The following is a 53,257-nucleotide window of genomic DNA, read 5'->3' as shown; positions in this document are numbered from 1 at the left end:
AGAATGGTAATCCATCTTTTTCTTCGTTATAGCTAGATGAATCTGGAGACTGTCCCATCGTAATTTTTGCTATATCCTTTAACGCTTTATATTCCATCTATCATCCCTACAAATCTCAATTTGTTTTTCCTTTCTTCTTAATCCGCCGTGACAGCAATCAAATAGTTAATAAAAGCACAACACGATATCAGCATAAATTTTGCCTCTTCAAACGTTGATGATGGACCACCTATATCTCCTGCATGCCTAATTCCATTCGCATCAGATGTATATCCATATAAAATATTAAATGCACTTTTTAAGCCGGAATGAATTATTATCCCATTGTCTTCAAGTTTTTTTAACATCTTTCCTAATGTAGCTTCTTTCCCTGCTACACCAGTTAGTATTTCACACAAAGCTTCTACCGCGCTTATGCTCTCCTTTATAGAATTCTCATAATCTGGTTGGCTTCTATCAGCCAACAACCTGTTAGCTTTCGAAATATGTTCTCGAACAACATCTTCTTTGGTGTTTAAAGCTTGCTTCACAGTATTAACTTCATATTGATCGCTTATAGGAACAATTAATCCATCTACAAATCTATACCCTACATACTCTCTTTCAAAATACATATTTACCGTTTCAAACACAGACGTCTGCATATATTTTCCATTGTATGAATTGTAATACTCATAGTCAGTTTTCTTAAGATATCTATCCCAATACTGAATTATAGCTTCTATAAGCGTAAGTACATCATCATAATCAGCTCGAAGTATAGTCTCAGAAATCATATCCCACAATGATGTATCATTTATCCATGTTCTTATATCTACTGGTTCTGAATAAATATCGCCTACAACGTAACGAAAAAATTCTTGAATATAATCTCTCTGATAATAAATATCTCCATAAACCTCTGAATAAAGTTTATTTAGCATATTTTGAAGTTGGACTCGAGTTCTACTATCAAATTCTTTCAGTTGAATTTCTGTATTTTCAGGTTTAATCCTATTTCGATCTGAAAACCCACCTCTTCTACTAACCTTAGACAATTAAACTTCCTCGCCTTCATTATCATATTCACTTACACCTTCAATTAATCCTGTCACCAGATTCTGAAGTTGTTTTGCATTCTGGGAAGTAATCACCGGCTGACCTGTTCGTGCTTCAATCTCTTTTCTGGCATTGCCGGCAATCGTACCGCCTTCTTGTGCAACCTTTTGATTCTGCTTTAACCCCATTGGATTCGCCGCTTTCGTAAGCTCTGTAGTAGTCGCCTCAGCTAACATATTTAACAAGCCGTGAGCAAGAAATCCCCCACCTCTAAGTGAAACGTAGGTGGCGGGATGAATTGCGATTTACACGGCGTTTCTAATGTATTGCCAATTATTATTGTGTGACAACAATCTCAAGTTGGATATACCTACTTGCTTATACGATTTACCCGGCAAAGTGATATATTCATGATTTTTATTTTTGATGTATGCACCGCCAGAAGTAAAACCTGTAATGTAACCAACCTGACCTAATACAGAAACCTTATCGTTAAGCCAAAATCCTTTGTAGTATGGCGTATTTTTTCTATTACGCTTTTGCGTACGATTCGGCTCTTTACGTCCTTTGCGAGCAGTTGATTCATGTAATGAACGCTTTTTCTTGCGAAACTGTCTTATTAGTAACCACTCATTAGGGTTTTCTTTTATAGCCGTTATACTGCTTATAACAATCGCGTCATTGTAATGAGTTTTCTCTAAGCCAATCTCTTTTCGCTTTGGCGTTGTCTCTGAACCATAAGTGATTATTGCATTAGGATATTTGTCGAAAATCCTTCTACGAAGCGTATTCATAAATGGTGGCTCTTTATACTGCTTTACTTTTTTATGTTCTGCCTGCCACTTGTATAGGATTCCGCCTTTTTTATGGTTTGCAGATGTGTGGCAGTCCGTACATACCGTAATGAGGTTATCCACTCTGTCTGTACCGCCATTGCTGCGATAGATAATGTGGTGTGTCTGCAAAATTTTGCCTTTCGATTTACCGCATACTTGGCAAGTATAATTATCTCTTGCAAAAACAAAATATCTTTCATCAAAGAAACCGTATGTCTGACCATGCTGATAATCTACACCGTGAATATTAGGATTTATCATTTTTGCCGTATCAAATTTACCAACCTCTATATGTAAAATAGGATTTGGCACCAATGCAGAAAATCTGTCTATCCACATAAATGTGTGATTGATTCTGTTCTGTAAACTAGGCGGCAGCCATTTATCTGTATGTTTACGGTTTAGAAAACGTGGCTTACGATACCTGCATTTACGGTTTCTACGGCCTCTACGATACATACGCTTAGTATCAAGATTAGAACTAACGTCCTGTCTTAATTCTATCTCTGCCTTGTAGAATACTTTGTCCTCTGATGTAATAGCGATACCGATATGCTTGGCTCCCGTATCTACACCAATATGACAATCCTGTTTGGTTTCTCCAGTTGCGTAAGTCAACTGAATCGTAAAAGGATTGTATTTATGGATTACCGCCTTACCTTCTTTTAGAAGAATACGGGCTTTTCTTTGACTGCAAGGCATAAGTGGTTCACCTCGCATATTGAGTACGAATACTCTGTTTCCTTGCTGCATTACTTCTTCCTTTGATACCTACTCACAAGTGGTATCCCTTTCGTATGAAAGTTTGTTTCCCTTCGCCAATGTTATAAATGCTTGTCGTGATCGACCATTTGAGGTTGACTGTTCCTACCCATCAGAACTGTTTACAGAGCCTCCACAGTTGCTACGGACTTGGGAACCATCCGTAGGTGTGCTAACACAAATAACGTAGTTCTCTAAGAACTTAGGCTAGTCAATTAGAGCTTTTACAAGCTCCGACCTCTAAGGCGTTAGCCGTAGGTCGGGGCAGTTGACCTTACGCCAATACGCTGTTGGATCTTTACTCTCAGTTAAAACGCCAATCACATCTACAATCGAAAAATACCATTCTTCTTCGTCTTCAACCCACGCTGTCCGAATAGGTTGATCCTCGTACAATTGAATTTTATCTGCCATATACATCCCCCATTTTAGGTATTCAGCAGTTTCTCCAACTCATCCATGTCCTTGCCGATCTCCATCTCCATCTCACGGATATTCGCCATGATTTCGGATGTTGGCGGATACTCTACCTTTTCATACACTACTTCTTTATATTTATTGATAGATAAATCATAGCCATTATCTGCGATCTCTTGCTTCGGAACCATAAATGACTTATCCGTACGCTTTCTATCTACTTCCTTATCCAGGTTCTTGAAACGTTCAATGATATCCGGAATATCATTGTCGCTAATCGGTGTACGTTTATCATCCAAGCTGTAACCATCGGCAGTCATGTCATAGAACCAGACATTATCAGTTCCGCCATGCCCTGTCTTTGTAAAGATGAGAATTGCAGTAGATACACCGGCATATGGTTTGAACACTCCGGATGGCATGGAAATCACGGCCTCTAATCGATTCTCTTCAATGATCTGCTTACGGATGTCCTTATGCGCCTTGGATGAGCCAAAAAGGACACCATCCGGAACGATACATGCACATCTTCCGCCAACTTTTAACATACGAAGGAAGAGAGCCAAGAATAAAAGCTCTGTCTTTTTTGTCTTACATACCTTAAGCAAATCTCCGGAAACAGCATCTGCATCCAAGCTTCCCTTGAAAGGTGGATTGGCAAGTATCAGGGAATATTTATCATGGTCAGGATTCTGGTCTGATAAACTATCACGATATTCGATAAAAGGATTATCAATTCCATGAGTCATCATGTTCATAGCACCGATACGAAGCATAGTTCGATCCATGTCAAATCCATTAAACATAGAATTCATATAGTGTTCTTTTTTATCTTTATCAAAGAAGATTTCTTCTTTCTTTGTTTCCTTTAAATATTCTGCAGCTGAAACAAGGAACCCAGAAGTACCACAAGCCGGATCACAGATTACATCATCAGCCTTTGGATCTACCATCTCAACCATCATACGGATAATATGACGAGGTGTTCGGAATTGACCGTTTCTTCCGGCTGATGCAATCTTATTAAGCAAATACTCATACACATCACCGCGTACATCTGACGACTGTGCGGCATTCATAATTTCATAAATCTCATCCAAAGAATCCACTACCTTTGATAAGAGAAGCGGTGTTGGAAGTTTAAAAATTGCATCATCCATATACTTAGAATATGCACTATTCTTATCACTATGAAGATTCTTAATAAATGGGAAAACCCATTCCTGCATAACGGTATACATTCTTCCAGCCGGAAAATCATGAAATACGGACCACTTCAACTGTGTTCCTTCAATAGAACGATCTCCAATCTTTACTTCACCTGCAAAGATGCTGTGATAAGGAAGTCCAAGCATAGCGCTTTCTTTTTCACGCTTATTATCTACATCATCCAAATCTCTGATAAACATAAGATATGTAATCTGCTCAATTACTTCCAATGGGTTTACCAGTCCACCAGCGGCAAACACATCCCAAAGTCCATCGATTTTATTCTTTAATTCCCCTGTAATCATTTATTAATCCTCCACATTCCATGTATATTTCGTATAACGCCCACCGCCGATTTTCTTAATTTCATTATTCTTTAGAAGTTCTGCCAGTGTTCTCTGAACCGTTGTATCACTGATATCAGGATTCATTTCCAAAAGTTCTGACTTTGTAATCGTTCCGATGTGATTTTTTATAATCTCACGAATTCGATCTGACTTTGACAGATTCGGATTTGTAACAAGATCTACTCTGGACTCGAACTCTTTATAAGCATTTACTATAACTCCAAGCATATAGTTAACAAACGGCTTATAATCATTCTCATTTTCATGCCAGTTTAATGAACTATCCTGAAGGACTTCGTAGTACGTTTCTTTAGACTCTTCTATAATCTTCTCTATACTGATATACTTTCCAACAATATAACCAGACTGATACAGAAGCAAAAGTGTCAACAATCTGCTCATGCGTCCATTTCCATCATTAAATGGATGGATACACAAGAAATCCAGGATAAACATAGCATTTAAAATCAACGGATCCACTTCTCCTTTTGCATCTCGGAATGCTTCACAAAGTGCATCTACAGACTCTGCTGTCTCCCATGCAGGAACAGGACGAAATCGGATTTTCTTATCTCCCTTATCATCTTCTTCCTGAATGATATTGTCTCCCGTCTTAAATACACCGCCATCAACGTTGCCAACAAACTTATATAAGTCACGATGTAATTGAAGAAAGTAATTTGCATTGATTGGTATATAATCATAATTCTCATGGATTGTATTTAACACATCACGATATCCAGCAATTTCAGATTCATCTCTGTTTCGCGGAGTTGTTTTCTCCAGAACCAGATTCTTCAATCGATCGTCTGCTGTAGAAATACCCTCTATTCTATTAGAAGCCTCTGTACTCTGAATCTTAGCAATCTCAACAAGTTCTTTTAACTCATCTTTGTGAGCTTCAATAAATAGTCTCTGCTCACCTTTGTATTCACTAATCAGAGTTAGCTTCTTTACAATTTCCGGAGTTAATAGCTTTTGCCATTTATCTCTGTAATTATAATCTCTCATCTAATTACCTCATTTAATTTTTAATTTAGTCATATATTATTCATATGACATAATTGGTACGTTCTAAGTATGCTCCAGTTTAATATAGTTGTCAAGCATTTTAATTTGGTCATTTTCAAAATATTTGACTAAATTAAAATGTGGTATGAGATAATTAAAACGGTACAAATAACAACCCCACCAGCCCGTGTCAATCTACAGCACATCTTCCCTGCTTTTGACACGACCCGATAGGGTTGTTTATTGGTAGCCAAGCACACTTAAGATTAAGTGCACTTTGCCATATGTAATTGTATGTCGCATCTCCAAAATCACTATTATTTTGCTGCTTTGTTGAAGAATCCGGAGCCCGTTGAGCATCCTGTCCGGTGCAGCTGAGCCACCATTCCGTTATTAACTGAACCACCATTCCGGCGATAACTGAGCCACTTTTGTTTGAGACCCCTATTAACAGTACCTGTCACCGGCATTTCCAGATAATTGTCGTAGAAGAATTCCCAAATCATAGATTCACCCATTCCAGTACAACTATTAAAGTCCCTGAATCTGGCAGGAACGCATCGTCTCAAGAGCTGCCACATGTTTCTCAGGTGTGACTCCGGCACAGCACTTCGGATCTACAGAGATCTTCACTTCCGGAAGGTATGCTTTCTGAAGCAGTGCGTTGCTGACAACACAGATATCTGTACAAAGGCCAACCAGTTCAATTTCAATCGGACTGGTTTCCGCCAAATGCCTCATTTTCTCCGCCAGCTTCACAGATCCAAAGGTCGGCTTGTCAATGATGTGGTCAGGCAGGAGCAATGCCGATATCTCCTTCCGGATTTCCCATCCGTCTGTTCCTTTGATGCAGTGCGGAATAGGAAGACATCTGCCCTCCTGCGTATCCATATAATCTGCCGGATGCGTATCCCGTGTCGCATACACATTTTCCTTCGGATAGCTCTGTATCTTCTCAATAACAGCAGGAACGATTGCAGCGGCCTCTTTTGTTCCAAGAGCTCCATCAATAAAGTCATTCTGCATCCACAACAATGAGAATCTTCTTCGTATCCATCAGCGTTTCTTCTCCCTGCTTTCTCTGATGCGGCGTTCTTCCATATAAGCTTCGTGCTCTCTTTTCGACATGCATACCGGTCCGATGGGTGTGTCATAAATCTTCCGATCACCCAGTTCCGGTGGGATCTCATTCTGAAGAATCTCCAGAGTTTTCTGATCTCTCCGACCATGATAGAATTTTTCGATTACCTTTGGAAAGACTTGGTTCTCTGGATCCGCCTGCTCAAACAACGTCATGCAGGACAATAATTTCATGTCATCTGGGCTCCCGAAAACTGCGTGCGGATCGTCTGTCTTCAAGGCAAGCAGCGTTTTGCAAATCTCATTCAGGTTCTTCCCAAGTATCGGATCCTTCAGGAAGTCCCTTGCCTCCTGCAAATCCTTGATTGCATAATACTGGGAAATACTGCTGAAACCCAACCCATGAATCTGAGGGAAGATGTACCACATCCAGTGGGTTTCTTTTCTTCCGTTTTTGATCTCTACAAGGGCCTGCTGATAGTCCCGTTCTTGAGCATCACGGAAATGGTTTAAATCTTTTTCCAACGTTATTTCTCCAATAAAACTTTGTCTCTGAAATGCTGACTCAAGGCAATCATCAGAAATCCCTTCTGGCATCATCCTATCCTCCGTTATGACGCCGCACTGACGATCAGTGCGATCACTCCGATGACCAGAACAATCGGAATCGCATACAGTGCCAGTCCGAACAGCGTTACCGCAAGTCCTGCCAGGATCAGCCATCCGATGATGCCAAGAACTCCTCCAAGGATCTTCCCGGCAGCGTGGAACACAACGCCTGTCAGCTTAAAAAGCCCGACCACGATAAATATCAGTACCAGAAGACTCAACATTTTTCTTTACCTCTTTCTCTTCATTGACAACTTCAGAACGAAAATATGATGCATTCTCAACTCCGATTTTTCTGCTGTACTCAGGCTTGATCATCCATCTTTGTGAGCAGCCTTGCCATCGCCAGAACTTCCTCTGGCTGGACCGAAGATCTTCCGCTCTCGAACTTCTCAATCCGGCTGTCGGAGACAAATCCATTGCTTTGGAAGCTTCCTCCCTGGTCATTCCAGCTTCTTCCCGGCAGATCAGGTAAATGCTCTTGTTCTCTTTTGTCGATTTCTTTCCCAAATTCAGGTCCTTCCAAGAAAAAAAGGGCATGAAGTTCATCGCTTCATGCCCGAAAACCCAATTGTCTTATGAAGCCAAATGTTCTTACTCCTTTGGCTTCAATCATATCATCTTTACGTATATTTGACTACTGTTCACGTTTTTATGGTGCAATTTCCAACGTATCTCCACATGCCTCGGATCATATGTCCCCACAATATCCTGATCCAGTTCTGTTGTGTAAGAGAACATGTCCAGATTCTTATACTGTCTCGTCGACATACCAGACCACGCTCTTGTGACTTCATCTTTGACATCCTGCGCCGTCATTTTCAACCCGTGACAATTTGTCACCAGTTGACCTCCCTCTTCAGAAAGCCTCTGTTTTAGTTTATTCCAGTATTTTCTTGCCTTTTGGTAATCAGTGCTATGTCATAATTAAATATGTACAAAAGTTCCGGAATAAAAATGTACAAATGGTATGATCGTAAAAGCTGATTTAAGGAGGCTTTTCGATGATTATCAAATCACCTGTTACAACGAATACCAGTCTGATTATTATCTTTAAACTGTATTTAAAAATGAATTATTAGTTTTCTGATTATTCAAGTCTTTATTGCGTCAATGTAATAAATTCAGGGTTCGTAAAATGCAGTCTCAGAGCATTGCCCGCTTTCTTCAATGAAGTATTCTTCAAGCAGCTAGAATGGTTCTTGTATTTATGCCGTCAAAATGATAATATGAAAGAAATTAGCCTTTTCGCCAGTTCATTGCATAATTGAAATTTTATTTATGCATTTCATCTGATCACAGGCCGATATTTCAAGGTTCGTCTCAGAGAAAATGCATCTTATCTGATCTGGAATTTCATTTTCATTCGTCCATGGCGATACAAATCTAGAATGAAACGGGAGTGAGTGACGTGGCAGAAGAAAACAGCAAGTATTTTGAAGTTACCCCTGAAATTGAAAATCTGGCCCGGGAAACCATGAAGGCTTCCAAGGTCGACCCCAATTTATATACGGAATACAATGTGCAGAGGGGTCTCCGTGATATGAACGGTAAGGGTGTCCTTGTCGGAATCACCAATATTTCAGAGGTGAATGCAAAGCGGGAAATCGACGGCAAGTCCATCCCGATCCCCGGTGAGCTCTACTATCGCGGTTATGATATTCGGGATCTGGTTCGAGGCATTGGTCCTTCGGATCATTTCGGCTTTGAAGAATGTGCCTATCTCCTTCTTTTTGGTAAGCTTCCAAACAAGGCAGAGTTCCGGGAATTTGAGCGGATCCTGTCCGGCTATCGTTCTCTCCCGCCGAACTTCGTAAGAGATGTCATCATGAAGAAGCCTTCAAACAATTTGATGAACTCTCTGGCGCGTTCTGTTTTAACCTTGTATTCCTATGATGAGAAAGCAGATGACACCTCTGTTGCTAACGTGCTGCGTCAATGCCTGCAGTTGATCGCCGAGTTTCCACTGCTTTCTGTCTATAGTTATCAGGCTTACCGGCATTATTATCAGGATGGAAGCCTGATCATTCACAGGCCAAAGCCGGAGTACTCCACTTCAGAAAATATTCTCCACTGCTTACGGGATGACAATTCCTTTACGGCACTGGAGGCAAAGCTTCTGGATGTCTGTCTGATCCTCCATATGGAACATGGCGGCGGAAACAACTCGACCTTTACCACTCATCTGGTTTCTTCCACTTTGACGGATACCTACTCTGTTATAGCTGCGGCTTTGGGTTCTCTGAAGGGACCTCGGCACGGCGGTGCAAATCTGAAGGTCATTGATATGTTCGCCGAAATGAAGGAACATCTGACCGATTGGACGGACGAAGATCAGGTTGCAGACTATCTCAGAGCACTGCTTCATAAAGAAGCCTTTGATCACAAGGGGTTAATTTATGGTATGGGTCACGCTGTCTATTCTCTCTCCGATCCTCGTGCTGTAATTTTCAAAAAGTATGTGGAACAGCTTTCTGAAGAAAAAGGCTACCAGAAGGAATACGCCCTCTATTGTCTGGTTGAGAAACTGGCTCCGAAAGTCATTGCAGAAGAGCGTAAGATTTATAAGGGCGTCTGCGCCAATGTCGACTTCTTCTCCGGCTTTGCTTATCAGATGCTGAATCTGCCAAGAGAACTCTATACACCGATTTTCGCCATCGCCCGTATTGTAGGCTGGAGCGCTCACAGGCTTGAAGAACTCTGCCATGGTGATAAGATCATGCGCCCGGCCTATATGACCACCCTGCCCCATCAGGAATATGTGCCCATGGATGAGCGTTGAGTACAGGCGGTCAGATATAGCAGCTAACTGTTTCACCAACGCCGCAGGGCAGGAAGCCCCGACTTCTGTAAGTCGTGGGAGGAATGCCCGTTTTAGCGGCGTATTTTCTTTATGTAACATTGTTCTTCGCCATAATATATGATATAATAATTTTGGCGAAGAAAGCAGGTATTGTATATGGAGCAGACAATTACAGCAAAACTTCAGATTTTAGTAAATCCTTTTGATAAGCAGATTCTCTGCGATACCATGAAGGCTTATTCTGATGCTTGTAATTATGTGTCTGAATACATATACAAAACGCATAGCCTTAGTCGTTATAGTGTACAGAAAGATACTTACTATCAAGTCCGTGAAATTTATGGTCTACGTTCTCAGATGGCAGTTTCTTGTGTACGAACAGTTATTGCTAAATACAAGACCATTCTCGAAAATCAGAAAAAGTGGATAAAGCCTGTATTCAGACTTCCTCAATTAGACCTTGTATGGAACAGGGATTATTCGCTTAATACAAAAAACGATATATTTTCTGTTAATACATTGAATGGTCGTATCAAGGTTACTTTCTATAAAAATGGCTTTGAACATTATTTTTCTGACAACTGTAAGTTTGGCACTGCGAAGCTTGTGAATAAACATAATAAGTTTTATTTGCATATACCTGTAACATACGAAATTACCGAACTTAAAAAATCAGAAGTTTCTAATGTTGTTGGTATAGACCGCGGAATCAGATTTCTTGCTGCAACATATGATAGCAATGGAAAATCTGTATTTTATGAGGGTAATGTCGTTAAACAAAAACGTGCTCATTATAAGTCTTTGCGTAAGCAGTTACAGCAGGTCGGCACTCCATCATCCCGTAGACGAATGAAAGCTATCGGTCAGCGAGAAAACCGTTGGATGCATGATGTAAACCATTGTGTATCAAAGGCACTCGTTGAGAATAATCCCGTTGGTACTTTGTTTGTCATTGAAGATTTAAGTGGTATCCGTTCTGCTACTGAAAGAGTTAAGGTGAAAGACCGTTATGTTTCTGTATCATGGTCTTACTATGATTTAGAACAGAAACTATCTTACAAAGCCTTAATGCATCATCAGCTTGTAGAAAAGGTTAATCCTGCTTATACAAGCCAAACTTGTCCTAAATGTGGTCATACAGAAAAGACTAACCGCAACAAGAAAATGCATCTTTTCTGTTGTAAAAACTGTGGTTATAAATCGAACGATGACCGCATTGGAGCTATGAATCTGCATCGTATGGGAATAGAACTATTAGTACCTGATGCAGTTGCTACGGAGTAAATCTCTGCAGTACAGGTACGTGTCAACGTGCCTACGATGTAACGCCACTTTTAGCAGTAATGCTAAACGACTAAATGTGGGAGGATTTATCCGCTATACCACAGGGCAGTTACGAGCTCCGACCTCAAAGCGATAGCTTAGGTCGGGGTAGTTGACACAAATCGAAAATGAGATTTGACACGAAAAACCAAATCATGTTTACTCGGCATTTTCCCCCTATTCGTTTTGAAATACCACTTATTTGCCTTTTCATTCATTAAAGGACACAAGAGAGCAGGGTCAAGATCGCCAGCCCGCCCTGCATCAAAATAATTTTCGGATTACTGGTAAAGCTTCCGTAGAGGGCTACTGCAATAATGTAGATCATGAGATAAATCACTGCGATCTTGCTGGTGAAAGCGAAAACCGCAAGTAAGATCAAGACGCTGATAAATCCATTGTAGACCCCCTGGTTTTTAAAGAGAGTATTAACAGACTTCCTTTTCAATTCTTCTACATCCATGCCAAAAACCTTGGATGTTTTATCTGATGATGTTGCGATGGTTTCCAGGTAGAAAATATAAAGGAATTCTACTGCAACCAAAACTGCAAGGATTTTTGTAATTATTGACATTTGATTTCTCCCTTCTCGACAAACGCATGGTTTCGTTCCCGATCTTCGTATTTTTTCTTTCGAATCCGATCAGAGAACAGAGATAAGGCCTTACTACAAATACTTATCCTTCAATTTCCTCGTATTTGCGGTAAACCAGGTCCAGACTGCCAGAAAGGCCAAAAGTGCAATAACAAAGACAGTCTTGGCCAAACCCTTGTGGATGAAACCGCTAATCAGGCCAATGGCACCTGCAGCCAAGCCAACCAGAGAGAAAATCAGAAGTTTCGGCTGAAGCTCTTCGGCAAAATCTGCTTCTTTGCCCTTCTTGCAGCGCTTCATTTCACTATCATCTATCAGAAGGTCCGGTATCTCTTTGGTCGATTTCATATGGATGGCATGGTAGAGAAGAACCAGACTGATTCCCATGATAATAATGTCGAAAATCATTAAAACAGCTCTAGAATTCATTATAAAATGCTCCTGATCTCTTACATCTCTTATTTTGCCAGAATCTTTCGAATCTCATCCGGCATCTCGGACACTTCGCAAATCGTCGTATGGCGGACAGGCGCATCCTTAATTTCACGGATTGCAGCAGGGATCTCCACATTGGCAATCTTTGACAGATCTTCTGTCAGGTCCAGATCCTCTTTATCCGGCTGATCAGCGCCGATCGCCTGTAAAACGGTACGTGTGAACTTGAAGGGACTTGCTGTAGATGCAATCAGGGTCTTCGTGCTATCCCCTGTCTTTTCTTTATATTTCTCATAAACAGATGACGCTACAGCAGTATGAGGATCAATGACGTAACCGGTATCCTCGTAGACCGCACGAATTTCAGCTGCCGTTTCCTCTTCGCTGGCATAATTCCCATAGAAGTCCGGAACCTTCTTTTTCAAAAGGTCAAGATCAATCTCTGCGATCCCCTTCTGATTCAAATCCTCCATGTCAGCCGAGGTCTTGACCGGATCACGATCCAGAATCTGATAGATCAGGCGCTCCAGATTGGAAGAAATCAGGATGTCCATGGAAGGGGACATGGTCAGATGGAAGTCTCTCCGGCGGTCATAATCGCCGGTACGGAAGAAGTCATAGAGCACCTTATTGCTGTTACTTGCACAGATCAGGCGATCGATCGGCATACCCATCTGCTTGGCATAATAGGCTGCCAGGATATTACCGAAATTACCGGTCGGCACACAGATATTGATCTTTTCACCGGCTTTGATCTCCTCATCAGAAAGTAGCTTGGTGCAGGAATAGACATAGTAGACAACCTGCGGAACCAGGCGGCCGATATTAATGGAATTTGCGGAAGAAAACTGATAACCCATGCCATCCAGCTCTTCTGCCATCTCCCTGTCATGAAAAATCTTCTTGACTCCGGTCTGAGCATCATCGAAATTGCCCTTGATACCGATGACATAAGTATTGGATCCGGCCTGGGTCACCATCTGCTGTTTCTGAATGGGACTTACACCGTCTTTGGGATAGAAGACAATGATCTTCGTTCCAGGGACATCACAGAAACCGGCGAGAGCCGCTTTCCCGGTATCACCGGAAGTTGCCGTCAGGATCACGATCTCTTTATTCAAGCCCTGCTTCTTTGCCGCAGTCGTCATGAGATAAGGCAGAATAGATAGAGCCATATCCTTAAATGCAATGGTTTTCCCATGGAAAAGCTCCAGATAATAAGCGCCATGTGCCTTCACCATAGGGGCAATTTCAGGACAGTCGAATTTCTCATCGTAGGCGCGATTGATGCAGTCATGTAATTCCTCTGCCGTAAAATCTGTTAAGAAACGGCTCAGCACTTCGAATGCAACTTCCTGGTAGGACATCTGTCCCAGCTTCTCCAGGGGCAGATCCAGTTTCGGGATCGCAGTCGGCACATAGAGTCCGCCATCCGGGGCCAGTCCCTGAAGGATCGCTTCCGAAGCAGTTCGCACATCTTGAGCATTTCTCGTACTTACATAGTTGATATCCATTTTCTCTCTCCGTTTTCCTTTTTGTAAAAGTTTTCCTTAATTATAAAATATGATGCACTACACCAAGATCAATGAGATCCCGTGAGACTCTGTTATAATCGGCCCCGATAACAGCAATTCCGGAAACGATCACACCGGCATCTTCCAGCATATTCCGGCAGGCATGAAGGGTCACTCCGGTTTCGATCCAGTCATCCGCGATCAGAACCCTTTTGCCTTCCTTCAGATATGCACCGGCCGCGCTAAGCTTGGTCGGCTCATTCTTGTGGTCAATATAATTGGCAATCAGGCAGTCCCTTGTCTCCAACTCTCCCCCTTTTCCTCGCCGAATCGGGAGAAAACCGACTTGAAGTTCCATTGCCAACTGACTGCCGAGGATCATTCCGAACGGCTCGGGCGCAAGAACCAGGTCTACATTTCCCTCAAAGGGCTCCGCCAGATAGGAGACAACCTCCCGCATCCAGACAGGATCTGTATAAAGCGGCAATAGATCCCTCTTTCCCGCGTGCGCACAAGGCAGAATCTCATGCAGATGTTTCGCCAAATCTTCCCGTGTCTTACCGGATATCTCAATCTCACTCATACAGGCTCCCTCCTTAACCGCAATGATTTTTCTTGAAATGCAGACCGGCTCGTTATGTAACCACTATAACACAAAGGAGGCGGTTTTTGTTTGTCTTTTCCGCATATGGCTTTTCCGCATTTGGCTTTTCCGTATTTGGCTTTTCCGCATTTGGCTTTTCCACATTTGGCTTTTCCACATTTGTCTTTTCATCATGAAAAGATCGTCTTGCTTCCGACCTGCTTATAAAAAAAGTCCCGGAAGAATCTCTTCCGGGACTTTCGATTTACATGAAGCCCATAGAATGAATGAAACTTGTCACATTAGTTGTTGATCAGCTTCTCATTCTCATTGTTCCAGCTGTAAAGCTTACGGATCTCCTTACCGATTGCTTCTGAAGGATGCTCAGCTGCCTTTGCACGCATACCCTCGAAGTGAACACGACCGTTCTTCATATCCTGAACGAAGTCAGAAGCGAAAGTACCATCCTGGATATCAGACAGAACCTTCTTCATAGCTGCCTTGGTATCAGCAGTGATGATCTTCGGTCCGGAAACATAATCACCATACTCAGCGGTATTGGAGATGGAGTAACGCATTCCTGCAAAACCAGACTGATAGATCAGGTCAACAATCAGCTTCATCTCATGGATGCACTCGAAGTAAGCATTTCTCGGATCATAACCTGCCTCGCAGAGAACCTCAAAGCCGGTCTGCATCAGCTTAACAACGCCGCCGCAAAGAACAGCCTGCTCACCGAAGAGGTCGGTCTCGGTCTCAACCTGGAAAGTGGTCTCCAGAAGACCTGCACGAGCTCCGCCCAATGCAGCACCGTAAGCCAGAGCCTTCTCCAGAGCCTTACCGGTAGCATCCTGTTCAACGGCTACCAGGCAAGGAGTTCCTTTTCCTTCCTGATACTCGGAACGAACGGTATGTCCGGGAGCCTTCGGAGCGATCATGGTAACATCGACATATGCAGGAGGAACGATCAGCTTGTAGTTAATGTTGAAGCCGTGTGCGAACATCAGCATATCGCCCTCTTCCAGATAAGGGGCAATCTCTGTCTTGTACATATCAGCCTGCAGCTCATCCGGGATCAGAACCATGATAACATCTGCCCATTTTGCTGCTTCAGCAACAGGAAGAACCTTGAGTCCCTGAGCCTCAGCCTTAGCCTTACTCTTAGAGCCTTCATAAAGGCCGACAACAACATCCATGCCGGAATCCTTCAGATTCAGAGCATGTGCATGACCCTGGGAGCCATAGCCGATCACTGCAATCTTATGACCTCTCAGAGCATCCAGATTACAGTCTTCCTGATAATAGATTCTTGCTTCGTGATCAAGTCTTGACATCTTTTTTCCTCCTGTAGATATAAACTTTCCGTACAAATACATTTTTCGAACAAAATCGGGAATCGAAAGAGTAATCGAAACATTCCTCCGTACGGATATCGTGATCGTATTCTCTACCTATTCAATAAAGAACACGTCATCACTTCCTCGGGTAAGTCCTGTCAATCCGGTTCTGGCCAGTTCCAAGATCTCGTAGCCATCCAGCATGTTTAAAAAAGACACGAGCTTATCCTGATTTCCTGTTACCTGGATCACAAGGGAGTCATGGGTCACATCAACGACCTTGCCATGGAAAATATCCACAACAGACAAAGCTTTCTGCCGGTCTGTATCCACAGCCCGAAGCTTTACCAGCATGAGTTCCGTCTGAACGGAAGCTTCCGGATCGAGGATCTGCACATGAAGGACATCCTCCAGCTTGGCAACCTGCTTCTCGATCTGTTCCAGGATCTGTTCATCGCCGCTTGTCACGATCGTGATTCGTGTGATCCGTGGATCCGCTGTCACTCCGGCGGAGATACTATCGATGTTATAACCTCTCCGGCTGAAAAGTCCTGCTACGTGACTCAGTACAGATGGGGTATTCTCAACCAGTATCGACAGAACCTGCTTTCTCATGCCTCTCCTCTCCTGTTCTCTAAGTATGCTTAGATTCTAGCACTTTATTTTTTTAAGTCAACAAATTTTCACCTTAAAGGTGAATGAAATTTAATACAATACGTTAAAGCGTTCTTGTGAAGCTGCCATGAAGGACCACATCCTCCGGCTTGATCTCATGTCCTGCAAGAACCAGGCTGAGAGTACTATCCTCCCTTGCCATGCAGATCAGATCCGGCCGGTCCGGCCGATAGGCTTCCTCCTTCAGTACTCGGATCAGAGGCCGATCCACCGCCTTTGCATAGGCTTCTTTAAAAGTCCAGATCCGAAAGAACCGCCGCAAAAGCTTCACGTCTTCTGTCAGCTCCAGATCCTCCTCTTCCCAGGAGAAATAGAGACCGTCCGGAAGTTCCCTCCTCACCATCTCGACTTCCTCCGGTGAGAAAAAGCGTTCCGCTAGTCTGATGTAATGATCCGGATCCTGCTCTCGGATGGAGAGATCTTCAACATCCAGGCCAAGACCGGGTCCAAAGGAAAGACCTGCCGCTGCTGCCGAAGCCAGATTTCCGCTGTGAGAAACCGAGAAATCCAGACCCGGTCTGTTCAAAAGGCAAGGCTTACCATTGGGAAGTTTTCCATAGGACAGGGGCCCCTGCAGGCCGAGATCAAAGAAAGCTTCTTCCAGGAGACTGGCCGCCAGAAGAGACTGTCTCTTTGCCTTGCCGTCCTTAATAGAAGCCAGTTTTTCCTTCTGATCCCGGCTCAGAAAACTTCCGATTCTCTCCAGATCCTCCTCCCGGTAACGGTCCAGGCGGTCGATCCTAAGATGGATCCTGGTCTTTATGTCTTGCTTTTTCTCATCCGTCATAGAACTCCCACTGTCTCTTATGTCTTCCGCTAAGTACGAATATATGCTCACGGTTTAAAATCCGGATCTACCACTAACTCTGAGGTACAATGCGGGCAGCGGCTGGCCTTGATCGGTATCTCAGACAGGCAGTAAGGACATTTCTTTGTCGTCTGTTTTTCTTCCTCCGGTTTCTTCAGCCGGTCAGACAGGTCGTTGATCAGTTTTACCATGACAAAAATGACCAGTGCCATCAGGAGGAAGTTAATAACAGCAGTCAAAAACTTCCCATAGTTTAAGGTTGCAGCTCCGGCCTTCTGAGCTGCCGCCAGAGTCTTATAATGGCTTCCATCCAGGGAAAGGAACCAGTTGGTGAAATCGATACCGCCCGTCAATAAAGAGATGACCGGCATTACGATATCATCGACCAGTGATTTCACGATTCCCTGAAAAGCGGCACCAATGATAACGCCGACTGCCAGGTCGATCACATTGCCCCGCATGATAAATTTCCGGAACTCCCCGAAAAAGCCCTTGCTCTTATCGGCCAGCTCCGCACCTTTTTCTTTGAGATCAAGGTCAGCCATAAATGCTCCTTTCTATTTTCTTGTCTATAAAGCATGAAAGGACAGGCATATTTTTATGCCTGTCCTTTCCATACAGAAGAAATGAATTACAGTTCAGGGCCTGCGGATACAAGTGCCTTACCTGCTTCGTTTCCTTCATACTTCTTGAAGTTCTTCTGGAATCTTGCTGCCAGATCCTTTGCCTTCTCTTCCCACTCAGAAGCATCCTTATAGGTGTCTCTGGGATCGAGGATTGCAGGATCAACACCGGGAAGTTCGGTCGGTACTTCGAAATCGAAGTAAGGGATCTTCTTGGTAGGAGCCTTAGCAACATCACCATTCTGGATCGCTGTGATGATTCCACGAGTATCCTTAATGGAGATACGCTTACCGGTTCCGTTCCATCCGGTGTTAACGAGATAAGCCTTAGCGCCGGACTTGGTCATCTTCTTAACCAGCTCCTGTGCGTACTTGGTCGGATGCAGTTCCAGGAATGCCTGACCAAAGCAAGCGGAGAAGGTCGGAGTCGGCTCGGTAATACCGCGCTCGGTACCGGCAAGCTTAGCGGTGAATCCGGACAGGAAGTAGTACTGTGTCTGCTCCGGTGTCAGAATCGAAACAGGAGGAAGTACGCCGAATGCATCAGCAGAAAGGAAGATCACATTCTTCGCAGCCGGGCCATGAGAAATCGGCTTTACGATCTTCTCGATGTGGTAGATCGGGTAAGAAACACGGGTATTCTCGGTAACGGACTTATCATTGAAATCAAGCTTTCCGTCATCCGCTACAGTTACATTCTCAAGAAGAGCATCTCTTCTGATGGCACCATAGATATCCGGCTCAGCTTCCTTATCCAGGTTGATGACCTTAGCATAGCAGCCGCCCTCCAGGTTGAAGACGCCGTTGTCATCCCAGCCGTGCTCATCATCACCGATGAGGAGTCTCTTGGGATCGGTGGAAAGAGTGGTCTTTCCGGTTCCGGACAGGCCGAAGAAGATACAGGTATTTTCGCCGTTAAGGTCTGTATTTGCAGAGCAGTGCATGGAGGCAATACCCTTCAGAGGCAGGTAGTAGTTCATCATGGAGAACATACCCTTCTTCATCTCTCCGCCGTACCAGGTGTTGATGATGACCTGCTCATGGCTTGTGATATTGAAGACAACTGCGGTCTCGGAATTCAGACCAAGCTCCTTATAGTTCTCAACCTTAGCCTTGGAAGCGTTGTAAACAACGAAATCAGGCTTGAAATTTGCCTGCTCTTCTTCGGTCGGACGGATGAACATATTCTTTACGAAATGAGCCTGCCAAGCAACTTCCATGATGAAACGAACAGCCATACGGGTGTCCTTATTTGCTCCGCAGAAACCATCGATCACATAAAGCTTCTTATTAGAAAGCTCCTTCTTTGCGATTTCCTTTACTGCTGCCCAGGTCTTCTCGGATGCAGCATGGTTATCATTCGGATATTCCGGAGTGTTCCACCATACGGTATCCTTAGAATTCTCATCCATAACGATGAATTTATCCTTAGGAGAACGTCCGGTGTAGATACCGGTAAATACATCAACCGCGCCAAGCTCAGTCTTGTGGCCTACTTCATAGCCTTCCAGAGAATCCTTTGTCTCTTCTGCATAGAGAGTCTCGTAAGAAGGATTGTAGACAATCTCTGTTGTGCCGGTAATGCCATACTGTGTTAAATCAATGTTTGCCATTATTTCACTCAGCCTTTCTATTAATTCTTTGGACATTAAACCCATCTGCTATTATAGACAAAACCATGAAAAGTTTCATTAAAAAAATACAATTTTTCTAATTTGTTTTTAGTCAATTTTTCGGCAGTTTCATCAGAAGATCATGTATGCTCAGATTTTCCTTTTTTGCAATTGCTTTCAGGTCCTCGTATTCCCATTTTTCCCGGCGGACACCATAGCCCTCCGAGACCTTCTTTCGGACCGGTCCGAAGGCAGTCTCTTCGGTCACAATGCTTCGTTTCAGGACATAGCGCCTTATGACCTCTTCCCGGATTCCGATGGTGGTCGTATGGCTAAATATAGACCGGACCACATTTTCCTTCTCGCCGGGTCTGGTCAGAACCGTAAGGAGAATTCCCGGCCGGTTCTTTTTCATCTGAATCGGGCTGTAGAAAACCTCCCTGGCACCGGCCTCGTAGATCCGGTCCATGGCAAAGCCCAGCTCCTCTCCTGTCATGTCATCGATATCGCATTCCAGGCGGATGATCTGGTCCTGCAAGTTTCCTTCTTCTGTTTCCGTAGAAATATTTTCTCCCGGCTTTTCTGCTGAAACTCTGTCTTTCGTCTGACCTGCCGAATTATAATTTTCAAGAATTCTGTTTTCCCTGAAATCTGTCGGATCAGATTTTCCCAGAGAATCGGCTTCACCGAAAATAGCTCTCAGGCAGTTGGCCCGGGGAAATTCCTTCTTTCCCATGCCATAGCCTATGGCCTTTACGGTCATTACGGGCTGCTCCTCGAAGGAGGACACGAAGGTTTTCAGTAAGGCTGCCCCGGTCGGGGTCGACATTTCTCCCTGCAGATTCCCGGCATAAGTCGGGATGCCGCGGAGGAGAAAGGCGGTTGCCGGTGCCGGAACCGGCAGGATGCCATGGGCACTGTGGACCTCTCCAAAGCCTGTCCGAACAGGGCTCGCGATGACCTGATCCGGATGGATGAGGTTCAAAAGGTAAGCGGATGCGGTAATATCTGCAATCGCATCCATGAGGCCGACTTCGTGAAAATGAATTTCAGAGACCTCCATACCATGGGCGTGGCTTTCGGCCTCTGCCAGCGTCTGATAAATAGAGATGACCTGCGAGCGGACTTCTTTTGGAAGTTTCAGCCCTTCGATGATCTTGAGCACATCCGCCAAGGTACGATGAGAATGCGAATGAGAATTCGTATGAGTATGCATTTGAGAATGGGTTGAAGTATGGGGATGGGGATGGGCATCCACAGTTTCTTCCTCCCCGGAAACACGTACGACCAGATGAAGGCCGAGAATACCGCAGCGTACTGCATTCTCCGCTTCAAATGTGACTTTTGGAATACCGATTGCATTCAGCTCACCAAGCAGATCCTGAATGACCTGTGATTTCGCGGAATGCTCATTCGCTCTCATTTCAGCCAGAAGGTCCAGAAAAGCCGCCGACAGCATGTCGCCGGCGACACCCATTCCACAATCCAGATAGAGTATTTTCTTCACTTTGCTGCCTTTTCTAAGTCTAATTGCTCCACTCTCCGCAGAATCTTTACTGCTGCCATGGCCGCGCCAAAACCATTATCAATATTCACAACCGTGATCCCGCTGGCACAGGAATTCAGCATTGCAAGAAGCGCCGAAAGGCCCTGGAAAGAAGCGCCATAACCGACGCTGGTCGGCACAGCGATCACCGGGCAATCCGCCAGGCCTCCGATGACACTTGCCAGCGCGCCTTCCATACCCGCGCAGGCAATGATCACATCGGCCTTCAGGATGTCCTCCGTGTGGGACAGCAGCCTGTGAATGCCTGCAACGCCGACATCATAGAGCCGCTGGACCGAAAGGCCTAAGACCTCTGCCGTCAGCGCCGCTTCTTCTGCGACCGGAATGTCCGATGTTCCCCCGCAGGCGATCAAAACCTTGCCGCGATAGCGTTTTTCCGGCATATCTCCAACGATGAGGATCCCGGCCTCCTTATGGAAATGCAGACCATCGCTGCCAAGCAGCTCTTCGATCGATCTATATTTCTCAGGATCGAGACGGGTCACAAGGATCGGCATCTGTTTGTGAGATACCATCGTTTCGATGATGCCGGCGATCTCCCGAGCGGTTTTCCCGGCGCCATAGATCACCTCGGACACGCCCTGGCGCACCTTACGATGGAGATCCACCTTGGCATAGCCCAACTCGATGATGGGTTCCTCTCGAAGTGCAAGTTCCGCTTCGTCCACGGTGAGTTCGCCACTTTGCAATTTTGAAAGGATCCCTCTCAGGTCATCCTGAGGATTCTTATGATCATTTATATTCTTCAATAGATAACATCCTTATATTTCTCGTAGAGTGACTTGATCTCCTTCTCCTCCTGCTCGGTCAGGATCTCCTTGGCGTAAGACTTGAGGCCGGAGGTACCCTCAGACTTATAGATCTGCATAGCCTTAGCAGCCTGCGCCGGATTGGAATGGTGGTCAATGATCGTTTCGATCTTCTTCTGATCTTCCTCCGACATAGAGTTTACGATCTGCTCGGCCTGTGATTTCACATCATCTGATACGCCGGCCTGCTCCAGAGCCTGCTCGAAAGCGGAAACTGCGATCTGCTTTGCAGCCTTTTTCTTCATGGGGCCGATCACATATTGATTAATAAAAGCACCACCGATGATAAGGACTAAAGCGATAACAATCAAAGTCGTAAAGACTTTTTTTCTCCGCCTCCTGCCTTCGATCTTCTTCTCTCTCATACGATTTCTCTTGATATGCTCATCAACGGCATTGCTTTTCATTTCTTCTTCCAAAGAACCAGACATAGGATTTTCCCGCCTTTCTAAATATGATAAGTATTTTTACAGCGACTTCTTCCAGGTAGAGATATTTCTTTGTTCTGTAGAAAATACGACTGCCACTTTATATAATTTTCTACTGTCAGCCAGATAAGGAATGGTGTAACCCCTGTCATTGATCTGCGCCATAGCATCTTCAACCGATGTATCCAGTTTGAACTCAAAAACATAAATATAGTCAGAAGTTTGCACTACACAATCAGCACGGCCGGTCGCCATGTGCACTTCACACTGGACATAGGCTCCCATCAGTGACAGAATCAGATAAATCTGTCTGGACCACTCACCCTCGTAAGGAGGGGTTTTCCCTTCCGGATAAGGAATGGATGCGAAAAGCGCGGTCAATCTATCCATGAAAGAGTCCAGATTTCCACTCTCCAAGTCCAGAATCAGCTGATCCAACGCAAGTGGATTATTCTGGGGGCCATCGCCAAGGACTGATTTTGCTAAGGATTCTAAAAATCCATACTTCACTTCCTCATTTGGAAACCTCAGTTTGTAGTTTCTGAAGCGGCTGTCATATCCGCAAATTGTCAGATATCCCGACTGATAAAATAGTGGAACGGGATCCGGGTCATCTCCCCGATAATTCATCAATGCAGATTCTGTTGCACTCACTCCATCTGTCAGCTGGTTCAATGGCAATCTGGAAGATTCCAGTTTCTTTATCAGGAAATCTGGTGTCCCTGTCTCAAACCAATAACTACCGAAATTCCTCTCGTCAAATGCATTAAGTATGGAAAACGGATTATACACCCCGACTCCGCCGACAGAGAAATGATAACCATCATACATCTTTGCCAGTTCTTCCATGCATTGTTCATAAGACATCTTCTGCTCTGCAGCTAGTGATCTTATTTCAGGTTGAAATACCTCGGTCAGTTCATCTTCTGTGATCCCGCAGATACCGGAATATCTCTTATCCATAGAAATGTCTTTCAGTTGATTCAAATCCGAAAAAACTGACAACTTAGAAAACTTTGTTACACCCGTAAACATTACAAATTTCAGATAACCATCCATGTCCTTTAACACAGAGAAAAAAACCTTGAATAACTGCCGATTTTTCTCTTCCTGCAAAGGATTCGAAGTCATAGTGGAAAGCAGGGGCTTATCATATTCGTCAACAAGCACAACTACCTGACGACCGGTTTTCTCATAAAGTTTTCGAATGATATTTTCAAAGCGTCCGGAGAGATCAGCGTCATAATATTTAAGTCCGTATTTCTCTTCCACTACATCAAGTGCCTGGCCCAACTTGATGCCAAGTCCTTCTTCTGTATTGTACTGACCTCCTGACAAAGAAAATGTGATGATTGGATACTTCGCCCAGGCTTCCTCACCACGAGCATTTTCCTTATCTTCGATATAAAGTCCTTTGAACAGTTCTTTGTCTCCAGAAAAATAGCTCTCAAGTGTTGAAACAAACAGACTTTTTCCAAATCGCCTGGGACGTGAAAGGAAATAGGACAGACCGGTACTGGCCAGCTCCCATACATATCTGGTCTTATCGACATACACATAGCCATTCTCTCTGATATTCTTAAAATTCTGTTTGCCAACAGGAAGAAGTCGTGCCATAAGTATTACCTCCTGCTTGATATTGTACCATGACTGTCTGATTACGGCTGCTTTTTTTTAGGAGGAAAACCATGCAAAGAAACTTCCATGCCCATTGGGAAATTCTGTTCCTGACAGAAAAAAACGGCCACACGATCTTCGTGCGGCCGTTTCTTCTGGGAGTTGAATTATTTCTTATCGTCCTTACTGATCTCATCGGTCTCAATGATGAACTTCACAGAAGAATTCATATCATCTGCTTTTCCGGAGAATGTAGTATAGTTCTTCCCGGCATCATCAACAGCCTTCAACTGATCCGCAAACTGAGAAACTTCTCCGGTAAATGCCTCGGAAAGTTTTGCAATGCCTTCATCATTGAACTGAACCAGTCCATTGGAAAGCGTTGTGCTGCCATCTGCCAGCTGACCTGCTCCCTCATACAACTGAAGAGCTCCCTTATTCAGTGCTGCAGAGTTCGCATCCAGTTTTGCTGCACCGTTATAAAGCTGCAGGACACCAGGAGCCAGACGGTTACTGATTCCATCCATGAGCTGACTTGCTCCGGCATCCAGCTGATCTACGCCATTGGAAAGTTCTGCAAGCTTACTCTGAACACTCTGGTAAGCTGTCTGGAGCATTTTGAATTTTTCCATAAAAGCCTTATATTTTACAATATACTCGGCACCTGTATTGGCGGTCTTATCATCGGTAATACGGCTCCATGTTGACAAGTAAGTCCATTCTGTCTTGGTCATTCCGGTTGCTGCAAGCCATGCCGTATTCTCTTTATCCAGGTCGTTGTCACCTTTAATATTTTCATATCCACGCGTAGGCTGTTCTTTTTTAGCTTCTGCCACTGAGATACCCTGAGCCTTCTGGACATTGGTCTGCATACCGGAAAGAGTATTTGCTACAGGCACAAGATAGAGGTTCTGGAACTTTCCATCTGGCTTCATAAAATCAGAGGTGAATATTTCCCCTTTGTCCATGGCATTCTTTATAGCAATCTTGGTAATTAATTCTGCATTCTGAGACAGTTCCGGATCTTTCATATCAGGATTGGCAGGATTTATGGTCGCTTTGACTGCTGCCACAGTCTGCTGATAAGCATCTTTTACCTGTGCCGATATTTGTTCTTGAATCGCCTGATTCAAGGCTTGCTGTGTTTTTTCGCCATACTGAGAAACCGTACCCTTTACAGTAGTTGTATGATTCAAGTTATCCATAAGATATGCCTGAACAGCTTGCGTCACCTTCTCGCCAAAAGATTTCTGGAATGCATCACTTTGAAGATCGTCTAAAGTAAGTGTTTTTCCTCTCTTCTGTAATTCCTGAGCTTCCTGAATCATCGCATAGGACAGGATCATCTTGGCTTCATCATCTGAAAGATCTTTGGTCTGGAACGTGGCTTTCTTATATGCTGCCTGATATCCAGCTTTAATGCTCTTAATCAACTCACCTTGCTTATTCTCAAGCAGGGTATTCACTTCACTTAGTGCTGCCTTGGTCAATTGCTGATTCAGCAGAGTTTTTGCATCCATACCTTGAATACTATTCTGAAGATTTGTCATCTGCGACTGAAGACCTGCCAAAGTTCCAACGCTTGCCTTCGCCTTTGCAAAATCCCCGTTCGGATCCATCAACTGATTATAGATCCCCAGATAAGTCTGATATAAGTACTGGATCTTCTTCACATCATCAGAACTCTGGGCCTGGGACAGTTTCTGCTTCAAGAGCTTGACACCATCGGACAGTTTCTTCGAACCATCTGTCAGGTCAGAGATACTGTCATTCAGGGTCTTTGTGCCTTTTGTCAGCTGGCCGACCCCGGAGGTATAAGCATTGACGCCGTCTTTTAAGGCAGCACTGCCTTCCTTTAGAGCAGCTGTTCCGTCTTTGACCTTGTTTCCGCCATCGATCAGCTGTTTCATGCTGGATTCCAGCTTATCCATATCACCGCTGATCTGATTGAAAGCTTCCGAATTGTCATAATCAGAGAAGCCCAGATCCGAAAGGACGTTGGAGGATGCCATGGTCATGGTCAGTCCCAGCTCAAAATCCTTGGCATCTGCCGTGATCTCGACATAATCCGGAATGGAGGTCTCGGAATTGACACCGAGCTGGTCTAACTTTGACCGGTCGATGGACAGGGCATCCGACAGACCCGGCAGGGCAACACCCATGACAATGTTATTATCGGCATCGCTTACGACCTTGCCGTTTGTGACTGTAATATTAGAAAAGTGGTCCGACGGCAGAATCATGCCGGAGATCATGGCGAAAGGAACCGTCATTTCTTTATTCTGTCCATCCACAGTAACATCTGTCTTAGCCGTATTGGTATAGTCGAAACGAATCGTGACCTTGCCGCTCTTTCCGGCCAGATCCTCAGGCTCGATGTCCTTGCCGTCCAGCTTGTAGCTGACCTTAACGCCGACCGGCAGCTGACTCTTGGTCTTACCCTGATAGAATACGTCCTTTCCGTCAGCATCCCAGGTCAGGCTTCCGTTTGAGCCCTTGGTGAACTTCTGGTTGCCCTTGACATTCTTGATATCGGACAGGTCGGTCTTATCCTCGATCTTGTCCTTGCCGGAATAGTTCCGAAGCCAGTTCGATACGGTCACATCCTTGGTGCTTCCGTCTGCATCCGCAGAAACATAGACCGTCTCGAGCTTTTCCGCATCCTGGTCAGCCTTGTCGCCGAAGGATGTTGACACTTCCATGGTGTCTTCGAGCTTTTCCTTTGTCGCCTTTAAAGAATCCTTGGATGCGGCACTTGCCTTGGTCCCGACAGCACCACAGGCGGTTGCACCGAAACCGACTGCCGCTGCCAGGGCACCTGCTGCGATTCGCTCTACATTTCTCTTGATATTTTGATTTCTATTCATAATGAACCTCACTTCCATTTACTTAAGCATTCTCTGCCTCTGTCTGACGCAGTTTCTTCTGTCTGTCATACTCTCTTGCGCCATGGCATTTGGCTGTGGTCCGTATGATCAGAGGGTCGAAGATCATATACATGGACGGCAGAACCAGGATTACAACGGCCATGGAGATCAGTGCGCCTCTTGCCATCAGAGAACAAAGAGATCCGATCATATCGATACTGGAGATCATGCCGACGCCGAAGGTTGCAGCGAAGAAGGACAGAGCCGATACAATAATGGATTTCATGGAAGCTGCCAGTGCAGCTCTCGTTGCATGCGTCCGGCCCAGGCCGTTATTTCTCTCTCTTAAATACCGGGTCGTCATCAGGATCGCATAGTCAACCGTGGAACCCAGCTGAATCGTACCGATAACAATCGATGCTACGAAGGGAAGGGTCGTCCCGGTATAGAAAGGAATTCCCATATTGATAAAGATGGCAAACTCGATGACGGCAACCAGAATGAAAGGAAGGCTGATCGACTTCAATACAACAGCGATGATCAGGAAGACCAGTCCGATGGAGACCCAGTTTACAATCTGGAAGTCCCGGTTGGTGATCCGGATCAGATCCTTGGTACAAGGCGCCTCGCCGACGACCATGGCCTTGGTATCATATGACTTTACAATTTTATTGACCTTTGTGATCTGATTGTTGACCGCATCGCTTGCAACCTTATACTTCGATGTGATCAGAGCCATCTCATATTTATCACTCTGGAGCATGGTTCTTATTTTCTGCGGGATCATATTCTCCGGAACAGAAGGTCCGACGAAAGTATTCAATCCGATGGCCTTATCCACGCCCTTGACATCCTGGAGCTTAGACAGCATCTCTGCTTTGTCGCCCGAGGAGAGATTCTTGTTATAGAGGATCATGTAAGTCGTATTCGATGTAAAGTTTTCATCCAGTTCCTTGGAAGCCTGCATGGAGGGAAGGCTTGCCGGAAGCGTTCCGCCCAGGTTGTAGTAAACCTTGGTATGGCCTTGTCCGTAAAGGGCGAATGGCAGGATGACGAGGAAAAGCAGACCAAAGACATAAAATCTCTTGGAAATCAGCTTTGGCAGCCGTTTAAATTCCGGAAGCAGGGGCTTATGTCTGGTTGCTTCCAGTGGCCGGTCGAAGACCAGAATCATGGATGGAAGAATCGTGATACAGGCAATGACACCGAAGACAACACCTTTTGCCATAACGATTCCGAGATCCCGGCCGATGGTAAAGCTCATAAAGCAAAGTGCAATGAAACCGGCGATGGTTGTGACGGAAGAACCGATGACCGACTGGAAGGTAGCTGCGATGGCTCTTGCCATGGCCTCCTTCTTGTCCCCATTCGTGTTCTCCTGCTCTTCCAGGTAGCTGTGCCAGAGGAAAATCGAATAATCCATGGTAACACCCAGCTGGAGCACTGCGGCGATACACTTGGTAATGAAAGAGATCTCCCCGAGGAAAACATTAGATCCCAGATTATAAACGATCGCCATTCCGATGGACAGAAGAAAGAAGATAGGGATCAAATAGGAATCCATGGTCAGTGAAAGAACAATGACAGCAAGGAGAACGGCGATCATGACATAGATCGGTGTCTCCTTCTCGGCCAGTTCCTTGGTATCCTCTACCAGCCCGCTCATGCCGGCGAGAAAGCAGCTTTTTCCGGAGACTTTTCGGATCTGCTTGACCGCATTCATGGTCTCATCACTCGATGTCGTCTGATCGAAGACAATAAACATCATGGTCGCGTCACCCGAGTCAAAGGCTGCCCGGTATTTCTTGGGAATCACTTCCTTAGGAACCGAGATATCCATGACACTGTCATACCAGAGAACATTCTGGACATGGGGGATCTTCTCGATCTGTTTCTTTAATGCAGCAACCTCTTTGTATTCCATGCCTTTTACAATATACATGGAATAGGCTCCGGTACCGAAGTCCTTCTCCAGGATATCCTGGCCCTTCATGGTTTCAATGTTTTTGGGAAGATAGGTCAGGATATCGTAATTGACCCGCGTCTTCACATAACCGATTCCGGAAGGAATCAGAAGGAAGATGGCGAGCGCCAGGATAACGAATCTGAGTTTTACGATTCCTCTCGCAATCTTTTGCATTTCACTCACTCTCCTTGTTTTTTCTTGTGACAGGTCTTCGATCACAGGTGACTTCCTTTTTCCACAGGCCTGTCATTGTAAACGAAACTGACCAATGTTCATTTTTCTTTTACCATTCTAAACAAAATTGACCAATAGTCAATAATCAATTATAATAAAAACAACAAAGACGGATGATTGTATATGCTGAACAATCGCGTTTTCAGGAGTTCCATACACTATGGGTAAAAAAGTAGATGCCAACAAAAAACAGAAAAGCACTTCCCTCTTAAATCGGGCCTTCGAACTCTTTATTGAAAAGGGTGTCAATAAGACTTCCATTTCCGATATTGCAGAGAAAGCCGGTGTCGCCAAGGGGACTTTCTATCTCTATTTCAAGGATAAAAACGATATTCGGAATCATCTCGTCATTTATAAGGCCGGCGAACTCTTTCTCGATGCTTACCAGGCTCTGATGGAAGAGATGGAAAAAGACAAGAAAAAAAACATGTCACTCGAGGAGTGCATGTTTTTCATCGTCGATCATATTCTTTCTGTTCTTCAGAACAATAAGCCCCTTCTGGAATTCCTCCATAAGGACCTGTCCTGGGGAGTCTTTTCCAAATACATGCAGGAGGACAACAGGGAACTCATCACCCTGGCAAATGAGGAAGAACTGGACATTGCCAAGCTCTACCAGGATATGGTCAAAAGAAGCGGTAGCGAATTCCGTGACCCGGATATCATGATCTTCATGATCATTGAATTGACCGGATCTGCCGGATACAGCTGCATCATGTATCCGAAGACCTTCCCTTTGAATAAATGTAAACCCTATCTGCACGCGGCCATTCATGATATTTTAGAAGAGCATGCCGTCAAAGCATAAAGGATTGATCCCTCCCGGGATCTAAAAAAAGAAGGCGTAAATTTACGCCTTCTTTTTTACGGTCATTCTCCGGCTTCCTGATCCTTCTTATAAGCCTGGCCTTCTTCAACATAATGCAAGGCATTGGTCCGGTTGGCCTCGATTTCTTCCTCGGTCAGGGTCCGGACCACCTTTCCGGGAAGCCCTACAACCAGGGAATTGTCCGGGATCACCTTATTCTGCGGGATCAGGGCACCGGCTCCGATCATGCAGTTTTTGCCGACATGGGCTCCATTTAATACGATAGCTCCCATGCCGATCGTTGTATTATCATCCACGGTGCAGCCGTGAACAATGGCACTATGACCGATGGTAACACCCTCTCCTATGGTGACGCCGTAAGGAACAACACCTCCCTCGACATGAAGGACCGCATTGTCCTGAATATTGGAATTCTTTCCGATCACGATCGGTGCCCGGTCTGCACGAATGGTCGCATTGTACCAGACACTGACGCCTTCAGAGAGCTTGACATCGCCCTTTACAACAGCGCCATCGGCAATAAAAACACTGGGATCCACTTGAGGTTTTTTCATGAATTACTTCTTTCTATTTCATACAGAAATCACTTAAACGAAATCAGATGTCATGATTCTTGGCACTGACAGCCTTAAGTCTTGCCATGGCCCGGGACATAGCAGCCTGGGAATGATAATATTCCTGAATGCTCTGCTTCTGACGAAGCTGTTCTCTGGCCCGGTCTCTTGCTTCCTCCGCCCGGCGGATGTCAATGTCCTCCGGCCGTTCCGCCGTCTGGACAACGATCTGCACCCGGTTATTGGCAATCCAGGCCATGCCTCGTCCGACGACGACTTCGATCCAGTCTGCGTCCTTCCCGTCGGGTCCGATCGGCTGGATCCGCATGGTGCCATCGTCAATGGCAATGACCATATCCTCATGATGGGCCTGAATTCCCTTCTGACCGTCAAAAGCCGGAATGATCGCATTCTTGACCCTGCCGGAAAAGAAGACTCCGCCGGTGGAAATGACTTTGATATAGAATGTATTCTCTGCCATTTTATCTACTCTTTTCCAGGCTCTCCGCCTTCTCCTTCACTTCCTCGATGGTTCCGACATTGAAGAAGGCATTTTCCGGATAGTCATCCATCTCTCCGTCAAGGATCGCCTTGAAACCGCGGATGGTTTCTTCAACCGGTACATATTTTCCCTTCAAGCCGGTGAACTGCTCTGCCACATGGAAGGGCTGGGAGAGGAAACGCTGGATCTTTCTGGCCCGATAAACAATGAGCTTATCCTCATCTCCCAACTCGTCCATGCCGAGGATAGCGATGATATCCTGCAATTCCTTATACTTCTGCAGAACTTCCTGAACCCGGCGGGCTGTCTCATAATGTTCCTGACCGACGATGTCCGGCTCCAGGATCCGGGAAGAAGACTCCAGGGGATCAACGGCCGGATAGATACCCTGTTCTACGATCTTTCGGGAGAGAACGGTCGTCGCATCCAGATGGGCGAATGTGGTAGCCGGAGCCGGATCCGTCAGGTCATCGGCAGGAACATAGACCGCCTGAACCGAAGTGATGGATCCGTTTTTCGTTGACGCGATCCGCTCCTGCAGGGCACCCATCTCCGTAGCCAATGTCGGCTGATAACCGACAGCGGAAGGCATCCGGCCTAAGAGGGCGGAAACCTCGGAACCGGCCTGGGTGAAACGGAAAATATTATCGATAAAGAGAAGCACATTCTTATGCTCCTCATCACGGAAATATTCTGCCATGGTAAGACCGGTCTCTGCAACCCTCATACGGGCTCCGGGAGACTCATTCATCTGACCGAAAACCAGGGCGGTCTTCTCTAAAACACCGGAAGCCTTCATTTCCGACCAGAGGTCGTTACCCTCACGAGAACGCTCGCCGACACCGGTGAAAATGGAGTAGCCATGCTGCTCTTCTGCCACATTTCGAATCAGTTCCTGGATCAGAACGGTTTTCCCGACACCGGCACCGCCGAAGAGACCGACCTTACCACCCTTGGCATAGGGAGCCAGAAGGTCAATGACCTTGATTCCTGTTTCCAGCATTTCCTGAGTCGTACTCTCATCTGCATAAAGAGGAGGTTCCCGGTGAATGGACCACTTCTCTTCGTCTTTGATCTGGTCTCCACCATCGATGGTTTCACCCAGCACATTGAAGAGCCGGCCCAGATTCTTTTCACCGACCGGAACCTGAATCGGAGCTCCGGTTGCTGTCACTTCCATATCCCGGTAAAGGCCTTCCGAAGCAGAAAGCATAATGCAGCGAACCGTGTGGTTTCCGATATGCTGTGCTGCCTCCATGACAACTCTTTTCCCGTTATTGTCCACTTCCAGAGCATCACGGATCGCCGGAAGCGGCAGTGATTCATCAAATTCAACGTCTACGACAGGTCCCATGACCTGTACGATTTTTCCTTTATTCATATGAATCTCCATTTCTGAACATTCCTTCGGATGAAAAACGTTTGGATCCGGATTTGACTGAAGTCATCCGAATCCCCGGCATCTCTTCTTGAACAGAATCAACAGAATCAACAGAATCAGTTTCCCTTTTTCTGAGCTCTCGCGCCTGCGGCAACCTCCGTAATCTCCTGCGTTATAGCCGCCTGTCTTGCCCGGTTGTAAGCCAGACTCAGCTGGGAAAGCATCTTTTTCGCCGAATCAGAAGAAGACTGCATGGCCATCATGCGGGCATTCTGTACCGAAGCAAAAGATTCCACCAGGGAGCTGTAGATGAAACCGATCAGATAATCCGGAACGATCTCCTCCATGACCTTCTCCGGGGAAGGCTTGAAAGTGATATCTTCCATCACAACACCTGCCGGAAGATGCATTTCGAAATCGGTCTTCTTCAAAGGAAGAAGCTCTTCCATCTCTGCCACTTCCGTCACGGAATTTTCCATCCTCGTGTAGATGATCCGTAAGACATCAATCTCTCCATCCAGATAAGCCTGAAGAAGATCTTCTCCGATCCTTCTGGCCCGGCCCATGGTCGGCTTCTGAATCGTATAATGAAAAGCCCCGTCAATCGGGATATGGTGAGATTCGAAATAATGCCGGCCAATCTCCCCCAGGACATAGAGTTTATGCTTAGGGGACTTCTGAAGCTCCTTCTCTGCGATCTTTAAAATATTCTGGTTATAGGCACCGGCCATACCCTTATCGGACGTGACCACAATATAGCCCACAAGCAGATCTTCCGGATTCTTGTCCGAATAGTCCCGGAAATAGACACTCTCCATATCCGGCACATGACGGAGGATCCGGGACATGGCATCATTCAAGGCATAGAAGTAAGGTTCGGTCTCCTTCAAAACCTTCTTCGCCTGCTGGAGCTTGGAGGAGGAGATCATATACATGGCATTTGTGATCTTAAGCGTCTGCTGAATGGATGCCATCCGGTCTTTGATTTCCTTCTGACTCGCCATCTTATGCCTCCTTGTGATCGGAATTCAGATCGTTTTTCGGATCCTCGGAAGGCTCTTTAGGCTGTGTCTCGATCTGTCCGGCAGCCGTCCGAAAGGCCAGAGCCGCATCCACGATCTCTCTCTCCAGATCCTCAGAAAGGACCTTTTTCTCGGACAGTTCATCCAGGATGACCCGGTGCTGCTTCTTAAAATCATCGAGCACATTGGCCTGCTCGGTCTTGATTAATTTCTTCGGCGTCGCGTCGAAGAAATTATGGTTGGCCAGGACCAGACTTACGACCTCTTCTGCCATACTCATAGGATGGGACAAGGGCTGCTTCAAGAGTTCCATCAGGGAAGAACCATGGTCCAGTTCTGCCTTGGTCGTCGGATCCAGATCCGATGCGAACTGGGTGAAGATCTCCAGCTCTCTGTACTGCGCCAGATCGACACGGATGGAACCCGAAGCCTTCTTCATAGCCTTCGTCTGTGCTGCGCCGCCGACACGGGATACCGAGAGTCCGACATTGACCGCCGGTCTCTGCCCGGAGAAGAAGAGTCCGCTCTCGAGGAAGATCTGACCATCCGTAATGGATATGACGTTCGTTGAAATATAGGCCGAGACGTCACCATTCTGTGTCTCAATGATGGGGAGTGCCGTCATCGAACCTCCGCCGCAGGCATCCGAAAGATGGGATGACCGTTCCAGAAGTCTGGAGTGGAGATAGAAGACATCGCCAGGGTAAGCTTCACGTCCCGGAGACCTGCCCAAAAGGAGAGAGATCTCACGGTAAGCAACTGCATGCTTACTTAAATCATCATAGATGATCAGGACATCCTTCCCCTGATCCATGAAATACTCACCCAGAGCTGTTCCTGCATAAGGAGCGATATACTGCAGGGATGCCGGATCTGCCGCCGTTGCAGAGAGGATGATGGAATAGTCCATAGCACCGTTTTCTTCGAGGGTATGCTCTACCTTTCCAACGGTCGTTGCCTTCTGTCCGATGGCGACATAGATACAGATGATATCCTTGCCCTTTTGGTTTAAGATGGTATCGACCGCGATACTGGTCTTTCCGGTCTGACGGTCACCAATGATCAGCTCACGCTGGCCACGTCCGATGGGGAACATGGAATCGATGGCCAGAATACCGGTTTCCAGGGGCTTGTCAACCGGCTGACGATCGATAATGCCGGGTGCTTCACGCTCGATGGGGTTGTAACCGGTCGATATGATATCGCCCTTACCGTCAATCGGCTCACCGAGAGCATTAATCACACGGCCGACAAAAGCATCCCCGACCGGAATGCCGGCTCTCTTTTCGGTCCGGCTGACTTTCATGCCTTCCTTGATGCCGGCATCACGTCCGAAGAGGATGACTCCGATCTCATTTCTTCGGATATCCTGGACCATGCCCTTTTCACCATTCTCGAAAAGGATGATCTCACCATACATGGCATGATCGATCCCATAAATTGTGGCGATTCCATCGCCGACGGAGATGACCGTACCGACTTCCCGACTGTTCTGATCCCAGTCAAAATTTTCAATTTCTTCTCTAATAATAGAGATAATGTCCTGTGCCTGAATAGAGCTCAAGTTAGTATGCCTCCTCGATCAGTGATTTTTCCAGCTGCTGCAGCCGGCCGCGGTAACTCTGGTCATATTCCCTGCCCCGGGTCCGAAGGATCCGTCCGCCGATGATCGAAGGGTCGACTTCGACACAAAGCTGAACATGACTGGACCGATAGCGCCTGCCCAGGTATTCCCTGGCCTCCTTCAGTTCCTCATCGGAAGGTTCCCTGGCAAAAATGGCCTCGATCTTCAAATAATGGTTCTCATAATCCCAGATCTTCGAATAAGCCTCCATAATCTCATCCAGAAGGTCGATCTGGTGATTCCTGGTTAATTCCATGAGAAAATTCCGCATCTTCTCCGAAAATCCGGCCTCTTTCGAGAGACGTAAGATCACCCGGCTTTTGTCTGCCATTTTAATCACAGGCTCTTCCAAAAGTCTCATAAGAGCCGGCGTCAGCTTCATGGTATCCAGAAATTCCATGACTTCCTGCCGATCCGGGACCTCTGCATAGAGTGCGCGGGCCTGCTCAATTGCCGCTTCCTTCATTTTCTTTCTGCCCTTCCTGACCTTCCATCAGAATCTTACGAGCTGCCTGAACCGCTAAGCGTGAGATATCGGCCTGCAGATCCTTCTTGGCCTTTTCCTGCTCGAGAAGGAGATCATTGGCAGCCTTCTTTTTCATCTCAGAAATCTCATCTTCGGTAGCCTTGATCTGCTTCTGGCGTTCTGCCTCTGCCCGGTCCATGGTCTCCTGCATGATCTTCTGAGATTCGATCTTAGCATTCTTCAAATGCGTTTCGTATTCGCTTCTGGCCTGATCCGCAGACTTCTGCTTCTCTTCTGCCTCAGCAAACTGATCCTCAATATGCTTCTGCCTCTCATTTATCACATTCATGACCCGCTGGAAGAGAAATTTCTTCATGATCCAGGCGAAGAACAGAATATTGATAATAGTAAAGAGGATGGAAGGAAATGAGATATCAAGCATCGCTTTTCCTCCTGTATCCTTCGTTTCGATCAAATATCATAATGAAGTATGGTCTGTCCCGACTCCATCATGGCCCAACTATCATTGAAAAGAATTACTTCAGAACCATGATAATCAGAAGTGCGATAACGAAACCGTAAATAGCGGTTGCCTCGGCCAATGCACATCCTAAGAGGAGGTTGGTCTGGATCTTCGGAGCTGCTTCCGGCTGTCTTGCGATGGCATCAACAGATGCTGCGGTTGCCTTACCGATGCCAAGGCCGGCACCAATACCGGTCAGAACTGCGATACCTGCGCCGATTGCTACTAAAATTGTGGATGACATAATAAATTCTCCTTTTCTTTTCTGATTACTTCTGTAATAAACTTCTGTTTTCTTCTGTTTTCTTCGACTGATCTTCTGATTCCTTGTCGATTCCTTGTCGATCTCTTCAGAAATCAACTGTCTTCCATGGACTCGCACATGAAGAGGGCTGTCAGGAAAACGAAGACATAAGCCTGTATCAGGCCATCGAAGACATCGAAGTAGAGACTGAATACTACCGGTAAGAAGACAGGCAGAACCTGCTTCAATAATTCCATGATAACGAAGGAACCAAGCACGTTACCGAAAAGCCGCATGCAAAGAGACAGGGGTTTGATCCCAAGCTCCAGTACATTCAGAGGGGCAATAATTGCAATGGGCTTTGCATAACTCTTGAAATAGCCCTTGGCACCCTTTTTCCGCCAGCCGCTGACCTGAATCAGAATAATGCTTAAGAGGGAAAGGGCCACCGTGACATTGATATCCTTGGTCGGTGGCTTGAAGCCGATGATTCCGATCAGATTGGCGATGCCAATGTAGACCATAACGGACATGAGATAGTAATAATACTCCTGTCCCTGACCCTGCATGGTGTCATGGAAGAAATTCCATAACCATTGCACGGCTCCTTCCAGAGCCAGCTGGCCCTTGCCGGGATGGTCCACCTTCAGATTCCTTGTAAGGAGAAGGGAGATCAGAAGAACTGCCGCAATCATGATCCAGGTAACCACAATGGATTCACTGATCGGAATCCCTCCGAAAATCGGAATGGTAAAAACAGTTTCTACATTTAATTCGCCCAAGAGATTTTTAACCAGGGCGTCCATCTAACCACCTCCCAAAATAAAAGACCAGATCGAAAGAATCGGCCCGGTCTCCGTCTGCAAACCTGGCTTTATTTTACACTTGTAAGTCATGAAAAAAAGTACAATATCCTTTGGAATTCGAATTGTTTTTATGAATTCTGCATATATTCTTTGTTAAATTTTTGTTTATGTTTCACAAAAGCTTGGATCTGTACCCTTTCCATCCCCTTCTTTCCCAGCTGTCTTTTCAGCTGGCCTTATTGCTTGCCGGCATGAGGCGCACCATGAAATTTCCGAACCACCAGGACAGCAGCGGCCACCAGTGACAGGATCAGAAGAGCCCAGCCCCAGATCGGCATATGAAGAATGTTATAGCAGCGGACATTGACCCACATTTTATTAATGTCCTTACTCTGCTTTGGATTGAAATATCGCATGATTGACGACCGCCTGATCACTTCTTTGCTCGGATACTGAGCACCCAGCTGCCTCTTTACCGATTCTTTTGGAACCGTAAGGACATAAGAAGGATCCTCCTTCGTCTCGTCGCCGGTAAAGAAATAGGACAGATCATAAGACGTCAGCGAATCTTCGCTGTCTTTTGCCGGATCCTCAGCCGTCTCGCTGTTATCTGCAGGCTTCTCTTCTGCCTTCGGTCCATATTTCCACTTCAGATACTCCAGGATCCGGGGATCGGAACCGCCCGAGATACAGGAAGTATAACCGATATAGTACATATTCCGGATCGCATTGTCCGGTCGGGAGACGAAGTTGATAAAAGCTTCTGCCGCCTGCTGCTTGTCACGGTCATGACCGATACCGCTTTTCAGCATGCACCAGCCATCGAAATAGATATTGGTGCTTTCCTCAGGGACCGCAAAATCCAGCCGGAAATCATCCTCATCGGCCTGGTCCATGGTATAGACCGCATCGCCGGACCATTGATAATTGGCTGCAACCTTGCCTGTAATCATATCCGCTTTTCCGGCATCCACTTCAAAGGAATAGACATTGTCCTTCATGGTCTGAAGCCAGTCCTGCACCCTTTTTATCATTGCAGGACTTGTGTCATTCATGATATCTTCCAGCTTCTCTTTATAATCGGAAGCGCCGGTAAAATCCGGATCCAGAAGTTTCTGATGTTCCAGGGCTCCCACCGCTGCAAAATAACATTCCCGGACACTATCCTTGATGGTCACCCGGTTCTTAAACTTGGGATTCAAGAGGATGGACCAGGTGGAGGCCTCCTTCTCCGTTACCATATTCGGATTATAGACAATACCGGTGATGCCCCACATGAAACCGGCCGCATAGCTGGACCAGGACTGACCCTTGATCTTATGACTTTGGAAGATCTTCGAAATATAGGGCGATACGCCATTGGTATAATAATTCAAAGGATTCTCCCGGTCGAAGAAGTTCTTGGACAGAGGAACCAGCTTATTCTCGCTGATCAGTTTCATGAACATATATTCCGAAGGGCAGATCAGATCATAGCTGTCCCCAAGGGTCAGCATATTATAGAGATCTTCGTTGGTGCCGAAGGTCGAATATTCCACTTTGACCTTGACGCCGTAATTCTTCTCATACCAGTCCTCGAAATCCCGGATCATGGGTTTTTTTCCGATAATCTTGCCGGAAGGGAGATCGATGGCCTCGGATTCATCCCAGTCGCCTTCGTCCATATACTCTTCCCAGTTGCAGACTCTGAGCGTGATGGTCTTCCGGGAATCTGTCTTTTTCTTTTCCTCTTTGGCTTCAGCCCTGGAGGACGGGAAAAATAAAGCGGAGAAAATAAGAAGCATTGTCAGAAAGAGAGCCAGAAGGCGATGAAAAGCATGATGTGGTCTCCGGTCCTTCTTTCTCTTGCTTGTACGGTCGAGACCTCTTGGGCCTTTTGTGCTCTGGTCTATATTTCTCATGGAAGCTCTGCCTCCTTTCTTGTGCGGTTCTCAGTCTTTCGGGCAAAAAGATTTGCAGCCACGACTACCAGAATAACAAGCACAAAAATCAGAGTCGACAGGGCCCAGAGTGCCGTTTTGATCGTGGTCTGGGATCCCTTTGTCGCATTGACGACATAGGTCGAAATGGTATTGAATGTCGCAGGCTTTGTGTAAGTTGCAATGAAGTAGTCATCCAGTGACAGGGTCACAGCCAGACCGAAGCCCGAAATGATGCCGGGCATGAGCTGGGGCAGAATGACCTGGAGGATGGCCCGGCCAGGCTTTGCTCCGAGGTCCAGCGCTGCTTCGTACTGGCTGGAGTCCAGCTGTTTCAGCTTGGGGAGGACCGACAGATAGACAAAGGGTGCGGACAATACCACATGACCGATGATCAGGGGCAGATAAGAATCCTTATTCATATGAAGGACGACGACCAGCAGAACGCACATGGAAAAGCCCGTTACGACATCTGCATTGATGACCGGGATCTGGTTTAAGCCATGGATCATGGCCTTCATTTTCCTGCCGGAATAGAAGGAGCCGATGGCTCCCATACTGCCTAAAACCGTAGAGATCAAAGCGGAGACGAGGGCCAGAAGAAGGGTTCCTATGATCATGTCTCTAAGCTCCGGCGTTGTAAAAAGCGTCACATAGTTCTGCATGGAAAAACCCCGGATGGCACCGAGATTGGTGGCACTGGTAAAACTATAGACTGCAAGGATCAGGATGGGGAAATAGAGGGCCAGAAGCATGATGACAAAGAATACTGCCCGGCCGATTCCCAATTTCTTCTCTTTCAAAACCGTGCACCTCCTCTGATCGTATCCTTCTCTTTGCTGTCGCTGAAGAATGTAAAGAGACAAATGATACCGAGAAGGATCAAAGCAATCATGGATCCGCCATTCCAGTTATAGGCTGCGAAGTAACTTCCGATCAGGGAGCCCATGATATAAGTCTTGTTATAAAGCATATCCAGGACCACATAGTTGGTCATGGCCGGGAGAAAGACCATAGAAATCCCGCTCATGACCCCCGGAATAGAAAGCGGCAGAGTTACCTGGACAAAGGCCCTCTTCGGATCAGCTCCGAGATCCTCTGCTGCCTCTAAAAGAGCCGGATCCAGCTTTTCGATCGAGTTATAGATCGGCAGGATCATAAAGGGCAGAAAATCATAGGTCATTCCGATCACGGCATTTAAGAAGGGATAGAAAGCCAGATTTCCTTCGATTGCCGTCAGGACTTCCTTCATTGCCGTAATGCGGAGGGAGAAATTGATCCACATAGGGAGAATGAAGATCATCAGGGCAACATGCTTTGTTTTCATCTTGCTGGTCGCAAGGAAATAGGCCAGGGGATAAGCCAGAAGGACTGAGACAAGAGTCGTCACCGCTGCCAGAGCCAGACTGTAAACCAGAGTTCCTATGGTATTGGGATTGGTGAAGAAACCGGTCAGATTATCAAATGTAAACCGGCCCGTACCATCAGTAAAAGCGTAGAAAAACAGCACCAGAAGCGGCGCCGCTACAAATAAAAGGAGAAAAAGTGCATAAGGAATGCATAGATTTTTTCTGGAAAAACGCATTTCTCTCATTCCTTCCTGTGGTTACTCAATGATTACGACCAGAGATCTGAGCATTCCATCTGCTGCAGCCGGTCGATCCTTCTGTCTATGAAATGGCTAGGAGATGGCCATGAGATGGATGATCTCACTTTCTCCTGGTGACCGAGAATTTCATCTTATCCGTCGGCATGATCAGGCCGACCCGGTCACCCATATTCCAGAGGTCTTCATCGTAGACGGCAAAGTCCTGTTCGGAATCAGTATGAACGATATAGAGATAGTGGTCACCTTCATAGATCAGATTGGAGATATTGCCATATTCCAGACCTTTTTCCTGATCATCGGTCATTTCAATATCACCCGGCTGAATGGATGCAAGAACACGAATGCGGTCGAAATCAACTTCCTCGCCCTGGGCATCCAATATGGTCCCGTCTTCCCTGCGCTTCGATCCCGGAAGCAGGTTGGTCAAGCTCACGTGCAGCAGGGTATCATTATAAGAAAGTCTCTGATCCTTATTGATATCTACCGGGAAGGTATTGGTATTATCTTCCGCTTTTATGACATGGATCCCGTCCGGATCCAGACAGATACCAACATGATCGCCGACCTTCTGCGACTTTGTCGTTCTTGCGACGATCTCATTCTTTCCGGACTGCATGGTGATCTCATAATGCATGCCCTTGAAGATCACACCGATCACGTCAGCCCGTATGGTTCCCTTTTCCGGGGCTACGATCTCGATATCCTCCGGACGAACCACTGCGGTGACATGGGTTCCCTGAGGGAAATCATCCAGACATTCGAAAGCTCCACCGCAGAAACGGACCTGCTTCTCTCCTGTCATCAGGCCGCTGAAAATATTGGACTCGCCGATAAAGTCTGCGACAAAGATATTTTTCGGTTCGTTATAGATGTCTTCCGGTGTGCCGATCTGCTGGATCTTTCCTTCACTCATGACAACGATCTTATCCGACATGGTCAAGGCTTCTTCCTGATCATGGGTGACATAGATAAAGGTGATGCCCAGCTTATCATGCATGGCCTTAAGTTCCAACTGCATTTCCTGACGCATTTTAAGATCCAGGGCTGCCAGAGGCTCATCTAAAAGCAGGATCTCCGGCTCGTTGACCAAGGCCCGGCCGATTGCGATTCGCTGCTGCTGGCCGCCGGACAGGGTGGAAACGGCCCGGTCTTCAAAGCCCTCGAGATCGACCAGAGAGAGGATCCTTTTCACCTTCTTTTCGATCTGATCCTTGGGCATTTTCTTCTGCTTCAGACCAAAGGCAATATTGTCATAAATATTCATATGCGGGAAGAGCGCATAACGCTGGAAAACCGTATTGATGGGTCTCTCATAGGGCGGCAGATTGGTGATGGACTTGCCGTTCAGAAGGATTTCTCCGGAAGTCGGGAGTTCAAATCCCGCAATCATACGAAGCGTTGTTGTCTTACCGCAGCCACTCGGGCCAAGAAAGGTAACAAATTCCCCCCTCTTTACATCCAATGTGAAGTCTTCTACGGCAATAAAACCGTTGTCTTCATACTGTTTCACAACATGACGAAGTTCGATAATATTCGGTTGACTATTCTCATTGGATCCATCCCCTGCCGGGGAAACGGCTCCACGAGAAGGATCCGGGCTGTGGAATCTGGAATTAAAGATCTTCATTTCATACTCTCCCAACTGGTTGACGGGTTACATTCTTCGGAATTTGCCGATAAAAGGCAAGGAAGTCTTAAAAAAGGCTCCCTTGCCCATCTTTCTTATGTGATCAGTTTTCGGATCAAGGACCGGACTGCGTCCGGCCACAGGAAATCCTCTGGCTCATTACTGCTTTCGGCCGCAGGGAATCCTCTGGTTCATTACTGTGTCCGGCTGCAGGGAATCCTCCGGTTCATCACTGCTTCTGGCCGCAATGAATACAATAGGTCTCATTGTCCGGCGTCATCTGTCCGCAATGGCTGCATAGGTGCTCGCCATGTCCTTCCACGGAATCCTCAATCGCTTCCGTTGTCCTGGCCGCGTCCCGGCCTCCTTTGCCGGTCTCAGGTTTAATGCAGGGATCATTTGGGTCTTCCTTTTTCGGCTTGGCAGCCGTATCGATTGGTGTATGATCACCAATGCCCAGAGCTTCCCCGACCAGACCGAGTGAACTTACTGCATTCGCGATATCCGAAGGCATATAGATCTTCGTTGCACGTCCGTCAGAAACTTCCTTCAGGGCTTCGATCCCCTTCAGTTTCAGAACGGATTCACCGATATTTGCTTCGTTCAATTTCTTCAAGCCCTCGGCTTCGGCCTCATAGACCATCTTCACCGACTTGGCACGTCCCTCTGCCAGTGCGATCTGCGCATCACGTTCTGCTTCGGCAGCCAGGATCTTGGCTTTCTTATCACCTTCAGCCCGGCTGACAACAGCCTCCTGATGGGCCTGTGCTTCCAGAACCGTCTGACGGCGTTCCCTCTCTGCCCGCATCTGCTTGGTCATGACCTCTTCGATCTCCTTGGGCGGCTGGATGTTCTTGATCTCAACTCTCGTAACCTTGATCCCCCAGGCATCGGTTGCTTCATCCAATATGGTCTGCATTTTACCATTGATGACCTCGCGGCTGGTCAAAGTCTGGTCAAGCTCCATATCACCGATAATATTTCGAAGGGTCGTAGCAGACAGGTTCTGAAGACCGGACATCGGAGACTCCACACCATAGGTGAAAAGCTTGGAATCGAAAACCTTACAGAATACGACCGAGTCGATCTGCATGGTGACATTATCCTTGGTGATCACAGCCTGAGGAGGAAAATCCAAAACCTGCTCCTTCATGGAAATGACATTTGCAACACGTTCGATAAAAGGTGTCTTCACATGAAGTCCGGCAGCCCAGGTCTCCTTGTACTTACCCAGACGTTCAATAATGAAGGTCTTGCCCTGGGGCACGATCCGGATATTAACCAGGATCAAGATCAAAATAATAATCGCGATGATGACTAAAAAAATAATCATAATTCCTCCCTTCCAAGACTGTAACTTCCGCTTTGATAAGCTTTTTGTCTGCATGATTGGATCCAAGAAAACAATATCACAGCGCGGTCAAATATGCATTAAAATCTGAACGATCCGGAAGAAATTTTATCATCTTCCTTCCCCCTGCATTTTGTAAGATTCATGTCTCGTTCATTCGAAAGCAAGCATCTGCATCAATCCTCCCTACCAGCTCGTCCTATGTTCATCCGTCACCGATTCCGATTCCAGATCGACACGGTAAAATCCCATGATTTGTGCATCTTGCAGACTTTCGCCATAGACTTTTTCGCAGACGATTTCGATGACATCGGAATTTCGACTGCCATTGACATAGAGCTGATACTCCACTTTTCGACTGGCGGATCCTTGTGTATCGGTCGTTCGACCGATCACAGCATAGCTGTCCCCCTTCGCTGTCGTTCCATAAGACAGTCCCATATTGGGATAAGGAGAATTCTCCTTCAGATATTGAAAGACAAGAGACATGGCTTTCTGAACCGGGTCTGTCCCTTCCGAGGAATCTGCGTCGGTATCCCCTTTCTCCGAATCCGTCTCATCTTCCCCCTCATCCCGGTCATCGGAATCCGTAAGATCATTTTCCTCCGTATCCGAATTCTCTGTATCCGAATCTTCGGAGGAAGCCTTGGACCGATCTGAATCGGCGGATTGACCGGAATTCTTGGACGACGAAGCTCTGCTCTTGATAGAACTTTGATCTGCTTGTGGATCCAGCTCGATTGCATCCGGCCAGTATTGCATGAGGACCGAATCTGTCGTCCGGAAATAGAGATCACCGGAGTCCTTGGAATTCTCGGAGTTCTTCCCTATCTTCACATCTTTCCTGCCATTCGCTATGGCAAGATACCAGAAGGACCAGTGGTAGATGGAAAAAGATGAGCTGAGAAGCGGCTGCCCCGGTAAAGCAATCGTTACATTCTCTTCTTCGGCGTTCACCTTCCTCTGTCTTCCCATCTGAAGGAAAGGCTCACCGGCTGTAATCAGAAGCAAAGCTGCAAAAACGAATGCCAGAATTCCCATGAAGGGATAGGTGACAAGTTTTCGAATCTTCAGTTTGTCATCGCTCCAATAGAGTTCTTTCTTCGTATTTGAAGAAGAGGCAGAAGAAAGGGAATCAGGGTACTTCCTTTCCGGCTCTGCTTCTTCCCTGTCTCTTGCCTGATTCCACTCCTCATCCGAATCAGGATCCTCCTCTTCCCTGGAAAACCAGCCTGTCTTTTTCTTTGGCTGTTCCCCATCCTCAGACATCCCCGCATCTTCATGCTGTTCCGAAGTCTTTGACGCATCCTCCGCCTCAAGCGCTTCCTCCGGCATTTTCCGTTTCTTCCACATCTTTCGGAAGGACGAAAAATTAACCTTTTCCTGTTTTCTTGCTCCCCGGTTCGCTGCACGATACAGCCGGAGTCTCGTAGTATGATAGAGAAGCCAGAGAACGATCAAAGCTGAGATGACAGCTCCGAAGATTCCAAAAGCCGGATAGAAATACCAGCCGTGTCCCCGGAACAGAGCGAGATCCAAGCCGGTAAAAAGAACAGGAAAGGAAAGAAAGATCAAAAGCAGTCCACGGGAAATCCCAAGAAAGCCCATATCCCACTTCGGTTTCTTCTGAATGGACCGGACTGCGTCTCTCATTTCCTGTGCCTGGGCGCTGACATATCCATTGCCGACGACCCAGCGGGCAACCGTCTCATCCGTCGGGAAGAAGGTCTTCTCCTGATAGGGATTTTCCTCGAAAGGAATGCTGCTATAGGCCTTATACATCTCTTCTACCTGGTCCGAACCCGACTGAATTGCAGCAATTAAGCGGAAGAGATAGTAGATCTTCAATTCCTTATCCGACAGGATCTCCCTGTCGATCTCATCCAAAGCCTGTTTGGAAAGCTTCATCTCTGACATCAGAATATCAATGGCTGCCATGGACATCAGTGCCTGATTGGCAGTCACCGGGCGTTTCCACAACGTCTTATGATAAAACCAGAGATCATAGTCGTGCTTTCCTTTCATGGAAAGTTTTTCCGCCATTCCGCGGAAAATATGGGCTATGATCAGACGAAGTCCCAGAAAAATAAAAAACAGTCCAAACGCAGCAGGCAGAAGGATCCAAGGCGAAAGTGCTCCAATAAAAATATAACCCGATAGCCAGTACAACAAAAGGAGGGTCAAAACCAGGGTGATCACCTGGGGCAGATGGGAAAAGGGTCCGAAACTTTCCGCCAGAGTCTTCCCGGCCGGATCAAAGCGGTAGGCATCCGAATCAAAGTTCTGATATTGGTATCTGTTTTCCATCCAAATTCCTTTCATAGCTTCATAAAACAAACCTTGTTGGAAAGAAATCAGTCCTTCCCTTTCTTTCTTAAGAGGACCACATTCTCTACCCCTTCGGTTTGCGGAAACATGTCAACAGGCTGAACGGTCTCGATCTGATATCCTGCTTTGCGAAAGTCCATAAGATCTCTTGCCAGGCTCTCGATCCCGCAGGAAATATAGACCACCCGCGGAATCTGCATCGCACGGACTGCATGTATGAACTCCCTCGTACTGCCTCCCCGCGGCGGATCCATACACAAGACGTCCGGAGCTGACTTCCCAAAAAGAAGGGAAGTTCTCGCATCGGTCTCCATTTGTGCCAGATCTCTTAAGAAAGCCGTGGCATCTTCGCGGTAAAAACGGATATTCGAGATCTGATTGGTCCTGGCATTACTGATGGCGTCCCGAACGGCCGCCGGATTCTGCTCTACACCAATGACATGGGAAGCCGATTTTGCCATGAACATGCCGATCGTTCCGGTCCCGCAATAGGCGTCGATCACGGTCTCTTTTCCGGTCAGACCGGAAGCCTCAAGCGCCAGGTCATACAGGCGCCTGGTCTGTTCCGTGTTCACCTGGAAGAAAGAGGACGGCGAGATCCGGAAGGTCAGGCCCAGGCTGTCATCCTCGACATAGCCTCTGCCGAACAGGGTGATATTGCGCTCGCCTAAGACCATGCTGGTTCGGGCCATGTTGATATTCTGAACGATGGTAACGATCTCCGGGAACTTCTGGCGAAGGGCCTTGACGAAGTTATTCTTCCCGGGGAAAATGACATCGCCTGTCACGAGGACGACCATATAGCCGCGAGAAGCCCGACGAACCAGGACATGGCGAAGGAATCCTCTGCCCAGGTCCTCATCGTAAGGCCGCATACGAAAGGACGGCATGAGATGCCGAATCTCTTCTATAATGGCATCTGCTGTCCGGTCCTCCAGAAAACAACCTTTCACGTCCACGACCCGATGACTCTTTTTCTCATAGATGCCTCGATGGATCTTCTTATCTCTGCCCCAGGCGAAGACCGCATGGACTTTATTGCGATAATAGAGCGGATGCCCGGCAGGAAGGATCGGTAAGATCCGGCCGCTTCGATCCTGGGAGGCTCTAGAAGCCTGGGATCCCCTGGGGCCTTTCGAACCTTTGGGGCCTTTCGAATCTTTCACGACCGGCATCAAAAACTTCTCTACCATGGCCTGCTTTATTGCCAGCTGTTTCTCATAGGGGATGCCGATGTAATCACAGCCGCCGCACTTTTTCTGATAGGGGCAGGCTTTTCCGTCTTTTGTCATCTGAATCTAAAACCTCTTCTTATAATTCTTTCCTGACCGCTTCAAAATCCTCTACGATCTTCCTGTCCGGAGCCGGTGTTAAAAGGCTTACCAGGATCACAACCAGGATAGAAACCAGAAATGCCGGAGCCAGCTCATAGAGATTCAGGAAGCCTCCCAGAGGGCGCACCAGATATTTCCAAACGAAGACCATGATGCCACCGGACAGCATACCGGCGATGGCACCGTATCGATTCATCCGTTTCCAGAAAAGCGAAAGCAGAATGATCGGTCCAAAGGCAGCGCCGAAACCGGCCCAGGCGAAGGATACGATATTAAATATCGAGCTGTTGGGATTCCATGCAATGAAAATGGCAAAACCGGCCACCAGAATCAGGGTTGCTCGGGCAATGAACATGGCCATCTTCTCACTCAATTTCACATGGAAGACACCCTGAATGATATTTTCGGAAACCGCCGATGCAGCTGCAATCAACTGCGAATCTGCCGTTGACATGGTAGAAGCCAGGATGCCGGCAATGATGATACCGCCGATCAAGGCAAACAGGGCACCATTCTTACTGATATGATCCGCCAGAACAACAATCAAAGTCTCTGCCTTGGCGGAACTGGCCGGATCCGAAGCATCCACAAGATTCTTCATGGTTCCGGTCAAAGTCATAGCCCGGCCGACAATACCAAGGATCACTGCAATTCCAAGAGAGAAAACAACCCAGACCGATGCAACCCGCCGGGAAAGTTTTAATTTCTCAGGATCTTCAATTGCCATGAAGCGAAGCAAAATGTGGGGCATGCCGAAGTAACCAAGACTCCAACAGAACATGCTGACTTTGTGAAAGATATTATAGGAATCTGCCGCATGGCTTGCATTGTTATAAGTAGCATTCCAATCCAGAAAGCCCGGAAGCTGCTTTGCATTCTCAATCACAGCATTGACTCCCCCGGCCTGCGAAATACCATAGCCCAGAACAATAAATAAGGCTGCCGTCATAACAATTGACTGAACAAAGTCTGTTTCCGAAGCTGCCAGAAATCCACCGGTCGTTGTATAACCGACGATCACAACGGCAGAAACGATCATGGCCAGCTGATAATTCACTCCGAAAAGGGAAGCGAAAAGCTTACCGCAAGCTGCAAAACCGGATGCCGTATAAGGAACAAAGAAGATCAGGATGAAGGCTGCACTGATGAACAAAAGGATATTGCTTTCATCCTGAAAACGGCTCTTGAAGTAATCCGGGATCGTGATCGCATTGAGATGGGCGGAATACTTCCGAATCCGCTTTGCAACAAGAAGCCAGTTCAAATAAGTACCAACGATGAGACCGGCAGCCGTCCAGCCGGCATCTGCAATTCCCGACAGATAAGCCAGGCCCGGAATTCCCATTAAGAGATAGGAACTCATATCCGATGCCTCGGCACTCATTGCTGTAACAAAAGGGCCTAACTTCCGTCCGCCCAGGTAGAAGTCCCCGACATCATTGGTACTCTTCGATGCCCAGATACCGATCAAAAGCATCCCCATGAGATAGGCAACGACTGTAATAATGATCCCTATTTGTGCACTTGTCATGATCTCCCCTTTTCTAATTGCTGCTAAATTTTTTTCCAGTGATATCCCTATTTATTTGTAGACTGACTTTATTTTTTTGTAGACTGACTTTTTGCCTGGCTATCCCTGCTATCGGAGGTGCATCAGAAGTGCCCTACAAGGATAGAGGATTCGATATATAATTTTTTCTCAAAATCATGCGTATTTCTCACTAGAAAAAGGCCATCTTCGGTCATGAAATTCGATATAGAAAATCTTTTGAATTTCATGCTATAAAAAAGCCTAAAAAACACGCATCAATTTGAAAAGAATTCATATATCGATTTTTTGTCTCAAAACATGCCTGATAGCCATTAGAAACACGCATCATTTTCAAAAGAATTCATATATCGAATTTTTCGTCTATGCTTACACATGATTTCGTTATTTGTCAACAATCAGCGAATAAAATTTGTCTTGTTATAAACTGCCGGCGCCGGGGCTTTAATACCTGCTGCCTTACCAGCTTCGATGCACTTCAGGAAATAAGCCATACGTTTTCCAAGCTGCTTTAAAACAGCGACACCCTCTTCGTCTTTCATGACGTCTTCCGGCACCGAACCATGAACCATAGTCCAATAGTCGGATGTGATAATCGGCATTTCCAGATAAGACGGATACTTTGCCAGGACATCCAGAGCGGATGTCGTGCCAGCACGACGTGCCGAAGTTACAACTGCTGCCGGCTTTCCCCGCAGCTCCTCCCCTGCTGTACCAAACAAACGATCCAGAACCATCTGGATCTCACCGCTTGGAGATGCATAGTAGACCGGTGCGCCGAATACAAAGCCATCTGCTCCGGCACACTTCTCTTTCAAGGACTTCACAAGCTCCGCCAGCTTGCCATTGGCTGCATCCGCACCGACAAATACGATTTCCGAATCGATGCCCTCTTCCTTCAAACTCAAAGCCACAAGATTCAAAGCCGTAAAAGTGCATCCATTTGCACGACGGGAACCATTGATCATTAAAACTTTCATTTGTGTACCTCCATATCATTGCTGGAAAGCTCTGCATACGATTGTACACTATTCTGGCCCTATATTTCTATGCTTTTAGCACGTTAAGGAAAAGAAGTTCTGACCTGTACCCAATAGGAAGCAGAAGATCTTCCCTATAGGAAGCAGAAGATCTTCCTTAATCCTGCTTTTCAAGACTCCGCTCCATTGCGTTTCTCATATTCGACATGAACACTTCCTCCGGAATCAGGGCAATTCCATTTTCGTCACTGAGAACGACCATGCGCTGTCCTCCCGTCAGTCCAAACAAGTCTCTAGCCCCCTTCGGGATGACGATCTGACCTCTTTCGCCTACGGCAACAGAACCCCAGATATTTTTTCCTCTGGGAGCGGGTGGAATGATCCCCAGTCCTTCCACGGATTCTGTCCTGATCAGGCTGTCAATGGTCGTCCCATATACTTCTGCCAGTGATAAACACTTTTCAATATCGGGGATCGTCGCACCGGTTTCCCACTTGGCATACGCCTGTCTGGAGATCCCTATTTTTTCAGCGATCGCTTCCTGTGAAAACCCATGGAGATTTCGAAGCATCACCAGATTGTCTTTCAGCATACGTTCCTCCTTACTACAGATCGATCTTCTCAAAATCTGCGCAGGCCTTTCGATACGACAGATATGTTATTCCCGTATAAAACAGGAGTCCGCCAAGAAGCAATGAGCTCTGTAAAATGATATGGTCAAAGCCGAAGGCATTGACAGCCGCAAGTCCCGGGAAATGATGCAGTGCTTCAAAGACTCCGATCATCAGAAATGCGGCAATGATATATATGACAAAGGGCTTCCCAAGCTTATAGGCTGTCCTGAAAAAACCGCCCACAAAGATGACATTGAATAATCCGAAAATAAACAGAGCTGCGCCCAGGTAAAACAGATTGGCGTTCATCAGCGCATTCTGCCTGTAAATAGATGAATCCTTAAGGACCGTCATTCGGAGCAGGGTAAGAACAGTGATAAGAGCGAACCCGCAGAGCTCGACCACCATAACAAACTGATATTTTCCCTTGACTACATCCTTCTTTGCCACCGGCAATAGTGCCGAATACAGGATATCGTTTGCTTCCCTGGCACTCTGGAAACTTTGATAAATCCCAAGCGTGATAAAAAATACGCTGCATAGGATCGGATAGCCCGGGATCAGTGTCATGACGCCAAAGCTGATGAACAGCCAGGTCAGCAGTAACGAGGAGAGCTGTATTTCCTTTCGCAATAAAGCACTCATGATCTCGCCTCCCTCTCCAGCCTCAGAAGAATCTCTTCCAGGGTCTCCTCATGCCGGCCATTCCTCTGCATAAACTCCCTCATGGAGCAGTCCGCTTTTATCTCACCATTACTGATATAAATGATATTATCTGCACACCGTTCCAGATCTGAAATGATATGTGTTGAAAAGAAGATCGTCACCCCATGTTCTTTCAATATCTGAAACACTTCCATGAGCTCATCCCGGGAAAATGGGTCCAGCCCGCTGGTCGGCTCATCTAAAATCAGAACCTTTGCCCGGTGGGAAAGTGCCAGAAGAAGATTGAACTTCACCTTCATTCCCTCTGAAAGCTCCATGGGCTTCTTTCCTTCATCCAGACCAAACATCTCCATATAGTGGTGATAAGTATCCTCATCCCAGTTTGAATAAAAGGATTTCGTAGTGCTGACGATGGTCTTTATCGTCTTTCTCGGAAACCAGCTGACTGCTCCGGTGGAATACCCGATCCGCTGCTTGATCTTTGCTTCATTTCCGGCAAGCGGCATTCCAAAGTAAAAGATCTTACCGCTGTCAGTATGGATCAGATTCAGCATGGCTTTGATCGTGGTGCTTTTCCCGGCACCGTTTCGCCCGATGAATCCGGTGATCCTGCCTTCTTCCAGCGAGAAGGACACGTCTTTCATCTGAAAAGCCTGATAGGTCTTACAAATATTCTTTACTTCTACAATATCCATGTGGTCCTCCATAAATATGATTTATATGAATATTGTGAGGTCTGATTGCGTCTGTTTCCACCAACCGTACATGACATTATATCATGTATTTTGTTACATCTGGTTGCATTACCCGTCCGCACCCCCTCTCTTTCTGTCCAGCCTTTAGATGTAGAAATATTACGGAAGTTCATCAAAGAATCCTAAAAAACAGCCCAAAAAGGTTACTCCGCCAATGTGGGTTGTTTATTACTTTTGCTTTCGCAGATACTTTCTGTATTCGTCACGTACAAGAGCATAAGATATCAGGTTTTCTATCAGATTCATAAACTCCGGATCATCTACTTCCCACAGTCGGTCATAAGTGAGCGTTCCAAGATTAAATCTCTTGCCGTCGATAATGGAGGGATACAGGTCTTCTGTAAAGATTCGTAAACCTTCTATCTTTCCGCTTCCTTTATTACTAAACCCTATTCTTCCACTATGATAGAAAGTGACTTTTTTCCCATTTCTTACGACATTATCATCCACACAAAGCTGAAGTGAATGATGTGCAGCATCATCCGTATCAATAGCCACATTGATTGCTGTCTTTGCAATATCTTGTTTGCTCCATGTAGAATACGGACTTAATCCGATAGATACAAACTCCGTACTCCCATTGTAATCAATAAGGAAAGACCTGTATGCCCCAAAAAATGAACCACCGGACGCATTTCCATAGCTCAACAATCGGATACCATAGTCTTGTATCAGCCGAAATATCTTGTACTCTTTTACCGGCAACTTATGTCCAGGATAAAGAAGCGCTTCCCATAGGTTCACACACACTTCAGCAAGTTCATTCGGTGTATTGCTGCCGATATCGTAACCATCGTATTCCCGGCAATGATCCGGTATCTCATCAAATTTAAGTCTCGGCGGATGTTTTTCCAACGGACATTCTACGAAATCTCCCCTGACCATTGAAATGTAATCCGGAATATTTTCGATCAGAACATAGTCCTTCTTGGCTTCAGCATAATAATAACAAAAGGCCTCCGTTCCGTTAGTCATCATACAGTAATCACAATTAAGCGCGTCTGCATATCCCGTCATCTGTCTGCCCACACCTTCACTCAAATATACATCAGGCGCTTTGCATTCAATGACAACCAACGGATTAATTTCTTTTGTATCCGCATTATATTTTACGATTATAATGTCGGCACGCTCTTTGGATCTGATTCCATAATGAGAAAGATGCTCTTCTACCCGGATCATCTCTATTGGAACCTTAAGCTCATTGACAATGTATGAAATGACCTTCTGGCGAACAGTTTCTTCTGGCGTTATATATATCAATTTCTGCCGTATCGGATCAAGATAGCACTCTCGTCCATTCCTTTTATAAATCGGCGGAAGTTTTGATTTTGACAGATCCATTAGTTACTAAAACTTCCCATACCTGAAATGGGACTTGTTCCTTGAAAACTCAATAAAAACAGGCAGTCAGATAGTTTTATGCGACTGCAGATCCTCTTAAGAGAGCACGCTGCATATATTCCGG

Annotated in this window: 49 protein-coding genes; 3 read left to right on the top strand and 46 right to left on the bottom strand. The window is 46.2% G+C overall.

Annotation, left to right across the window (positions count from 1 at the left end; all coding sequences use genetic code 11):
• Positions 1 to 137: 137 nt before the first annotated feature.
• From ACKX2L_RS10250 to ACKX2L_RS10210, 9 genes are all read right to left on the bottom strand, one after another.
• Positions 138 to 1,037 carry an AbiJ-NTD4 domain-containing protein gene (locus ACKX2L_RS10250; protein WP_497553200.1) on the bottom strand — a complete coding sequence of 300 codons (900 nt, stop codon included), beginning with the start codon at positions 1,035 to 1,037 and terminating at the stop codon, positions 138 to 140.
• The gene (locus ACKX2L_RS10245; protein WP_497553199.1) at positions 1,038 to 1,226 is read right to left on the bottom strand and encodes a hypothetical protein; all 189 of its coding nucleotides are present in this window, start codon (positions 1,224 to 1,226) and stop codon (positions 1,038 to 1,040) included.
• Between the two features lie 117 nt (positions 1,227 to 1,343).
• Positions 1,344 to 2,627, bottom strand: coding sequence for an RNA-guided endonuclease IscB (gene iscB / locus ACKX2L_RS10240; protein ID WP_497553198.1), 1,284 nt, complete (start codon positions 2,625 to 2,627; stop codon positions 1,344 to 1,346).
• A gap of 249 nt (positions 2,628 to 2,876) precedes the next feature.
• Complete coding sequence (locus ACKX2L_RS10235; protein WP_497553197.1) at positions 2,877 to 3,050, bottom strand: BRO-N domain-containing protein; 174 nt, start codon at positions 3,048 to 3,050, stop codon at positions 2,877 to 2,879.
• A gap of 14 nt (positions 3,051 to 3,064) precedes the next feature.
• On the bottom strand, positions 3,065 to 4,567 hold the full coding sequence (locus ACKX2L_RS10230; RefSeq protein ID WP_497553196.1) for a type I restriction-modification system subunit M: 1,503 nt from the start codon (positions 4,565 to 4,567) through the stop codon (positions 3,065 to 3,067).
• 3 nt (positions 4,568 to 4,570) lie between these two features.
• A complete protein-coding gene (locus tag ACKX2L_RS10225; RefSeq protein ID WP_497553195.1) occupies positions 4,571 to 5,620 on the bottom strand; it encodes a Fic family protein in 1,050 nt (349 codons plus the stop codon).
• Between the two features lie 531 nt (positions 5,621 to 6,151).
• Positions 6,152 to 6,646 (bottom strand): cysteine hydrolase family protein, encoded by a 495-nt coding sequence (locus ACKX2L_RS10220; protein WP_497553202.1) that lies wholly within the window; start codon positions 6,644 to 6,646, stop codon positions 6,152 to 6,154.
• Between the two features lie 30 nt (positions 6,647 to 6,676).
• Complete coding sequence (locus ACKX2L_RS10215) at positions 6,677 to 7,225, bottom strand: DUF1810 domain-containing protein (RefSeq protein WP_497553194.1); 549 nt, start codon at positions 7,223 to 7,225, stop codon at positions 6,677 to 6,679.
• An 86-nt stretch (positions 7,226 to 7,311) separates the two neighbouring features.
• Positions 7,312 to 7,533: a hypothetical protein gene (locus tag ACKX2L_RS10210; protein WP_497553193.1), complete on the bottom strand. Its 222-nt coding sequence runs from the start codon at positions 7,531 to 7,533 to the stop codon at positions 7,312 to 7,314.
• 1,187 nt (positions 7,534 to 8,720) lie between these two features.
• On the opposite strand from ACKX2L_RS10210, the gene ACKX2L_RS10205 reads away from it, so the two are divergent.
• Together ACKX2L_RS10205 and ACKX2L_RS10200 are read left to right on the top strand one after the other, a co-directional pair.
• Entirely contained in the window at positions 8,721 to 10,091 is a 1,371-nt protein-coding gene (locus ACKX2L_RS10205; protein ID WP_497553192.1) for a citrate/2-methylcitrate synthase, read from the top strand.
• A gap of 177 nt (positions 10,092 to 10,268) precedes the next feature.
• Positions 10,269 to 11,396, top strand: coding sequence for an RNA-guided endonuclease TnpB family protein (locus tag ACKX2L_RS10200; RefSeq protein ID WP_497553191.1), 1,128 nt, complete (start codon positions 10,269 to 10,271; stop codon positions 11,394 to 11,396).
• A 256-nt stretch (positions 11,397 to 11,652) separates the two neighbouring features.
• On the opposite strand, the gene ACKX2L_RS10195 is transcribed toward ACKX2L_RS10200, so the two are convergent.
• From ACKX2L_RS10195 to ACKX2L_RS10125, 15 genes are all read right to left on the bottom strand, one after another.
• Entirely contained in the window at positions 11,653 to 12,009 is a 357-nt protein-coding gene (locus ACKX2L_RS10195; protein ID WP_497553190.1) for a DUF1304 domain-containing protein, read from the bottom strand.
• Positions 12,010 to 12,102: 93 nt separating this feature from the next.
• Positions 12,103 to 12,459 (bottom strand): hypothetical protein, encoded by a 357-nt coding sequence (locus tag ACKX2L_RS10190; protein ID WP_497553189.1) that lies wholly within the window; start codon positions 12,457 to 12,459, stop codon positions 12,103 to 12,105.
• Between the two features lie 29 nt (positions 12,460 to 12,488).
• The gene (gene thrC / locus ACKX2L_RS10185; protein ID WP_497553188.1) at positions 12,489 to 13,979 is read right to left on the bottom strand and encodes a threonine synthase; all 1,491 of its coding nucleotides are present in this window, start codon (positions 13,977 to 13,979) and stop codon (positions 12,489 to 12,491) included.
• A gap of 40 nt (positions 13,980 to 14,019) precedes the next feature.
• Positions 14,020 to 14,562 carry a phosphoribosyltransferase family protein gene (locus ACKX2L_RS10180; protein WP_497553187.1) on the bottom strand — a complete coding sequence of 181 codons (543 nt, stop codon included), beginning with the start codon at positions 14,560 to 14,562 and terminating at the stop codon, positions 14,020 to 14,022.
• Positions 14,563 to 14,864: 302 nt separating this feature from the next.
• Positions 14,865 to 15,896, bottom strand: coding sequence for a ketol-acid reductoisomerase (ilvC, locus tag ACKX2L_RS10175; RefSeq protein ID WP_497551416.1), 1,032 nt, complete (start codon positions 15,894 to 15,896; stop codon positions 14,865 to 14,867).
• A 117-nt stretch (positions 15,897 to 16,013) separates the two neighbouring features.
• Positions 16,014 to 16,514 carry an acetolactate synthase small subunit gene (gene ilvN / locus ACKX2L_RS10170; protein ID WP_497551415.1) on the bottom strand — a complete coding sequence of 167 codons (501 nt, stop codon included), beginning with the start codon at positions 16,512 to 16,514 and terminating at the stop codon, positions 16,014 to 16,016.
• Positions 16,515 to 16,617: 103 nt separating this feature from the next.
• Positions 16,618 to 17,361 carry a 4'-phosphopantetheinyl transferase family protein gene (locus ACKX2L_RS10165; RefSeq protein WP_497553186.1) on the bottom strand — a complete coding sequence of 248 codons (744 nt, stop codon included), beginning with the start codon at positions 17,359 to 17,361 and terminating at the stop codon, positions 16,618 to 16,620.
• Between the two features lie 47 nt (positions 17,362 to 17,408).
• Positions 17,409 to 17,927, bottom strand: coding sequence for a large conductance mechanosensitive channel protein MscL (gene mscL / locus ACKX2L_RS10160; RefSeq protein ID WP_497553185.1), 519 nt, complete (start codon positions 17,925 to 17,927; stop codon positions 17,409 to 17,411).
• 86 nt (positions 17,928 to 18,013) lie between these two features.
• Positions 18,014 to 19,618 (bottom strand): phosphoenolpyruvate carboxykinase (ATP), encoded by a 1,605-nt coding sequence (gene pckA, locus ACKX2L_RS10155; protein ID WP_497553184.1) that lies wholly within the window; start codon positions 19,616 to 19,618, stop codon positions 18,014 to 18,016.
• Positions 19,619 to 19,730: 112 nt separating this feature from the next.
• Entirely contained in the window at positions 19,731 to 21,125 is a 1,395-nt protein-coding gene (gene larC, locus ACKX2L_RS10150) for a nickel pincer cofactor biosynthesis protein LarC (RefSeq protein ID WP_497553183.1), read from the bottom strand.
• On the bottom strand, positions 21,122 to 21,934 hold the full coding sequence (gene larB / locus ACKX2L_RS10145) for a nickel pincer cofactor biosynthesis protein LarB (protein WP_497553182.1): 813 nt from the start codon (positions 21,932 to 21,934) through the stop codon (positions 21,122 to 21,124). The genes larC and larB overlap by 4 nt, the downstream gene beginning before the upstream one ends.
• Positions 21,931 to 22,425: a hypothetical protein gene (locus tag ACKX2L_RS10140; protein ID WP_497553181.1), complete on the bottom strand. Its 495-nt coding sequence runs from the start codon at positions 22,423 to 22,425 to the stop codon at positions 21,931 to 21,933. Before ACKX2L_RS10140 ends, larB begins: the two co-directional genes overlap by 4 nt.
• A 36-nt stretch (positions 22,426 to 22,461) precedes the next feature.
• Positions 22,462 to 24,039, bottom strand: coding sequence for an ATP-binding protein (locus ACKX2L_RS10135; RefSeq protein ID WP_497553180.1), 1,578 nt, complete (start codon positions 24,037 to 24,039; stop codon positions 22,462 to 22,464).
• A gap of 167 nt (positions 24,040 to 24,206) precedes the next feature.
• A complete protein-coding gene (locus ACKX2L_RS10130; RefSeq protein ID WP_497553179.1) occupies positions 24,207 to 26,906 on the bottom strand; it encodes a hypothetical protein in 2,700 nt (899 codons plus the stop codon).
• A 22-nt stretch (positions 26,907 to 26,928) separates the two neighbouring features.
• Complete coding sequence (locus tag ACKX2L_RS10125) at positions 26,929 to 29,046, bottom strand: efflux RND transporter permease subunit (protein WP_497553178.1); 2,118 nt, start codon at positions 29,044 to 29,046, stop codon at positions 26,929 to 26,931.
• A gap of 220 nt (positions 29,047 to 29,266) precedes the next feature.
• Between ACKX2L_RS10125 and ACKX2L_RS10120 the strand changes: the two genes are divergently transcribed.
• The gene (locus ACKX2L_RS10120; RefSeq protein ID WP_497553177.1) at positions 29,267 to 29,914 is read left to right on the top strand and encodes a TetR/AcrR family transcriptional regulator; all 648 of its coding nucleotides are present in this window, start codon (positions 29,267 to 29,269) and stop codon (positions 29,912 to 29,914) included.
• 62 nt (positions 29,915 to 29,976) lie between these two features.
• On the opposite strand, the gene ACKX2L_RS10115 is transcribed toward ACKX2L_RS10120, so the two are convergent.
• The 22 genes from ACKX2L_RS10115 to ACKX2L_RS10010 form a co-directional block, all read right to left on the bottom strand.
• Positions 29,977 to 30,489 carry a gamma carbonic anhydrase family protein gene (locus ACKX2L_RS10115; RefSeq protein WP_497551405.1) on the bottom strand — a complete coding sequence of 171 codons (513 nt, stop codon included), beginning with the start codon at positions 30,487 to 30,489 and terminating at the stop codon, positions 29,977 to 29,979.
• 43 nt (positions 30,490 to 30,532) lie between these two features.
• On the bottom strand, positions 30,533 to 30,970 hold the full coding sequence (atpC, locus tag ACKX2L_RS10110; protein ID WP_497553176.1) for an ATP synthase F1 subunit epsilon: 438 nt from the start codon (positions 30,968 to 30,970) through the stop codon (positions 30,533 to 30,535).
• A gap of 1 nt (position 30,971) precedes the next feature.
• Positions 30,972 to 32,372: a F0F1 ATP synthase subunit beta gene (atpD, locus tag ACKX2L_RS10105; protein WP_497551403.1), complete on the bottom strand. Its 1,401-nt coding sequence runs from the start codon at positions 32,370 to 32,372 to the stop codon at positions 30,972 to 30,974.
• Positions 32,373 to 32,488: 116 nt separating this feature from the next.
• A complete protein-coding gene (gene atpG / locus ACKX2L_RS10100; RefSeq protein ID WP_497551402.1) occupies positions 32,489 to 33,376 on the bottom strand; it encodes an ATP synthase F1 subunit gamma in 888 nt (295 codons plus the stop codon).
• 1 nt (position 33,377) lies between these two features.
• A complete protein-coding gene (gene atpA, locus ACKX2L_RS10095) occupies positions 33,378 to 34,958 on the bottom strand; it encodes a F0F1 ATP synthase subunit alpha (RefSeq protein WP_497553175.1) in 1,581 nt (526 codons plus the stop codon).
• Between the two features lies 1 nt (position 34,959).
• Entirely contained in the window at positions 34,960 to 35,484 is a 525-nt protein-coding gene (gene atpH, locus ACKX2L_RS10090; RefSeq protein ID WP_497553174.1) for an ATP synthase F1 subunit delta, read from the bottom strand.
• Positions 35,465 to 35,926: a F0F1 ATP synthase subunit B gene (gene atpF, locus ACKX2L_RS10085; RefSeq protein ID WP_497551399.1), complete on the bottom strand. Its 462-nt coding sequence runs from the start codon at positions 35,924 to 35,926 to the stop codon at positions 35,465 to 35,467. The genes atpH and atpF overlap by 20 nt, the downstream gene beginning before the upstream one ends.
• A gap of 94 nt (positions 35,927 to 36,020) precedes the next feature.
• Positions 36,021 to 36,251 (bottom strand): ATP synthase F0 subunit C, encoded by a 231-nt coding sequence (gene atpE / locus ACKX2L_RS10080; protein WP_497551398.1) that lies wholly within the window; start codon positions 36,249 to 36,251, stop codon positions 36,021 to 36,023.
• 113 nt (positions 36,252 to 36,364) lie between these two features.
• Complete coding sequence (locus tag ACKX2L_RS10075) at positions 36,365 to 37,057, bottom strand: F0F1 ATP synthase subunit A (RefSeq protein WP_497551397.1); 693 nt, start codon at positions 37,055 to 37,057, stop codon at positions 36,365 to 36,367.
• Positions 37,058 to 37,293: 236 nt separating this feature from the next.
• Entirely contained in the window at positions 37,294 to 38,958 is a 1,665-nt protein-coding gene (locus ACKX2L_RS10070; RefSeq protein WP_497553173.1) for an ABC transporter substrate-binding protein, read from the bottom strand.
• The gene (locus tag ACKX2L_RS10065; RefSeq protein ID WP_497553201.1) at positions 38,955 to 39,731 is read right to left on the bottom strand and encodes an ABC transporter permease; all 777 of its coding nucleotides are present in this window, start codon (positions 39,729 to 39,731) and stop codon (positions 38,955 to 38,957) included. The genes ACKX2L_RS10070 and ACKX2L_RS10065 overlap by 4 nt, the downstream gene beginning before the upstream one ends.
• Positions 39,732 to 39,775: 44 nt before the next feature.
• On the bottom strand, positions 39,776 to 40,570 hold the full coding sequence (locus tag ACKX2L_RS10060; protein ID WP_497551395.1) for an ABC transporter permease: 795 nt from the start codon (positions 40,568 to 40,570) through the stop codon (positions 39,776 to 39,778).
• Positions 40,571 to 40,685: 115 nt separating this feature from the next.
• Positions 40,686 to 42,212, bottom strand: coding sequence for a polyamine ABC transporter ATP-binding protein (locus tag ACKX2L_RS10055; protein ID WP_497551394.1), 1,527 nt, complete (start codon positions 42,210 to 42,212; stop codon positions 40,686 to 40,688).
• A 229-nt stretch (positions 42,213 to 42,441) separates the two neighbouring features.
• The gene (locus ACKX2L_RS10050; protein ID WP_497551393.1) at positions 42,442 to 43,545 is read right to left on the bottom strand and encodes an SPFH domain-containing protein; all 1,104 of its coding nucleotides are present in this window, start codon (positions 43,543 to 43,545) and stop codon (positions 42,442 to 42,444) included.
• A gap of 204 nt (positions 43,546 to 43,749) precedes the next feature.
• Positions 43,750 to 45,870, bottom strand: coding sequence for a hypothetical protein (locus tag ACKX2L_RS10045; RefSeq protein WP_497551392.1), 2,121 nt, complete (start codon positions 45,868 to 45,870; stop codon positions 43,750 to 43,752).
• Between the two features lie 47 nt (positions 45,871 to 45,917).
• Positions 45,918 to 47,183, bottom strand: coding sequence for a 23S rRNA (uracil(1939)-C(5))-methyltransferase RlmD (gene rlmD / locus ACKX2L_RS10040; RefSeq protein ID WP_497551391.1), 1,266 nt, complete (start codon positions 47,181 to 47,183; stop codon positions 45,918 to 45,920).
• A gap of 19 nt (positions 47,184 to 47,202) precedes the next feature.
• Positions 47,203 to 48,756: a sodium/proline symporter gene (locus tag ACKX2L_RS10035; RefSeq protein ID WP_497551390.1), complete on the bottom strand. Its 1,554-nt coding sequence runs from the start codon at positions 48,754 to 48,756 to the stop codon at positions 47,203 to 47,205.
• Positions 48,757 to 49,172: 416 nt separating this feature from the next.
• Positions 49,173 to 49,754 carry a flavodoxin family protein gene (locus ACKX2L_RS10030; RefSeq protein WP_497551389.1) on the bottom strand — a complete coding sequence of 194 codons (582 nt, stop codon included), beginning with the start codon at positions 49,752 to 49,754 and terminating at the stop codon, positions 49,173 to 49,175.
• Between the two features lie 157 nt (positions 49,755 to 49,911).
• Entirely contained in the window at positions 49,912 to 50,346 is a 435-nt protein-coding gene (locus ACKX2L_RS10025) for a helix-turn-helix domain-containing protein (RefSeq protein WP_497551388.1), read from the bottom strand.
• Between the two features lie 13 nt (positions 50,347 to 50,359).
• The gene (locus ACKX2L_RS10020; protein WP_497551387.1) at positions 50,360 to 51,013 is read right to left on the bottom strand and encodes an ABC-2 transporter permease; all 654 of its coding nucleotides are present in this window, start codon (positions 51,011 to 51,013) and stop codon (positions 50,360 to 50,362) included.
• The gene (locus tag ACKX2L_RS10015; RefSeq protein ID WP_497551386.1) at positions 51,010 to 51,729 is read right to left on the bottom strand and encodes an ABC transporter ATP-binding protein; all 720 of its coding nucleotides are present in this window, start codon (positions 51,727 to 51,729) and stop codon (positions 51,010 to 51,012) included. The genes ACKX2L_RS10020 and ACKX2L_RS10015 overlap by 4 nt, the downstream gene beginning before the upstream one ends.
• Before the next feature lie 228 nt (positions 51,730 to 51,957).
• Positions 51,958 to 53,133, bottom strand: a complete 1,176-nt coding sequence (locus tag ACKX2L_RS10010) for a type I restriction enzyme HsdR N-terminal domain-containing protein (protein ID WP_497551385.1) — start codon at positions 53,131 to 53,133, stop codon at positions 51,958 to 51,960.
• Positions 53,134 to 53,257: the final 124 nt, after the last annotated feature.

It is taken from the genome of Porcibacter vitabionis (genome assembly GCF_046263795.1).
In the GTDB taxonomy this organism is placed as follows: domain Bacteria; phylum Bacillota; class Clostridia; order Lachnospirales; family Lachnospiraceae; genus Lachnocurva.
This window is presented reverse-complemented; position numbering and strand designations above follow the sequence as displayed.

What these genes read in the sequence shown, in the direction of transcription:
- thrC (WP_497553188.1), bottom strand. Translation starts at nt 13,979, where the DNA reads ATGGATATCAACTATGTAAGTACGAGAAATGCTCAAGATGTGCGAACT.
- ACKX2L_RS10190 (WP_497553189.1), bottom strand. Translation starts at nt 12,459, where the DNA reads ATGAATTCTAGAGCTGTTTTAATGATTTTCGACATTATTATCATGGGA.
- rlmD (WP_497551391.1), bottom strand. Translation starts at nt 47,183, where the DNA reads ATGACAAAAGACGGAAAAGCCTGCCCCTATCAGAAAAAGTGCGGCGGC.
- ACKX2L_RS10135 (WP_497553180.1), bottom strand. Translation starts at nt 24,039, where the DNA reads ATGGCACGACTTCTTCCTGTTGGCAAACAGAATTTTAAGAATATCAGA.
- ACKX2L_RS10245 (WP_497553199.1), bottom strand. Translation starts at nt 1,226, where the DNA reads ATGGGGTTAAAGCAGAATCAAAAGGTTGCACAAGAAGGCGGTACGATT.
- pckA (WP_497553184.1), bottom strand. Translation starts at nt 19,618, where the DNA reads ATGGCAAACATTGATTTAACACAGTATGGCATTACCGGCACAACAGAG.
- ACKX2L_RS10235 (WP_497553197.1), bottom strand. Translation starts at nt 3,050, where the DNA reads ATGGCAGATAAAATTCAATTGTACGAGGATCAACCTATTCGGACAGCG.
- atpC (WP_497553176.1), bottom strand. Translation starts at nt 30,970, where the DNA reads ATGGCAGAGAATACATTCTATATCAAAGTCATTTCCACCGGCGGAGTC.
- atpG (WP_497551402.1), bottom strand. Translation starts at nt 33,376, where the DNA reads ATGGCGAGTCAGAAGGAAATCAAAGACCGGATGGCATCCATTCAGCAG.
- ACKX2L_RS10125 (WP_497553178.1), bottom strand. Translation starts at nt 29,046, where the DNA reads ATGCAAAAGATTGCGAGAGGAATCGTAAAACTCAGATTCGTTATCCTG.
- atpE (WP_497551398.1), bottom strand. Translation starts at nt 36,251, where the DNA reads ATGTCATCCACAATTTTAGTAGCAATCGGCGCAGGTATCGCAGTTCTG.
- ACKX2L_RS10075 (WP_497551397.1), bottom strand. Translation starts at nt 37,057, where the DNA reads ATGGACGCCCTGGTTAAAAATCTCTTGGGCGAATTAAATGTAGAAACT.
- ACKX2L_RS10200 (WP_497553191.1), top strand. Translation starts at nt 10,269, where the DNA reads ATGGAGCAGACAATTACAGCAAAACTTCAGATTTTAGTAAATCCTTTT.
- ACKX2L_RS10140 (WP_497553181.1), bottom strand. Translation starts at nt 22,425, where the DNA reads ATGTCTGGTTCTTTGGAAGAAGAAATGAAAAGCAATGCCGTTGATGAG.
- ACKX2L_RS10050 (WP_497551393.1), bottom strand. Translation starts at nt 43,545, where the DNA reads ATGATTATTTTTTTAGTCATCATCGCGATTATTATTTTGATCTTGATC.
- ACKX2L_RS10225 (WP_497553195.1), bottom strand. Translation starts at nt 5,620, where the DNA reads ATGAGAGATTATAATTACAGAGATAAATGGCAAAAGCTATTAACTCCG.
- ACKX2L_RS10015 (WP_497551386.1), bottom strand. Translation starts at nt 51,729, where the DNA reads ATGGATATTGTAGAAGTAAAGAATATTTGTAAGACCTATCAGGCTTTT.
- ACKX2L_RS10210 (WP_497553193.1), bottom strand. Translation starts at nt 7,533, where the DNA reads ATGTTGAGTCTTCTGGTACTGATATTTATCGTGGTCGGGCTTTTTAAG.
- ACKX2L_RS10030 (WP_497551389.1), bottom strand. Translation starts at nt 49,754, where the DNA reads ATGAAAGTTTTAATGATCAATGGTTCCCGTCGTGCAAATGGATGCACT.
- ilvN (WP_497551415.1), bottom strand. Translation starts at nt 16,514, where the DNA reads ATGAGAAAGCAGGTTCTGTCGATACTGGTTGAGAATACCCCATCTGTA.
- ACKX2L_RS10195 (WP_497553190.1), bottom strand. Translation starts at nt 12,009, where the DNA reads ATGTCAATAATTACAAAAATCCTTGCAGTTTTGGTTGCAGTAGAATTC.
- ilvC (WP_497551416.1), bottom strand. Translation starts at nt 15,896, where the DNA reads ATGTCAAGACTTGATCACGAAGCAAGAATCTATTATCAGGAAGACTGT.
- atpD (WP_497551403.1), bottom strand. Translation starts at nt 32,372, where the DNA reads ATGAATAAAGGAAAAATCGTACAGGTCATGGGACCTGTCGTAGACGTT.
- ACKX2L_RS10020 (WP_497551387.1), bottom strand. Translation starts at nt 51,013, where the DNA reads ATGAGTGCTTTATTGCGAAAGGAAATACAGCTCTCCTCGTTACTGCTG.
- atpH (WP_497553174.1), bottom strand. Translation starts at nt 35,484, where the DNA reads ATGAAGGAAGCGGCAATTGAGCAGGCCCGCGCACTCTATGCAGAGGTC.
- ACKX2L_RS10025 (WP_497551388.1), bottom strand. Translation starts at nt 50,346, where the DNA reads ATGCTGAAAGACAATCTGGTGATGCTTCGAAATCTCCATGGGTTTTCA.
- atpF (WP_497551399.1), bottom strand. Translation starts at nt 35,926, where the DNA reads ATGCTTGATATCTCATTTCCTTCCATCCTCTTTACTATTATCAATATT.
- ACKX2L_RS10065 (WP_497553201.1), bottom strand. Translation starts at nt 39,731, where the DNA reads ATGCTTCTGGCCCTCTATTTCCCCATCCTGATCCTTGCAGTCTATAGT.
- ACKX2L_RS10055 (WP_497551394.1), bottom strand. Translation starts at nt 42,212, where the DNA reads ATGAAGATCTTTAATTCCAGATTCCACAGCCCGGATCCTTCTCGTGGA.
- ACKX2L_RS10230 (WP_497553196.1), bottom strand. Translation starts at nt 4,567, where the DNA reads ATGATTACAGGGGAATTAAAGAATAAAATCGATGGACTTTGGGATGTG.
- iscB (WP_497553198.1), bottom strand. Translation starts at nt 2,627, where the DNA reads ATGCAGCAAGGAAACAGAGTATTCGTACTCAATATGCGAGGTGAACCA.
- ACKX2L_RS10120 (WP_497553177.1), top strand. Translation starts at nt 29,267, where the DNA reads ATGGGTAAAAAAGTAGATGCCAACAAAAAACAGAAAAGCACTTCCCTC.
- ACKX2L_RS10010 (WP_497551385.1), bottom strand. Translation starts at nt 53,133, where the DNA reads ATGGATCTGTCAAAATCAAAACTTCCGCCGATTTATAAAAGGAATGGA.
- ACKX2L_RS10220 (WP_497553202.1), bottom strand. Translation starts at nt 6,646, where the DNA reads ATGCAGAATGACTTTATTGATGGAGCTCTTGGAACAAAAGAGGCCGCT.
- ACKX2L_RS10115 (WP_497551405.1), bottom strand. Translation starts at nt 30,489, where the DNA reads ATGAAAAAACCTCAAGTGGATCCCAGTGTTTTTATTGCCGATGGCGCT.
- ACKX2L_RS10070 (WP_497553173.1), bottom strand. Translation starts at nt 38,958, where the DNA reads ATGAGAAATATAGACCAGAGCACAAAAGGCCCAAGAGGTCTCGACCGT.
- ACKX2L_RS10035 (WP_497551390.1), bottom strand. Translation starts at nt 48,756, where the DNA reads ATGACAAGTGCACAAATAGGGATCATTATTACAGTCGTTGCCTATCTC.
- mscL (WP_497553185.1), bottom strand. Translation starts at nt 17,927, where the DNA reads ATGGCTGACCTTGATCTCAAAGAAAAAGGTGCGGAGCTGGCCGATAAG.
- ACKX2L_RS10165 (WP_497553186.1), bottom strand. Translation starts at nt 17,361, where the DNA reads ATGACGGATGAGAAAAAGCAAGACATAAAGACCAGGATCCATCTTAGG.
- ACKX2L_RS10180 (WP_497553187.1), bottom strand. Translation starts at nt 14,562, where the DNA reads ATGAGTGAGATTGAGATATCCGGTAAGACACGGGAAGATTTGGCGAAA.
- ACKX2L_RS10045 (WP_497551392.1), bottom strand. Translation starts at nt 45,870, where the DNA reads ATGGAAAACAGATACCAATATCAGAACTTTGATTCGGATGCCTACCGC.
- ACKX2L_RS10060 (WP_497551395.1), bottom strand. Translation starts at nt 40,570, where the DNA reads ATGAGAGAAATGCGTTTTTCCAGAAAAAATCTATGCATTCCTTATGCA.
- ACKX2L_RS10130 (WP_497553179.1), bottom strand. Translation starts at nt 26,906, where the DNA reads ATGAATAGAAATCAAAATATCAAGAGAAATGTAGAGCGAATCGCAGCA.